The organism is Pseudomonas sp. VEM90 (assembly GCF_054611535.1).
Map to the genome: position 1 here is coordinate 1 of NZ_JBTRAR010000007.1, position 56,334 is coordinate 56,334.

At 63.2% G+C, this 56,334-nt stretch carries 53 protein-coding genes (1 of these 53 only partly in view); 40 read left to right on the plus strand and 13 right to left on the minus strand.

The genetic code is table 11. The features are described 5' to 3' along the window. Positions 1–591 precede the first annotated feature (591 nt). The 16 genes from ACYCCG_RS08880 to ACYCCG_RS08955 all read left to right on the plus strand — a co-directional run bounded on the left by ACYCCG_RS08880 (position 592) and on the right by ACYCCG_RS08955 (position 23,976). The gene (locus ACYCCG_RS08880) at positions 592–1,341 is read left to right on the plus strand and encodes a hypothetical protein (RefSeq protein WP_339443094.1); all 750 of its coding nucleotides are present in this window, start codon (positions 592–594) and stop codon (positions 1,339–1,341) included. Positions 1,342–1,405: 64 nt separating this feature from the next. Then, a complete protein-coding gene (gene tssB / locus ACYCCG_RS08885; protein WP_003248358.1) occupies positions 1,406–1,945 on the plus strand; it encodes a type VI secretion system contractile sheath small subunit in 540 nt (179 codons plus the stop codon). Positions 1,946–1,959: 14 nt separating this feature from the next. Beyond that, positions 1,960–3,462, plus strand: a complete 1,503-nt coding sequence (gene tssC, locus ACYCCG_RS08890) for a type VI secretion system contractile sheath large subunit (protein WP_459670074.1) — start codon at positions 1,960–1,962, stop codon at positions 3,460–3,462. A 26-nt stretch (positions 3,463–3,488) separates the two neighbouring features. Next, complete coding sequence (gene tssE / locus ACYCCG_RS08895; protein WP_003248355.1) at positions 3,489–3,971, plus strand: type VI secretion system baseplate subunit TssE; 483 nt, start codon at positions 3,489–3,491, stop codon at positions 3,969–3,971. Further along, entirely contained in the window at positions 3,971–5,791 is a 1,821-nt protein-coding gene (gene tssF / locus ACYCCG_RS08900) for a type VI secretion system baseplate subunit TssF (RefSeq protein ID WP_339443095.1), read from the plus strand. The genes tssE and tssF overlap by 1 nt, the downstream gene beginning before the upstream one ends. Next, positions 5,755–6,825, plus strand: a complete 1,071-nt coding sequence (gene tssG / locus ACYCCG_RS08905) for a type VI secretion system baseplate subunit TssG (RefSeq protein ID WP_339443096.1) — start codon at positions 5,755–5,757, stop codon at positions 6,823–6,825. The genes tssF and tssG overlap by 37 nt, the downstream gene beginning before the upstream one ends. Next, positions 6,822–9,419: a type VI secretion system ATPase TssH gene (tssH, locus tag ACYCCG_RS08910; RefSeq protein ID WP_459670076.1), complete on the plus strand. Its 2,598-nt coding sequence runs from the start codon at positions 6,822–6,824 to the stop codon at positions 9,417–9,419. The genes tssG and tssH overlap by 4 nt, the downstream gene beginning before the upstream one ends. Positions 9,420–9,443: 24 nt before the next feature. Next, positions 9,444–10,166 (plus strand): type VI secretion system lipoprotein TssJ, encoded by a 723-nt coding sequence (gene tssJ, locus ACYCCG_RS08915; RefSeq protein WP_176684541.1) that lies wholly within the window; start codon positions 9,444–9,446, stop codon positions 10,164–10,166. Continuing rightward, positions 10,163–11,506 carry a type VI secretion system baseplate subunit TssK gene (gene tssK, locus ACYCCG_RS08920; RefSeq protein ID WP_176684542.1) on the plus strand — a complete coding sequence of 448 codons (1,344 nt, stop codon included), beginning with the start codon at positions 10,163–10,165 and terminating at the stop codon, positions 11,504–11,506. The genes tssJ and tssK overlap by 4 nt, the downstream gene beginning before the upstream one ends. After that, the gene (icmH, locus tag ACYCCG_RS08925) at positions 11,503–12,219 is read left to right on the plus strand and encodes a type IVB secretion system protein IcmH/DotU (protein ID WP_176684543.1); all 717 of its coding nucleotides are present in this window, start codon (positions 11,503–11,505) and stop codon (positions 12,217–12,219) included. The genes tssK and icmH overlap by 4 nt, the downstream gene beginning before the upstream one ends. Before the next feature lie 30 nt (positions 12,220–12,249). Further along, on the plus strand, positions 12,250–16,053 hold the full coding sequence (locus ACYCCG_RS08930; RefSeq protein WP_459670078.1) for a type VI secretion protein IcmF/TssM N-terminal domain-containing protein: 3,804 nt from the start codon (positions 12,250–12,252) through the stop codon (positions 16,051–16,053). Beyond that, positions 16,050–16,958: a type VI secretion system-associated protein TagF gene (gene tagF / locus ACYCCG_RS08935; RefSeq protein WP_176684545.1), complete on the plus strand. Its 909-nt coding sequence runs from the start codon at positions 16,050–16,052 to the stop codon at positions 16,956–16,958. The genes ACYCCG_RS08930 and tagF overlap by 4 nt, the downstream gene beginning before the upstream one ends. Then, positions 16,955–19,450 (plus strand): type VI secretion system membrane subunit TssM, encoded by a 2,496-nt coding sequence (gene tssM / locus ACYCCG_RS08940; protein ID WP_339534493.1) that lies wholly within the window; start codon positions 16,955–16,957, stop codon positions 19,448–19,450. Before tagF ends, tssM begins: the two co-directional genes overlap by 4 nt. 143 nt (positions 19,451–19,593) lie before the next feature. After that, complete coding sequence (locus tag ACYCCG_RS08945; protein WP_252460942.1) at positions 19,594–20,112, plus strand: Hcp family type VI secretion system effector; 519 nt, start codon at positions 19,594–19,596, stop codon at positions 20,110–20,112. A 95-nt stretch (positions 20,113–20,207) separates the two neighbouring features. Beyond that, positions 20,208–21,293, plus strand: coding sequence for a type VI secretion system protein TssA (gene tssA, locus ACYCCG_RS08950; RefSeq protein ID WP_252460940.1), 1,086 nt, complete (start codon positions 20,208–20,210; stop codon positions 21,291–21,293). 166 nt (positions 21,294–21,459) lie between these two features. Beyond that, positions 21,460–23,976, plus strand: a complete 2,517-nt coding sequence (locus ACYCCG_RS08955) for an excinuclease ABC subunit UvrA (RefSeq protein ID WP_459670080.1) — start codon at positions 21,460–21,462, stop codon at positions 23,974–23,976. Between the two features lie 78 nt (positions 23,977–24,054). Here the strand turns inward: ACYCCG_RS08955 and ACYCCG_RS08960 are convergent, their stop codons facing one another. Further along, positions 24,055–24,930 (minus strand): AEC family transporter, encoded by an 876-nt coding sequence (locus ACYCCG_RS08960; protein WP_209966251.1) that lies wholly within the window; start codon positions 24,928–24,930, stop codon positions 24,055–24,057. 427 nt (positions 24,931–25,357) lie between these two features. Here ACYCCG_RS08960 and ACYCCG_RS08965 point away from each other — a divergent pair, with 427 nt between their 5' ends. The 15 genes from ACYCCG_RS08965 (at position 25,358) to ACYCCG_RS09035 (ending at position 43,122) form a co-directional block, all read left to right on the plus strand. Next, the gene (locus ACYCCG_RS08965; RefSeq protein ID WP_209966253.1) at positions 25,358–26,653 is read left to right on the plus strand and encodes an MFS transporter; all 1,296 of its coding nucleotides are present in this window, start codon (positions 25,358–25,360) and stop codon (positions 26,651–26,653) included. 196 nt (positions 26,654–26,849) lie between these two features. Beyond that, a complete protein-coding gene (locus ACYCCG_RS08970; protein WP_176684550.1) occupies positions 26,850–27,158 on the plus strand; it encodes a hypothetical protein in 309 nt (102 codons plus the stop codon). 48 nt (positions 27,159–27,206) lie between these two features. Then, a complete protein-coding gene (locus tag ACYCCG_RS08975; RefSeq protein WP_176684551.1) occupies positions 27,207–27,758 on the plus strand; it encodes a YbhB/YbcL family Raf kinase inhibitor-like protein in 552 nt (183 codons plus the stop codon). Positions 27,759–28,312: 554 nt separating this feature from the next. After that, positions 28,313–29,374 (plus strand): 3-deoxy-7-phosphoheptulonate synthase, encoded by a 1,062-nt coding sequence (locus ACYCCG_RS08980; RefSeq protein WP_176684552.1) that lies wholly within the window; start codon positions 28,313–28,315, stop codon positions 29,372–29,374. 81 nt (positions 29,375–29,455) lie between these two features. Beyond that, entirely contained in the window at positions 29,456–29,737 is a 282-nt protein-coding gene (locus ACYCCG_RS08985) for a peptidylprolyl isomerase (protein WP_003248318.1), read from the plus strand. A 142-nt stretch (positions 29,738–29,879) separates the two neighbouring features. Further along, a complete protein-coding gene (locus ACYCCG_RS08990) occupies positions 29,880–31,679 on the plus strand; it encodes an extracellular solute-binding protein (protein WP_339443102.1) in 1,800 nt (599 codons plus the stop codon). Next, complete coding sequence (locus ACYCCG_RS08995; RefSeq protein ID WP_064490558.1) at positions 31,676–32,734, plus strand: microcin C ABC transporter permease YejB; 1,059 nt, start codon at positions 31,676–31,678, stop codon at positions 32,732–32,734. Before ACYCCG_RS08990 ends, ACYCCG_RS08995 begins: the two co-directional genes overlap by 4 nt. After that, positions 32,734–33,750, plus strand: a complete 1,017-nt coding sequence (locus ACYCCG_RS09000) for an ABC transporter permease (protein WP_209966259.1) — start codon at positions 32,734–32,736, stop codon at positions 33,748–33,750. The genes ACYCCG_RS08995 and ACYCCG_RS09000 overlap by 1 nt, the downstream gene beginning before the upstream one ends. A gap of 59 nt (positions 33,751–33,809) precedes the next feature. Next, on the plus strand, positions 33,810–35,192 hold the full coding sequence (locus ACYCCG_RS09005) for a sigma-54 interaction domain-containing protein (protein ID WP_459670085.1): 1,383 nt from the start codon (positions 33,810–33,812) through the stop codon (positions 35,190–35,192). A 225-nt stretch (positions 35,193–35,417) separates the two neighbouring features. Next, positions 35,418–36,809, plus strand: coding sequence for a GntP family permease (locus tag ACYCCG_RS09010; RefSeq protein ID WP_176684556.1), 1,392 nt, complete (start codon positions 35,418–35,420; stop codon positions 36,807–36,809). Positions 36,810–36,819: 10 nt separating this feature from the next. Further along, the gene (gene hbdH, locus ACYCCG_RS09015) at positions 36,820–37,590 is read left to right on the plus strand and encodes a 3-hydroxybutyrate dehydrogenase (RefSeq protein ID WP_209966263.1); all 771 of its coding nucleotides are present in this window, start codon (positions 36,820–36,822) and stop codon (positions 37,588–37,590) included. Positions 37,591–37,645: 55 nt separating this feature from the next. Next, positions 37,646–38,125, plus strand: coding sequence for a serine protease inhibitor ecotin (gene eco / locus ACYCCG_RS09020; protein WP_209966265.1), 480 nt, complete (start codon positions 37,646–37,648; stop codon positions 38,123–38,125). 91 nt (positions 38,126–38,216) lie between these two features. Beyond that, positions 38,217–40,169, plus strand: coding sequence for an acetoacetate--CoA ligase (locus tag ACYCCG_RS09025; RefSeq protein WP_459670088.1), 1,953 nt, complete (start codon positions 38,217–38,219; stop codon positions 40,167–40,169). An 87-nt stretch (positions 40,170–40,256) separates the two neighbouring features. After that, on the plus strand, positions 40,257–40,532 hold the full coding sequence (locus tag ACYCCG_RS09030) for a peptidylprolyl isomerase (RefSeq protein WP_010953969.1): 276 nt from the start codon (positions 40,257–40,259) through the stop codon (positions 40,530–40,532). 112 nt (positions 40,533–40,644) lie between these two features. Continuing rightward, entirely contained in the window at positions 40,645–43,122 is a 2,478-nt protein-coding gene (locus ACYCCG_RS09035) for an autotransporter family protein (RefSeq protein ID WP_459670089.1), read from the plus strand. Here ACYCCG_RS09035 and ACYCCG_RS09040 read toward each other — a convergent pair. Then, the gene (locus ACYCCG_RS09040; protein ID WP_101196066.1) at positions 43,119–43,742 is read right to left on the minus strand and encodes a LysE family translocator; all 624 of its coding nucleotides are present in this window, start codon (positions 43,740–43,742) and stop codon (positions 43,119–43,121) included. The genes ACYCCG_RS09035 and ACYCCG_RS09040 overlap by 4 nt on opposite strands. Positions 43,743–43,873: 131 nt before the next feature. On the opposite strand from ACYCCG_RS09040, the gene ACYCCG_RS09045 reads away from it, so the two are divergent. Together ACYCCG_RS09045 and ACYCCG_RS09050 are read left to right on the plus strand one after the other, a co-directional pair. Then, entirely contained in the window at positions 43,874–44,683 is an 810-nt protein-coding gene (locus ACYCCG_RS09045) for a helix-turn-helix transcriptional regulator (protein WP_339443106.1), read from the plus strand. 83 nt (positions 44,684–44,766) lie between these two features. Continuing rightward, positions 44,767–45,381, plus strand: a complete 615-nt coding sequence (locus tag ACYCCG_RS09050) for a LysE family translocator (RefSeq protein WP_176684562.1) — start codon at positions 44,767–44,769, stop codon at positions 45,379–45,381. Here the strand turns inward: ACYCCG_RS09050 and ACYCCG_RS09055 are convergent. Next, positions 45,329–46,054, minus strand: coding sequence for a serine/threonine protein phosphatase (locus tag ACYCCG_RS09055; RefSeq protein ID WP_209966272.1), 726 nt, complete (start codon positions 46,052–46,054; stop codon positions 45,329–45,331). The genes ACYCCG_RS09050 and ACYCCG_RS09055 overlap by 53 nt on opposite strands. 212 nt (positions 46,055–46,266) lie before the next feature. On the opposite strand from ACYCCG_RS09055, the gene ACYCCG_RS09060 reads away from it, so the two are divergent. Together ACYCCG_RS09060 and ACYCCG_RS09065 are read left to right on the plus strand one after the other, a co-directional pair. Beyond that, entirely contained in the window at positions 46,267–47,010 is a 744-nt protein-coding gene (locus tag ACYCCG_RS09060) for a carbon-nitrogen hydrolase family protein (protein WP_459670091.1), read from the plus strand. Then, positions 47,007–47,249, plus strand: coding sequence for a hypothetical protein (locus tag ACYCCG_RS09065; RefSeq protein ID WP_176684565.1), 243 nt, complete (start codon positions 47,007–47,009; stop codon positions 47,247–47,249). Before ACYCCG_RS09060 ends, ACYCCG_RS09065 begins: the two co-directional genes overlap by 4 nt. A gap of 4 nt (positions 47,250–47,253) precedes the next feature. Here the strand turns inward: ACYCCG_RS09065 and ACYCCG_RS09070 are convergent, their stop codons facing one another. Then, the gene (locus ACYCCG_RS09070) at positions 47,254–47,754 is read right to left on the minus strand and encodes a methylated-DNA--[protein]-cysteine S-methyltransferase (RefSeq protein WP_004576657.1); all 501 of its coding nucleotides are present in this window, start codon (positions 47,752–47,754) and stop codon (positions 47,254–47,256) included. 70 nt (positions 47,755–47,824) lie between these two features. Beyond that, positions 47,825–48,625, minus strand: coding sequence for a lipopolysaccharide biosynthesis protein (locus ACYCCG_RS09075; RefSeq protein WP_176684566.1), 801 nt, complete (start codon positions 48,623–48,625; stop codon positions 47,825–47,827). A 324-nt stretch (positions 48,626–48,949) separates the two neighbouring features. On the opposite strand from ACYCCG_RS09075, the gene ACYCCG_RS09080 reads away from it, so the two are divergent. Next, positions 48,950–49,156, plus strand: a complete 207-nt coding sequence (locus ACYCCG_RS09080) for a hypothetical protein (protein ID WP_392461089.1) — start codon at positions 48,950–48,952, stop codon at positions 49,154–49,156. Between the two features lie 42 nt (positions 49,157–49,198). Here ACYCCG_RS09080 and ACYCCG_RS09085 read toward each other — a convergent pair whose 3' ends face one another. After that, the gene (locus ACYCCG_RS09085) at positions 49,199–49,558 is read right to left on the minus strand and encodes a hypothetical protein (RefSeq protein ID WP_176684568.1); all 360 of its coding nucleotides are present in this window, start codon (positions 49,556–49,558) and stop codon (positions 49,199–49,201) included. Positions 49,559–49,727: 169 nt separating this feature from the next. On the opposite strand from ACYCCG_RS09085, the gene ACYCCG_RS09090 reads away from it, so the two are divergent. After that, positions 49,728–49,928 (plus strand): hypothetical protein, encoded by a 201-nt coding sequence (locus ACYCCG_RS09090; protein ID WP_176684569.1) that lies wholly within the window; start codon positions 49,728–49,730, stop codon positions 49,926–49,928. Positions 49,929–50,151: 223 nt separating this feature from the next. Here ACYCCG_RS09090 and ACYCCG_RS09095 read toward each other — a convergent pair whose 3' ends face one another. The 3 genes from ACYCCG_RS09095 to ACYCCG_RS09105 all read right to left on the minus strand — a co-directional run bounded on the left by ACYCCG_RS09095 (position 50,152) and on the right by ACYCCG_RS09105 (position 51,711). After that, positions 50,152–50,460: a hypothetical protein gene (locus tag ACYCCG_RS09095; protein ID WP_209969833.1), complete on the minus strand. Its 309-nt coding sequence runs from the start codon at positions 50,458–50,460 to the stop codon at positions 50,152–50,154. A 191-nt stretch (positions 50,461–50,651) separates the two neighbouring features. After that, a complete protein-coding gene (locus ACYCCG_RS09100; protein WP_209966279.1) occupies positions 50,652–51,020 on the minus strand; it encodes a hypothetical protein in 369 nt (122 codons plus the stop codon). A gap of 403 nt (positions 51,021–51,423) precedes the next feature. Beyond that, the gene (locus tag ACYCCG_RS09105; RefSeq protein ID WP_209966281.1) at positions 51,424–51,711 is read right to left on the minus strand and encodes a hypothetical protein; all 288 of its coding nucleotides are present in this window, start codon (positions 51,709–51,711) and stop codon (positions 51,424–51,426) included. Positions 51,712–51,928: 217 nt separating this feature from the next. Between ACYCCG_RS09105 and ACYCCG_RS09110 the strand changes: the two genes are divergently transcribed. From ACYCCG_RS09110 to ACYCCG_RS09120, 3 genes are all read left to right on the plus strand, one after another. Beyond that, the gene (locus ACYCCG_RS09110) at positions 51,929–52,456 is read left to right on the plus strand and encodes a DUF3455 domain-containing protein (RefSeq protein ID WP_209966283.1); all 528 of its coding nucleotides are present in this window, start codon (positions 51,929–51,931) and stop codon (positions 52,454–52,456) included. A gap of 103 nt (positions 52,457–52,559) precedes the next feature. Beyond that, positions 52,560–53,108 carry a sigma-70 family RNA polymerase sigma factor gene (locus tag ACYCCG_RS09115; protein WP_339534465.1) on the plus strand — a complete coding sequence of 183 codons (549 nt, stop codon included), beginning with the start codon at positions 52,560–52,562 and terminating at the stop codon, positions 53,106–53,108. Further along, complete coding sequence (locus ACYCCG_RS09120; protein ID WP_209966285.1) at positions 53,105–53,797, plus strand: anti-sigma factor; 693 nt, start codon at positions 53,105–53,107, stop codon at positions 53,795–53,797. The genes ACYCCG_RS09115 and ACYCCG_RS09120 overlap by 4 nt, the downstream gene beginning before the upstream one ends. A 52-nt stretch (positions 53,798–53,849) precedes the next feature. Here the strand turns inward: ACYCCG_RS09120 and ACYCCG_RS09125 are convergent, their stop codons facing one another. The 4 genes from ACYCCG_RS09125 to ACYCCG_RS09140 form a co-directional block, all read right to left on the minus strand. Continuing rightward, a complete protein-coding gene (locus ACYCCG_RS09125; RefSeq protein WP_021785589.1) occupies positions 53,850–54,107 on the minus strand; it encodes a hypothetical protein in 258 nt (85 codons plus the stop codon). Between the two features lie 242 nt (positions 54,108–54,349). Next, positions 54,350–54,787, minus strand: a complete 438-nt coding sequence (gene aroQ / locus ACYCCG_RS09130; RefSeq protein ID WP_010953903.1) for a type II 3-dehydroquinate dehydratase — start codon at positions 54,785–54,787, stop codon at positions 54,350–54,352. 4 nt (positions 54,788–54,791) lie between these two features. Continuing rightward, complete coding sequence (gene aroE, locus ACYCCG_RS09135; protein ID WP_339443112.1) at positions 54,792–55,610, minus strand: shikimate dehydrogenase; 819 nt, start codon at positions 55,608–55,610, stop codon at positions 54,792–54,794. After that, positions 55,607–56,334: the 3' portion of a CaiB/BaiF CoA transferase family protein gene (locus ACYCCG_RS09140; protein ID WP_339443113.1), read on the minus strand. The gene runs 505 nt beyond the window's last position; the window shows 728 of its 1,233 coding nt (coding positions 506–1,233); its start codon lies off the right edge, out of view — the gene reads right to left on this strand; it ends in the stop codon at positions 55,607–55,609. The genes aroE and ACYCCG_RS09140 overlap by 4 nt, the downstream gene beginning before the upstream one ends.

Sequence of the window (56,334 nt, forward strand, 5' to 3'; positions counted from 1 at the left end):
AACGTGGCGACACCACCGGTCGATGTAGGAGCGGGCTTGCCCGCGAATGCGGTGGCGGCTGCGACGGTGAATGATCAAGGATATTGGCCGGCAGGTCCGGCCTATTCGCGGGTAAACCCGCTCCTACGAGCATCGCGCTAGCTATTAGGTTTTGAACAATACAGTTACCCCGCCGGGCGCGACGAAACTCGTCGCATTGCCATCATCCTGACACGCGCCCCCATCCCGCAACGCACAGGCGGCCGGCGCACAAAATGAGAACTGATTCACTTTTTGAAAAAAACTTTTGCCAACGATTTTCATCGCTTTCCAGCCCCTTTCGTACCCAGTCTTTACGGCTTGATCCCCCATCTCCTGCGCCCAAAACACGCTGTCAATATCACAGCGCCATTATTGCGCAGCGTCACACAACGGGGAAAAAATCGCCCCCCTCGCCGGAACTTCTTCCACAGCGAGGTGCCCTACTCGGCATTGCTGGCAACACAATATTCATATGCCAGCACTCAAATTCGCTGCAGCCGAAAGGCGATTTTTCAGGTCCACGCCACCGGCGTTTCAGGACGATCATGCAGGCACATGGACGATGCACCAATGACACAGACATTCGATGTCGAAGCACTGATCAAGCTGCGTAGCCAGACGCGGGTGATCTCCGATGCGCTGAAGGCGCAGGCGGCGGATTACCTTGCCACCGTGGCACCGCTGATCCGTCCGCAAACCCTGTTTGGCGAATACCTGCAAGGCGCACAGCGCAGCAGCGGGCGCGAAACCCAGGGTCACTTCCAGGCCCTGGTCGAACTCTACGAACGCATCGGCTCGGCTGCGCCGTTCCAGTTGGTCACCGAGCTGGAAGTACCGCTCAACCTGATCAGCACCACCCCCGCACTGTTCCCGCTGGAATACGACAAAACCCTGGAACACAGCGGCCAGGTCATCCGCATCACCAGCCCGACCCGCTGGGTAGTGGGCTTCCACGCCTTCGACCTGGCGCGGTTTCGCAACGTCATCAAAGACCCCAACCGCAGCAGCGCCGAGCTGTACCGCTTCGTGGTGCACTACCTGGTGCTGTTCTACTGCTTGAGCAAGTCGCCTGGCCTTGGCCGGCTGTTCGAGGGCCTGCGCTACAGCCTCAGCTTCGAACGCCTCAAGGGCTTTGGCGACCTGCCGTTCTGCGTCATCAGCTCGCCGGTGCGCTCGGAACTGCCCGACGACTCGGTCATCCGCAGCAGCACGCAGATTGCCGGCAACACCAGCTTCGAAGAACTGGTGGGCCGCGACAACATTCTGGAAATGAACGACGAAATCCGTCAGCGCCTGCTGCTGACGATCGAAGGACTGTAACGCGCAGCGCCCGGCACCGGGCCGCGCAATGATTCGCAGCGAATTGCTCGCACTGGAGAACACGATGGCGAAGAAGGAAAGCACTCAGCACAAACTCGACCGCGTTCGCGCGCCTCGGGTCCATATCACCTACGACGTGGACATCGGCGATGCCATCGAGAAAAAGGAGCTGCCCTTCGTCGTCGGCGTACTGGGTGACTTCTCCGGCAACCCGCTGGAGCCGCTGCCCAAGCTCAAGGACCGCAAGTTCGTGTACATCGATCGCGACAACTTCAACGGTGTGCTCAAGGGCATCAAGCCACGCCTGACCTACCGCGTCGACAACACCCTGGCCAAGAACGGTACCCAGCTGGGCGTGGAGCTGAACTTCAACAGCCTCGAAGACTTCGAGCCACAGAACGTGGTCAAGCAGGTCGAGCCGCTGCGCAAGCTGCTGGAAGTGCGCAACAAGCTGGCCGACCTGCGCAACAAGATGGGCGGCAACGACAAGCTCGAAGAGCTGCTGATGGACGTGCTGCAGAACACCGAAAAGCTCAAGACCTTGGGCAAGGAATTCGGCCGTGAAGCCGAAGTGAAAGACCCGTCCAGCGACGATCGCGCCTGAGCAGGAGCCCGAACATGACCGACAAGCAAACCGCACCGCAACAGGCCGGCGACCTGGTCGAAGTGGAAAACTTCGCACCACAGCCCTCGCTGCTCGACAGCATCATTTCGCAAAGCCGCGTGGCCCGCTCCGACACCGAGCGCAACCGCACCCGCGACCTGATTGGCGAACTGGTGAACCAGGTGCTCGAGGGTGAGATGACCCCGAGCAAGGACCTGATCGCCGTGCTCGATTCGCGTATCGCCGAAATCGACGCGATGCTCTCCGAGCAGATGAACGAGATCATGCACGCCCGCGAGTTCCAGCAGTTGGAAGCCTCCTGGCGCGGCCTGAAATACCAGGTAGACCAGACCGAGACCAGCACCACGCTGAAGATCCACCTGCTCAATGCCTCGAAGAAAGACCTGATACGCGACCTGAAGGCCGCCAGCGAATTCGACCAGAGCGCGCTGTTCAAGAAGGTCTACGAAGAAGAGTACGGCACCTTCGGTGGCGCGCCTTTCGGCATGTTGATCGGTGACTACGAGTTCAACCGCAACCCCGAAGACATGTACCTGCTCGAAGAAATCTCGCACGTCGCGGCGGCGGCGCACGCGCCGTTCATCTCGGCCGCTTCGTCCGAGCTGTTCGGCTGGGACTCGTTCACCGAGATGTCCGGCCCGCGTGACCTGGCGAAGATCTTCGACACCGTGGAATACGCCAAGTGGAAGTCGTTCCGCGCCTCGGAAGACTCGCGTTACGTCGGCCTCACCCTGCCCCACGTGCTCGGTCGTCTGCCGTATGGCCCGGATACCACCCCGGTGGAAGAATTCAACTTCGTCGAAAGCGTCGATGGCCGCGACCACAACAAGTACCTGTGGATGAACGCCGCCTACGCCCTCGGCACCCGCGTCACCGATGCCTTCGCCCGCTACGGCTGGTGCGTGGCCATCCGCGGCGTGGAAGGTGGCGGCCTGGTCGAAGGCCTGCCAACCCATACCTTCAAGACCGACGACGGCGAAATCGCCCTCAAGTGCCCGACCGAAATCGCCATCACCGACCGCCGCGAAAAAGAGCTGTCGGACCTGGGCTTCATCCCCCTGGTGCACTGCAAGGGCACCGACTATGCCGCGTTCTTCGGCACCCAGTCGGCGCAGAAACAGAAGCAGTACAACACCGACATCGCCAACGCCAACGCACGCCTGTCGGCCCAGCTGCAATACATCTTCGCCACTTCGCGCATCGCCCATTACATGAAGGCGATCATGCGCGACAAGATCGGCAGCTTTGCCTCGCGCATGGATGTCGAGCGCTTCCTCAACCAGTGGCTGGCCAGCTACGTGCTGCTCGACGATACCGCCAGCCAGGAGGCCAAGGCCAAGTTCCCGCTGCGCGAAGCCCGCGCCGAGGTGTTCGAAGTGCCCGGCAAGCCAGGCGTGTACAAGGCCGTCACCTATCTGCGCCCGCACTACCAGCTGGATGAACTGACCGCCTCGCTGCGGCTGGTTGCCGAGCTGCCACAGGGCGCGCGCGGCTGACAGGCCGTTGTGTACAGGGATGACACATGAGTAACCAGGCCCGCCTGCTGCCCTCGCTGCTCGACCGACTGCTGGACGACCGTCCCTACCAGTCGGCCGAGCCCGCAGCGCAGCGCACCTGCTCGCTGGCCGAGTACAAGGCCAGCATCGTCCGCGACCTCGAAGTACTGGTGAACACCCGCCAGTCCCTGGTCGCCGAAGAGCTCGACGGCTTCAGCCAGCTCGGTGGTTCCATCCTTGAATACGGCATGCCGGACTTCATCAGCCGCAGCGTGCTCGACCCGCACGATCGTCGCCTGATCCAGCAACAGCTGGAGCGGGCGATCAGCACCGGAGACCGGCGCTTTCGCCGGGTCCGTGTCCAGCTGTTGGCCCAGCAGAACGGCCACCGCATGTTGACCTTCCGCGTGGACGCCGTGTTGCGTCTGCAGGACATCAGCCGCCAGGTGTCATTCGACGCCGTGCTGCAGGTCAACACCCAGGAATACAAAGTGCAGAACCTCAACTGATGCTCGACGAACTGCTGCCCTACTACGAACAGGAACTGTCGCACCTGCGCTTTCTCGGCCAGGAGTTTGCTGCGCAGTACCCAAAGATCGCTTCGCGGTTGCTGATCGAGGGCGACAACTGCGAAGACCCGCACACCGAGCGCCTGATCGAGGCGTTCTCGTTCCTGTCTGCGCGGGTGCACAAGAAGCTCGATGACGAGTTTCCGGAAATCGTCGAATCCTTCCTCGAGGTGCTGTACCCCCACTACCTGCGCCCTACTCCGTCGATGTCGATTGTCGAACTGAGCCTGGGCAGGCACGAGAAAGTCACCGAAGCCTACCGCGTGGCGCGCCATACCGAGATGCATGCCAATCCCGTGGAGGGCGTGGTGTGCAAGTTCCGCACCTGCTACCCGGTAGAGCTGTGGCCGATTGCCGTGCAGCAGGCCTCGTTCACAGAAATGGAACGTTCGGCCTTCAATGGGCACAGCGCCGACCTGGTCGCTCGTCTGCGCATCCGCCTGGCAGCCACTGGTGATGCCCTGTTCGGGCAGATGGACATGAACCGTCTGCGGTTCTTCCTCGACGGCGAAGCGACGCTGATGCTGCAGCTGTACGAACTGCTGTTCAACAACCTCGCCAAGGCCACGCTGAGCTTCGATGACCAGGGCCGCAGCCGCGAGGTAGCGCTGCCGGCCGATGCCCTGAAAGCCGTGGGCTACGCCCGTGACGAAGGCCTGGTGGACTACTCCGAACGCTCATTCCTGGGCTACCGCCTGCTGCACGAGTATTTCACCTTCCCCGACAAGTTCATGTTCTTCGACCTCAGTGGATTTGCCCGCATCCTGCAGGGCAAGGCCATCGAGCAGGTAGAGCTCAACTTCTATTTCTCCGACTACGACCTCAGCGAGCGCCTGGCGCGGCTGACCCAGAACATCGGGCGCAACAACTTCAAGCTCAACTGCACGCCGATCATCAACCTGTTCCGCCAGCAGGCCGAGCCGATCAAGCTGACCCACACCCAGCACGAATACCCGGTCACCCCTGATACACGGCTGCACAACGCGGCAGAGGTGGTCTCGATCGACCGGGTACGGCGGGTGCGCAAACTCGGCGGTATCGACCAGGTCGCCACCTGCCAGCCGTTTTTCGAACCCCGGGGCGAGCAAGACCCACACAGCAGCTTCTGGGTCGCGCGTCGGCGAAATCAGGGTGACGCCACTGCCATGAGCATCCGCGTGGTCGACCGCGATCTGGAGCTGATCGATGCCAGCAGCGACACCCTCAGTATCGGCCTTACCTGCAGCAACCGCGACGTGCCGCTGATGCTGCCGTTCGGTGGCGAACGGGGCGATTTCACCATTCCCGCCAACTCGGTGATCAAGGATATCCGCTGCCTGCGCAAGCCCACCGCCACGGTGCGTGTGCCCTTGGGCAAGGGCCTGATCTGGCGGTTGATCGCCCACTTGTCGCTGAACCATCTGTCGCTGGTCAGCCAAGGCCGCGAAGTGCTGCTGGAGCTGTTGTCGCTGTACAACTACCGCAATGTCTCCGCCATTCGCAAACAGATCAACGGCATCAAGGCGATCAGCAGCGAACCGGTGGTCGCGCGCATCGGCCACCCGCGGCCTAATTTCGTGCGCGGCGTCGGCATCACCCTGACCCTGGATGAAAGCCAGTTCATCGGCAGCGGCGTGTTTCTGTTCGGCAAGGTGCTGGACCACTTCTTCGGCCAGTACTGCTCGATGAACAGCTTCACCCAACTGACCCTGCGCACCCAACAACGAGAAAAGAGAGTCGTACAATGGCCAGCACGCACCGGCGATCAGCCCCTGGTCTGATCGATCAGGCCCGAGCCGAGCCGCACCGATTCGAATTCTTCCAATTGGTGCGCCTGCTCCGCCTGCACTACAGCCGCACCGGGCGCATGGACCTGGCAACCCGGCCGCACGAAGACCCGCTGCGTTTCCGTACCCAGCTGTCGCTGGCGTTCCCGGCCAGCGAGGTCAGCGACCTGCACTTCGAGCGCGAAGGCAAGGTGTCGCCAGCCGGCTTGCCGCTGTCGGAAGTGCAGGTCACCTTCATGGGCCTGGTCGGGCCGTCAGGCGTGCTGCCGCGCCCTTACACCGAGCTGCTGCTCGAGCGCCACGTGCAGTATCGCGACGATGCCGCCCATGCGTTTCTCGACATCTTCTCGCACCGCATGACCACGCTGTTCTACGAGGCCTGGCAAAAATACAAATTCCACATCGAGCACGAGCGCAATGGCACCTCGGGCTTCGATGGCTACCTGCTCAACCTGGTTGGCCTCGGGCCGCGCGCCCAGAAACTGAAGTTCGAAGAGCAACCGTCAGCATTGCGTCGTGAGCTGTTCAGCTATTTTGCCGGCCTGCTCAGCCAGAAGCCGCGCAATGCGTTGAACCTTGAACGCATGCTCGGCTTCTATTTCTCGCTGCCGATCAAGGTCCAGCCGTTCGCCGGGCGCTGGCTGCACCTGCAGCCCGAACAATGCACCCAGCTCGGCCGCCGCAATGCCCAGCTTGGCCAAAGCGCCGTCGCCGGCAACCGGGTCTGGGACTACCAGTCATGCATCCGTATCGAGCTGGGCCCGCTGAACCTGGCCGACTACCAGCGCTTCCAGCCGGGCACCGCCTGCTACCGCAAGCTGGTCGAGCTGGTGCGCTTCTATATAGGTGCCGAACTGGATTTCGAAATTGCCCCGCGCCTCAAGCGCGAGGCGGTGCCACGCGCCCAACTGGGCCGCAGCGGCAATGTCGCCCTGGGCTGGCTGGGTTGGCTCAAACGCCCTGGTCGCGACGCGGAGCCTTCGCGTTGCGCCGTCTTCCACATTCCTTACGATGGGGTCGCCTTGTGAACCTGAAGTCTCTGTTCGCCAAGCTCAACGAAACCAGCCGCACGGCCACCGAAAGCGCGGCGGCCCTGTGCCTGTCGGAGCACCACTACGACGTGGAAGTGGAGCACCTGCTGCTGCAATTGCTCGACAACAACGACAGCGACCTGGCGCCGATCCTGCGCCACTACGAAGTCGTCGCCGAACGCCTGCAGGCGCAGTTGGTCACCGCCCTGGGCACCTTCAAGAAAGGTAATACCCGCACCCCGGCGCTGTCGCCACACATTACCCGCATGATCGAGCAAGCCTGGTTGCTGGCCTCGATCGAATACGGCGTAGCCCAAGTGCGTAGCGCCTACCTGCTGCAGGCCCTGCTTGACGATGCAGAACTGCGTCGCGTTGTGATCGCCTCGGCGCCGGAGCTGGAAAAAATCAACGCCGATGACCTGCGCCTGAACCTTGCCGCGCTGGTGGAGGGTAGCGCCGAGTCCAGGCAGGCCAGCCCGCTGGCCAGCCCAGCGGCGCCAGTGAGCACGTCGAGCAAGGCCAGCGGCAAGACCCCGGCGCTGGACCAGTACACGGTCAATCTTACCCAAAGTGCCCGCGAAGGCCGCATCGACCCGGTGCTGGGCCGTGAGTTCGAAGTACGGCAGATGGTCGACATCCTCACCCGCCGCCGGCAGAACAACCCGATCCTCACGGGCGAAGCCGGGGTCGGCAAAACCGCCGTGGTCGAAGGCCTGGCGCTGCGCATCGCCCAGGGTGACGTGCCGGCGGTGCTCAAGGACGTTGCCCTGCACACCCTCGACCTGGGCCTGTTGCAGGCCGGCGCCGGGGTCAAGGGCGAGTTCGAGAACCGCCTCAAGGCTGTGATCGAAGAGGTCAAGCGCAGCCTGCACCCGATCATCCTGTTCATCGACGAAGCCCACACCCTGATCGGCTCCGGCGGCCAGGCCGGGCAGAACGATGCCGCCAACCTGCTGAAACCGGCCCTGGCCCGTGGCGAGTTGCGTACCATCGCTGCCACGACCTGGGCCGAATACAAGAAGTACTTCGAGAAGGACGCCGCCCTCGCCCGCCGCTTCCAGGTGGTCAAAGTGGAAGAGCCCGATGAAGACAAGGCCATTCACATGCTGCGCGGCCTGCTCGGCAAGATGCGCGAGCACCACAAGGTGGCGGTGATGGACGAAGCGCTGGTGCAGGCGGTACGCCTGTCCAACCGCTACATCACCGGCCGCCAGCTGCCCGACAAGGCCGTCAGCGTGCTCGACACGGCCTGTGCACGCATTGCCCTGGCGCAATCTTCGCTGCCCGGCGCACTGGAAGACTGCCGCAGACAGATCGACAACCTGCAGGCGGAAATCGGCGTGCTCGGCCACGAAGCCGGCAAGGGGCACGACCATGCCCGCCGCCTGGAAGCGCTGCAGGCTGCCCTGCAGGCCGAGCAGCAGCAGGAACAGCAGCTCAATGCCCAGTGGCAGCAAGAGCTGGAGCTGGTCGAACAGCTCAAGGCACTGGACGCCGCCAACGATGCCGACGCCCAACAGCTCAATACCCTGCGTGCCGAGCTGGCGCGCGTGCAAGGCGAGCAGCCACTGGTCCACGCGCTGGTCGACAGCGGCGCCATCGCCCAGGTCATCAGTGGCTGGACCGGCATCCCGCTGGGCAAGATGCTGCGTGACGAAATCGATACCGTGCAGCGCCTGCCGGCCCTGCTAGGTGAACGCGTGCTGGGCCAGGACCACGCCCTGCATGAGATCGGCAAGCGCATCAAGATTTCCCGAGCGCGCATGGAAGACCCGAACAAGCCGATTGGCGTGTTCCTGCTGCTAGGCCCCAGCGGTGTCGGCAAGACCGAAACCGCCCTGGCCCTGGCCGACACTTTGTACGGCGGCGAGCGCAACCTGATCACCATCAACATGTCCGAGTACCAGGAGGCCCACACCGTGTCGAGCCTCAAGGGTTCGCCACCCGGCTACGTCGGCTACGGCGAAGGCGGCGTGCTGACCGAAGCGGTGCGCCGCAAGCCGTACAGTGTGGTGCTGCTCGACGAGGTGGAAAAAGCCCATCCCGACGTGCTGGAACTGTTCTTCCAGGTGTTCGACAAGGGCGTGCTGGACGATGGCGAAGGCCGCGAGATCAATTTCCGCAACACGGTGATCATCCTCACCTCCAACACCGGCACCGAGCGCATCATGCAGACCTGCCTGAACGCCACCGAGCTGCCGATGCCCGAGGCGATCGTGGAAGACCTGCGCGACCAGCTCAACCATGTGTTCAAGCCGGCCTTCCTCGGTCGCCTGAGCATCGTGCCGTTCTACCCGGTGCAGGACCAGATCCTCGAGCGCATCGTCGCCCTCAAGCTCGAACGCATCGCCAAGCGCTTCGCCCGCAACCACCAGGCCGAGCTCAGCTATGACCAGGCACTGGTCAAGGCCATCGCCGCCCGCTGCACCGAGGTCGACAGCGGCGCACGCAACATCGACAACATCCTGTCCCAGACCCTGATGCCCGAACTCGCCCAGCGCGTGCTCGAGCGCATGGCCCAGGACGCGCCGATCCAGCACCTTGCGATCGAGCTGGGCAGCGATGGCGATTTTGCCTATCGCCTGGCCTGACCAGTACCCGGAGGTTTTGCCGTGATGCAACACAAGCACATCGTCCTCAAACGCCTGACCGCAGCCGCCTTGCTGGTAGCGCTGGCCGGCTGCGGGGTCACCGACCGTATCGGCAAACGCATGGAAGACAGCTGGGCGGCCGACATGCTGGCCGACAGCGAAAAGGTCATCCTGACCTCCGACGGCGGCAACCAGCTCAACCCCGATGCCGAGGGCAACCCGCTGTCGGTGGTGATGCGCGTGTACCAGCTGACCGACCTCGAGCGCTTCGCGGCTACCGATGCCGAGACCCTGTGGGACGCCCCGCAGAAAGCCTTGGGCAGCACCCTGGTGGAGACCCGCGAGATTACCCTGTTGCCTGGCATCGGCCAGATCGACCAGTGGCCGCTGGCCAAGAGCGCGCGCTACGTCGGCGTGGCGGCGTTCTTCCGCGATGAGCAGGACGCGCGCTGGAAAGTCGCCTTCGACGCCAATTCGCTGCGCAAGGACGGTATCTGGTTCTCCTCCGACGGCCTGCGGGTGCTGGTGGACAACACCGAAATCAGCGCCATGCGGGGCGTGGACGTACTGAACAAACCGCCGACCGCCGACCAGCTTGCCGCTGCGCAGAAGGCCAAGGATGCCGAGGCGACCCTTAGCGACAAGGTGCAGGACGCGGTCGTCGACAAAGCCACCGACGCCGCCAGCCAGTCGGCCAGCAACGCCATGGATTCAACCTTCAATTCTTTAGTGGATAGCGTCAAATGAGCAAGCAGAGCCGGGTGATGTGGTCGGAAGGCATGTTCCTGCTGCCCCAACACTTCCAGTATCAGGACGAATTCCATCAGCACCAGTTGGCTGAGGCGACCCTGCGCAGCACTCCTTTCCATTGGGGAGTTCAGGCGCTGCAGGTGGACGAGGACGCCCTGGCCACTGGTTCACTGCAGCTCAAGCGCCTGAAGCTGGTGTTCCCCGATGGCAGCCTCTACGACGCGCCGCAGCACGATCCGCTGCCGGCCGCGCGCGACCTCAAGGATCTGCTCAAGGCCAACGACCTGAAGGTGTATGCTGCGCTCAAGCTGCCCGAGCCATTCGGCCGCAACTACGTCGAGGATGGCCACGAACACAAGGCTGCTCGGCGCTTTCGCAAGCAGTTCGACACCCTGCCCGACCTTAATGAAGGCGAGCTGGAGAACGAAATCACCAGCTTGCGCCTGAACGTCGTACTGCTGGTCGACGGTGACAGCCTCGACGGTTACAGCCACTGCCCCCTGGCCAAGCTGACACGCAACAGCATGGGCGGTTTCAACCTTGACCCGCATTTCGTCCACCCCACCTTGCATCTGGGCAGCCACGAGACCATTGCCGGCATCGGCAAGCGCCTGCTCGGCGCCCTACAGGCCAAGAGCAAGGCGCTTTCCGGCCGGCGCCGCGAGCGCGCCGACCAGATCGCCGAGTTCGGCTCCAGCGATGTCACCCTGTTCTGGCTGCTGAACACGGTCAACCGTGCCCACCCGCAGCTGGCTCATCTACTGGCCCACCCGCGCCTGCACCCGGAGCGCCTGTACCTGTTCCTGGCCGACCTGGCCGGCGGCCTGCTGACCTTCACCCTGGACACCCAGCTCAGCGACATCCCCGAGTACGACCACCACGACCCGGCCGCGTCGCTGGTCAAGCTCGACGAAATGATCCGGGTGATGCTCGACAACGTCGTGCCCAACCAGTGCATTGTCATCAACCTGACCCAGACCAAGCCATCGCACTGGCAAGGCCAACTGCACGACCCGCGGCTGGCCGAAGCCGACTTCTATATCGCCGTGCACGCCGACATGCCCGGCGCCAGCCTGCTGGAGCTGGTGCCCCGCGCGTTCAAGGTCGGTTCGCCGGAAGACATTGAAGTGGTGGTCAACAGCGCCATGCCGGGTGTCACCCTCAATCATGCCGCGCGGCTGCCAAACGCGATTCCGGTGCGCCTGGACAACCAGTACTTCGCCATCGAGCCACACGGCACTGTGTATGAGCGAATGATCAGCGCCCAGGCCATCTGCTTCTATGCGCCCAGCGCCTTTACCAACCTCAAGCTTGAACTGATGGCGGTGCTCAAATGACCGAAGCCGTACTGCAACAGGGCGCCGTCCCGGCTGCCAGCGACAAACCGACGCTCAAGGACCTGGTCCAGGACTTCATCAGCATGGCGTTGATCGTACGTCGCGGCCGCCAGGTCACCTCGGTGCAGGCCTTCGAAGGTAGCGTCGAACGCTTCTTCGCCAACCTGGAACGTGATGCCCGTGCCGCCAACTACAGCGTCGAGCAGGTCAAGGACAGCCAATACGCGTTGTGCGCCTTCCTCGACGAAAGCGTACTGCGCTCGGACGACAACGCGCTGCGTCGGCACTTCGAGCTGCAGCCGTTGCAGTTCCGCTATTTCGGCGTGCACCTGGCCGGCGAAGGCTTCTTCGAGAAGGTCGAGGCGCTGCGCGCCGACGTCAAGCAGAACATCGACGTACTCGAGGTTTACCACCTGTGCCTGGCACTGGGCTTCGAGGGCAAGTTCAGCCTCGGCCAGAAAGACCAGCTGCGTTACCTGGCCAATACCCTGGGCCAGGATATTGCCCGCTACCGCAAGGCGCCCAAAGCCCTGTCACCGGACTGGGCACTGCCCGACCCGGTGTCGCAGATGCTGCGCCATGAAGTACCACTGTGGGTGTATCTGGCGCTGATCGCGTTGGTCTGCGTCGCCGTGTACCTGACGCTGGACTGGTTGCTGGACAAGGACGTCGCCGCCCTGTCCGAACAAATCCGCCAGCTGTTCAGTGCCTGAGCACATACCAGGTAGCCGAGTCAGGAAGACATGAAAACATTACTGCGTCTGTTGAAAAGTTTCTGGGTGCTGCTGCCATTGCTGTGGCTGGCTAGCCTGTTGATTTGCTGGCTGGCCGCACCGCTGGTGCCGTGGCTGCGTCATCACGTGCCTGAAGCGCTGGCAATCATCAGTGCCTGCTTCCTGCTGGTAATCGTGCTGCGCCAATACCAGCGCATTCGCGCCGAACACAACCTGGAGAACCTGCTGCAGATCGAGGTCGACCGCTCGTGGAATGCCACTGGCGAGTTCCGTGACCAGCAGGTGCTGCGTGAGCGCCTGAAGCACGCCATCGCCATGCTGCGCACCGACCGCTCCGCGGGTGGCGGCGGCAAGGCGGCGCTGTCCGACCTGCCCTGGTACCTGGTGGTCGGCATGTCGGCAGCCGGCAAGACCTCGCTGCTGACCCATTCCGGTCTGTCGGCCAGTATCGCTACGGCCAACGACAGTGAAAGCGGTACCCAGCACTGCGACTGGTACTTCAGCCCCGACGCCGTGATGATCGACACCGCCGGGCGCTACCTGCGCGACGACCAGTCGGCCAGCGAGTTCTCGGCCTTTCTGCGCATGCTGCGTAAGCAACGCGGCAAAGCGGCGATCAATGGCCTGGTCCTGGTGGTCAGCCTGCCCGAGCTGCTGGCGGCCAACAGCGATGAGCGCAATGCCCTCGCGGCCCAGCTGGTGGCACGGGTGGAAGAATACGCCGAATGCCTTGATGCCAACCCGCCGGTTTACCTGATGCTGAGCAAGACCGACCAGTTGCCGGGCTTCAGCCAGGCTTTCGACGGCCTCGACCTGCACGATCGCCAGCAGCCGCTGGGCATGACCTTTGGCCTTTCGGAAATCCGCACCAACGGCCTGCACGCGGTGCTGCAGACGCGCCTGAAGAAGCTGCAAGCTCATATTCGCCAGCACGTCGACGCGCAGATGATCGCCCTCGGTGCCGAAGCCGACAGCACCCTGCTGAATTTCCCACAGTACTTCGCGGCCCTCAGCGGTGTGCTCGAGCAATTCCTCGAACACTTCACCCGCGGCCATCGCGGCGGTGCCCCGCTGCTGCTACGTGGCCTGTACTTCACCAGTGCACTGCAGAACGGGCAGCAACTGGGGCAGGTCTATGAAGACGTCATCGCCGACGAATTCTCCCTGCAGGCCGCCTACGATGAGCAGGCCGGGCACGTCGGCAAGGCCCTGGGCAACCGCAGCTACTTCATCACCGACACCTTCCGCCAGGTGATCTTCCCCGACCGCGACCTGATCCTTTACCAGTCGCGCCTGGGCCGCCAGGCTGCGTTCAGCCCGCTGCTACTGGGCCTGGCCGCCGCCACCGGGTTGCTGTTCATCGGTTGGCAAGCGCTGTCGTTCGCCAATAACCGTCAGTGGCTGGACAGCCTGCGCGGGCAGCTGGCGCACATCGAGCAGGCAGCAGACCGCGAGCAGCAGCTGGCCGCAGGCAAGGGCCTGGAAGTGCTGCGTGAACAGATGGCCAACGTCGAAGCCCATCGCCTGCAGGGAGTGCCCTTGCAGCTGGGTGGTGGCCTGTACCAAGGTGAGGCGATTCACCAGGTGACCCGCAGCGCCTACCTGGCGCAGCTGCGCAGCCAGGCGCTGGAACCGATCGCACGCAACCTGCAAGTGCAGATGCGGGCGTTCAACACCTTCGCCAACGGTATCAACCAGGAGCTGGAATTCACCCCGGCCCCGCTGCCGAAGAAACGCAATGGCAAGCCGCTGGCCCCTGCCGTTGCAGCCAGGGCAAAGGCCGCGCTGGGCAACACCCGTGCTGGCGCCTATGCCGCCAAGGTCAACCTCGCCACTGCCAGCGATGGCGCCGAGCTGTCCGCCGCCACCGGTGGGCTGTCACTGTCCGAAGAAATGCTCGGGCGCCTCGACGAGCAGCAGGTGGCGTCGATCATCGAGGCCTACAACACCCTCAAGCTGTACCTGTTGCTGACCGAGCCCCAGGGCCATCCAGACCCGGCCTTCGTCGCTGCCAGCCTGCCCCAGGCCTGGGCCAGCGCCGCCGCCGAAGGCACCGCGGCCGACGAAGGCGTGATCGCGGAAAATGCCCTGCTGTACGTGCAGTTGCTGGAACAGGGCCAGGCGCCGTCGTTGCCGCGCAACGAACAGCTGATCAACGAAACCCGGCAGAACCTCAAGTCGTTCATGATTTCCAGCTCGCTGGTCGATCGCGAGTACCTGCGCCTGCAGCTCGAGTCGAGCCGACAGTTCCCGGCACTGAACCTCAACGACCTGGTCCCGCAACCGGGCCGCGCGCTGCTGTATGGAACCGCTGGCGTGCCGGCGATCTACACCCGCCAGGGCTGGGACACCTTCGTCAAGCCCGAGCTGATCAAGCTGGTGTCGGGCAACCTGCGCAACGAATCGGACTGGGTGCTGGACGGCGAAGGTGGCGATGCCATCGTGCAGAAGGCCAACTTCGTGCGCGAGTTCATGACCCGCTACAAGCGCGACTACACCCAGGCCTGGTACAAGATGGTCAGCAGCGTTGGCGTGCGCCACTTCGCCGACCTGGCCTCGGCGACCCGGCAATTGGGGCTGCTGAGCGACGTGCAGAACTCACCCGTGAAGAACCTGTTGCAGGCGGTCAACGACAATACCCGGTGGGACCTGCCGGTCAAGCAAGCCATCCCGGCCCCCGGCAACACCCGCGATGATGGTTTCTGGAGCAAGGTCACCGGTCTGTTCGACGCCAACGACACCCTGCCCGCCAACGTCGCCCCGGTCCTGCCGGCGGTGGACGACGGTAGCCTGGCCAAGCGCTTCGAGCCGGTGGCGCGGGTGTTCGCCGAAAACAACGCCGAAGGCGCCGACAGCACCATCATGGACCGCTACCTGGCCGCCTTGCGCAAGCTCAAGGTACGCATGAACAACATCCAGCGCTCGCAGGATGTGGGCAAGAGCAGCAAACAGTTGATCAGCGAGACCCTGGAAGGCCAGCCGAGCGAAATCACTACCGTGCGCAACTACGTGGAAAGCAGCGTCGACACCAGCCAGGATGGCCTGTCGCGCTCGCTGCAGGGGCTGTTCAGCCTGCCCATCCAGTATGCCTGGGCGACCCTGCGCGATCCGGCCGGCCAGCAGATCGCCAAGGCCTGGGCGCAGCAGATCGCCAAGCCCTGGGAGCAGGTGATGGCACACCGTTACCCGATTGCCGGCAGCAGCCGCAACGAGGCTTCGGTGAAAGACCTGCAACGCTTCGTGGATCCCGACAGCGGGCTGCTGCCGGCCTTCAAGCGCAACGAAATCGGCAACCTGGCCGGTGGCGAAGGTCTGGGTGTGGGCGATGGCAAGGGGCCGGCGCTGGTCAACCCTGGCATGCTCAACAGCATCGACAAGGCCAGCTCCGTGGGCCAGGTGATCGCCAGCCTGTCGGACCGTGACAACGGCTTCGAAATCATGCTGGAGCCTTCAGCCAACTTCACCGACATCGTCTTCACCCTCGATGGCCAGGAGCAGCACTACCGCAACGGCCGCAGCAGCTGGAACCGCTTCGCCTGGCCGGGCAACAGCAACGCTCCGGGCGCGCGCCTGGACGTCGTCACCCTGAGCGGCACACGGGTCACCGTGTTCGACTTCCCTGGGCGGTGGGGCCTGCTGCGCATGAACGAGAGCGCTCGGGTCGACGACCTTGACGGCATTCAGCAACGCTTCAGCTGGAACACCGCCAGCGGCCGCGTAAGCCTTGTCGTGCGCAATTTCGGTGGGGTCAAGCTGACCGATCTGGGTGACGTCAAGGCCCTGAGCGCCCTCAACAGCAGGGGCGCGCAATGATCGGTTGCTTCGGCAAGCTGCCGTCGAGCGCAGATTTCGTCAGCCTGCATGGGGCGGCGGAAGAAGTCTGCGAGTTCGACGCCTGGTTGCAGTCATCGCTGGCAGCCATGCGCTACCGCGATGACTGGCAGGCGTTGTTCGACGCGCTGCCGATGTGTTTTTTCACCTACCGCGCACGCAACGGCAACTGGCTACTGGGTGGCCTGCTCAGCTCACGCGATGCCAGCCAGCGGCGCTACCCGTTCTTCATCTTCCAGTTGCTCAAGGGCGATGACAATACTGGGCTGGTCAACCCGTTCACGCTTGGCGAGCTGTTCAGCGCGCAGATCAAGCCGATGCTGCACCAGGCCGTGCAAGGCGCCGACTGCACCCGCCTGTTCGAACGGATCAAGGCCTTGCGCCCGCTGCAGCGCCAGGACCTGGACCTGTTCCGCCGGGTGCACGCCAAGTTCCTGCATGATTTCAGCTTCGCGGATGTGGCCCGTGCCCTTCATGGGTCCTGGCCTGGTTTCGACAGTGCCACTGCCCTCGCCCACCTGCAGCTCGGCCGTGCCTCGCTGCAGGGCGACTTTGCAGGCGGCATCGAATTGCCGTTGCCGGCCGAACGTGGCCTTAAAAACCCCACTGCCGACCTGTGGCTGACCTGGCTGGCCCGCATGAGCGAACACCGAGAGCTGCCGGCAGTGAGCCTGTTGGCCGACGACTTCATGCACCCGCAGCTGTATTGCTTCCCGGCGCGCCACGCCAGTTGTGCCTACCGCCTGCTCAGTGGCTGTGCCGACCCGCGCCAGCACCTGGAGTTGCTCAGCCCGCTGACAACGGTGCCACGGCTGCACGATTACGACCGCCCCCTTGAACATGTCATCGACCAGTTCGTCGATGCACTGGATGCGACGCCTGTATGAACAAGCTCAAGTACTACTACCTGCGCTACCAACCCTACCTGCTGGGCGTGGCGTTCTTCCTGGCGATCTTCCTGGTCTGGGCCATCGGCCGAGCCTTCGGCTTCGCCTCGCTGCACAGCCTGCTGGCCGGGATCGGCGTGTTTCTGCTGCTGTCGGCGGGCTATGTACTGCTGCTGTACCGCGGAGTGGGTCAGCACCACAACCTTGAAGGCCTGCTGCGCGACGACGCCGACCAGGCCGTACTCAGTGCAGCCCCGGCCGACCGGGAAGAAGTCAGCCTGTTGCGCGAGCGCCTGCTGCAGAGCATCGAGCGCCTGCACAGCAACAAGCCGCGCGGTACCTCGACCAAGGATGCGTTGTATGCCCTGCCCTGGTACCTGGTCATTGGCCAGCCTGCCGCCGGCAAGAGCACGATGATCCTGCAGTCGGGCCTGAACTTCCCCTATGCCGAGCGCGAAGGCGTGCGGGTCGCGGGCCTGGGCGGCACACGCAACTGCGACTGGTTCTTCAGCTCTGAAGCGGTACTGCTGGACACTGCCGGGCGTTACATGAACAGCCCCGAGGAAGCCGGCAAGTGGCGCGGCTTTTTGCAACTGCTGCGCCAGCACCGCCAGCGCCGTCCCCTTAACGGCTTGATCGTCAGCGTCAGCATCGCCGATATCCTGCATGGCTCGGTCGAAGACCAGGAGCGCGTGGCCAAGCGCCTGCGCGAACGCATTCAGGAAAGCTGCGCGCTGCTGGAAGTGCGCCTGCCAATCTACCTGGTGTTCACCAAGTGCGACCTGATCCCTGGTTTCACCGCGTTCTATCGCCAACTGGACGACGCGGCTCGTGGTGAAGTGATGGGTAAAACCTTCTCTCACAAGGGTTACGAGCAAGCCGACTGGGGCCAGCGCTTCAGCATTGCGATGGACGAGCTGACCCGTTACTGGGGGCAGATGGCGAGCCAGCAGCTGGTGCAGCAGGACATACAAGTCACCCGGCGGAACGACGCTGCCTACCGCTTCCCGCTGGAGCTGGCCGCGCTCAAGCCGCGCCTGCATCAGTTCGTCGACAGCCTGCTGCGTGCCAACCCTTACCAGAATGCCGAAATGCTGCGCGGTTTCTATTTCACCGCGGCGCTGCAGGCAGACGAGGCTCAGTGGGGTTGCCACGGCCAGCATGTGGCCGAACGCTTCGCGCTCGAACACGCAGAAGGTACGGGCACTGCCGGCAGCCAGCCGGCGCCGCTGTTCATCAACAGCCTGTTCCGCAAAGTGATCATTCCCGACCAGCATTTGGTGGCGCTTTACACCAGCAACCACCGTGAACGCCGGCGCAAGGCCGGGTGGGTTGGCGCAGCCGGCCTCGCGGCACTGGTGCTGTGCAGCCTGTGGGGCTGGTCGTACCTGAACAACCGCGCCACCCTGGCCAGCATTGCCAGCGAACTGGCCCAGGCCAAGGCCGACGACCAGGCGGCCAGCGACCAGTATACCGCCTGGCGAAGCCTCGACCGCTTGCGCTTCTGGGCTGCTCACTACCATGAGCAACACCACGCAAAGGGCGTGCCCCTCGGCATGCGCCTGGGCCTGTACCAGGGCCATGAGGTCGAGCCGCTGCTGCGCGACCGCTACTTCGCCACGTTGCAGAATGTGATGCTAAAGCCCACGGCCGATAATCTGACCCGCACCCTGTACCTGCTGACCACGCTCAAGGTCTACCAGCGCAACACCCGTGAGCTGCAGCCAGTGAGCGGCATTGACAGCGTAGAGGCCGAGGCCCTGCCCCATGACAACCGCGCCCAGTCGATCGCCAATTTCGGAAAGGCGGCCCTGGACACTTATGTGATGCTTTCTCCGGGCCAGCGCGAGCATGCCGACCCGGCGTTTCTCAAGGCGCACCTGCCGGACTACTGGTACCCGGCCATCGCCCGCCATACCGGCAACAGCATGGCCGCCGCTGGCAGCGAGGCCGGTGGCAACCAGGACTACCTGTACGCCAGCCGCCAGATCACGTTCTACAGCGACCAGATTCGTGAACCAGATGTACCGCGCATTCTCGACAACGCCTTCCTGATGTCCAGTTCGCGCAACTACATCGATAGCCTTCGAGCCCAGTCACTGCGCGCGATCGAGACCATCACGCTGGAATCCGACACCCTGTTCGCCTTCGGCCGCGCCGACTTCCAGAGCCTGAAAAACGAAGGCCAGAACCAGCTGAGCGCAATTGCCAGCAAGCTGCTGAACACGCCAAATATCGGCAAGATCATCATCTCGGGGCACGCCGACCAACTGGGTGACAGGCAGAGCAATCTGCAGGTTTCGAAACAACGGGCACAAACCATCCGCACCTATCTGGTTGGCAAAGGCGTACCTGCCGAGCTGGTGGTCGCGCAGGGCGAAGGCAGCCGCAAGCCATTGGTCAACTGCGACATGCAACAACCGCGAACGCAGTTGATCAAGTGCCTGGAGCCCAACCGCCGGGTGGAAATCGAAGTGCGTGGGCTTAACTGAGCCACGCCACAATAACCGGTCGCCGGGGCCTCACAGGATGAGGCCCGGGCGGCGGCAAGCTACCTCTGCCGGCGCGCCCGGCGAGGTCAAAACCAAGGGGCGCATGAGCAACCCTTTACATGTTGTTAATGGAGAGTTTCACAATGGCATTTGACGCGTATATCCAAATCGACGGCATCCCAGGCGAAGTACTGGATGAAAAACACAAGGACTGGATCGAAGTGCTGGGCTACGAGTACGGCGCCACCCAGGCTACGTCGGCAACCGCCAGCTCCTCGGGCGGTGCGTCCTCCGAGCGCGTTGCCCTGAGCGACTTCAAGATCCGCAAGGCAGTCGACAAGGCATCGGCCAAACTGTTCGAACACTGCTGCACCGGCAAGCACATCTCCAAACTGACGCTGAACGTGAACCGCGCCGGTGGCGACAAGGTCACCTACCTGACTATCGAGATGCAAGAAGTGGTGGTCTCTTCGGTCAGGTTTGTCGCCGGTGGCAACCAGAATGGTGAAGACAAGTCGGTCAGTGACCTGCCAGTTGAGGAAATCAGCTTCAACTTTGCCCGCATCAAAACCACCTACACCCAGCAGAACCGCACCGACGGCCAGGCTGGCGGCAACATCGTAGGTGGCTGGGACCGCACCAAGAACAAAGTGTGTGCCTAAGCACGTGCCAGACCATGGGCCGCTTCGGCGGCCTGTGTTCCGCAGCGCGCCAGGTTTTCTGGCGCGCTGTTCATTAGCCATGTCCAGAGTGTTCTATGCCTGAAATTCTCAATGACCTCTCGCTGGCCACACTGGTCGCCCCTATCGAGGGTGGCAGTGGCGAAGACTTGAGCTTCTCTGCCTTGTTCGACCAGATCAAGGAGGCACGCCGGGCGGACCCTGACTACCTCACCCAGGGCGACTGGCAAACCGACTTGAAGACTGCCGACTGGGAGCAGGTGATCAACCTGTCGGCTCAGGGGCTTGCGCAGCAAAGCAAAGACCTGATGCTGGTGGCCTGGCTCTGCGAGGGGCTGGCCCAGCGTGAACACTTCGAAGGCATCACCTTTGGCCTTGAGCTGACCGAACAGCTCCTGGTTGCGTTCTGGGAAACGCTGTACCCAACGCTCGAAGACGGCCTGGACGAGCGCGCGGCGCGACTGTCCTGGCTGAAGACCACGCTCACCGACATTGCCGGTGGCTTGCCCATTATCCAGGGGCAGAATTTCGGCGTGTTGCGCTATGACGAATCACGCCATGTAGAAAACCTCGCCTTGCAAAACCCCAAGGCGATGCAGACAGCGCTGAACGAAGGCAAGATCAACGCCGAGATCTTCCAGCGCTCGGTAGCGCTTACCGACACCGATTACCTGCGCGCCAAGGCCCAGCAGATCGCTACCAGCCTGAATGCATGCAAACGCCTGCAGGCCAGCGCCGACCGCTTGTTCGGCCACGAGGCGCCCAGCTTTGCCAGCCTTGCCGACATGCTTTCGCGTGCCAGCCAACTGGCGGAAAAACTGCTCAAGGACCGCGGCGTAGAGCTACACCCCGCCATCCCGGAGGAAGCACAGCCACAGGCCACGGGCGCCAACCTCCACAAAGCAGGTGAACCGATGAATGCCACGCCCCCGACGACCGCGCCTGCAGCCCTGCGCACCACCCCGCTGACCCGCGACGAGGCATTCACCATGCTTGCGGGCATCGCCCAGTACTTCAAACAGAGCGAACCGCAAAGCCCGGTACCCTACCTGATCGAGCGTGCGATCAAGTGGGGCAACATGCCGTTGGAAGGCTGGTTGAGTGACGTGATCAAGGACAACAACGTGGTGGACAACATCCGCGATGTGCTGGGCACCCGCTAGGGTTGGTATGAAAAGCCTTGAGACGAAGTCAGACAAGGCGAAAACAGCCGGCTCCCTGCCCCCCCACTGGCTCCATCGGGTAGGTTCCTTGACTGCTGCCCACACAAGGGCGCTGCAATTGCTGTTAACTTGAGCGCCCTGCTCAGCTTCAGACAAGGACTGCTTCATGCCTCCAAGCCCGACCACCCCAAGCGGTTTCATCCGCGTCCGTGGCGCCCGCGAGCACAACCTGAAGAACATCGATGTCGATATTCCTCGCGATGCCTTGGTGGTGTTCACCGGCGTGTCCGGCTCGGGCAAGTCTTCACTGGCGTTCTCCACGCTGTATGCCGAAGCCCAGCGGCGTTATTTCGAATCGGTGGCGCCCTATGCCCGGCGCCTGATCGACCAGGTTGGCGTGCCGGACGTAGATGCCATCGACGGGCTGCCGCCGGCGGTGGCCCTGCAGCAGCAACGCGGCACGCCGAGTGCACGTTCCTCGGTGGGTAGCGTGACCACTTTGTCCAGCTCGATCCGCATGCTCTACTCCCGCGCTGGCCACTACCCGGCCGGGCAAGCGATGCTGTACGCCGAAGACTTTTCTCCGAACACGCCCCAGGGCGCTTGCCCGCAATGCCATGGCCTGGGCCGTGTCTACGAGGTGACCGAAGCGACCATGGTCCCCGACCCGTCGCTGACCATCCGTGAGCGTGCGGTAGCGGCGTGGCCAATGGCCTGGCAAGGGCAGAACCTGCGCGACATCCTGGTCACGCTGGGCTATGACGTCGATATCCCTTGGCGCGACCTGCCTCAGGCACAACGCGACTGGATCCTGTTCACTGAAGAGACGCCCACCGCCCCCGTGTATGCCGGCCTGACCCCGGCGCAGACCCGCGAAGCCCTCAAGCGCAAACTGGAGCCCAGCTATCAAGGCACGTTCATGGGTGCCCGGCGTTACGTGCTGCATACTTTCATGCACTCGCAGAGCGCGCAGATGCGCAAGCGTGTGTCCCAGTACATGCGCCCCAGCCCCTGCCCGCTGTGCCAGGGCAAACGCCTGAAGCGCGAAGCGCTGGGCGTGACCTTCGCCGGGCTGGACATCGCCGAACTGTCGCACCTGTCGTTGCAGGCGCTGGCCGAGGTGTTCCGCAAGGTGGCGGCAGCCGACTACCTGACCCAACAGCAGGACGAGCTGACCCTGGAAAAACGCCTGGCGGCCCAACGCATCGCCAACGAGCTGCTGGAACGTATTGATACGCTGCTTGACCTCGGCCTCGGTTACCTGGCCCTGGAGCGCAGCACACCGACCTTGTCTTCCGGTGAACTGCAACGCCTGCGCCTGGCCACCCAGCTGAATTCGCAGCTGTTTGGGGTGGTCTACGTACTCGACGAGCCGTCGGCCGGCTTGCACCCGGCCGACAGTGAAGCGCTGTTCGAAGCCCTGCAGCGCCTGAAACAGGCTGGCAACTCGGTGTATGTGGTGGAGCACGACCTGGACACCATGCGCCGCGCCGACTGGCTGGTGGATGTAGGGCCAGCTGCCGGCGAGCACGGTGGCACCATCCTCTACAGCGGGCCGCCTGCCGGCCTGGCCGAGGTGCAACAGTCATACACCCGCACCTACCTGTTCAATGCCCCGGTACAGGCCACACGCGCCCCCCGCCAGGCCCACGACTGGCTGAAGCTTGAAGGCATCACACGCAATAACCTCGATAACCTGAGCGCCGCATTTCCGCTGGGCTGCTTTACCGCCGTTACCGGTATTTCCGGCTCGGGCAAATCCAGCCTGGTCAGCCAGGCCCTGCTGGAACTGGTGGGGGCACACCTGGGCCATGCCGAGCAGCGTAGCGAGCCCGAAGCGCAAAGCCTGGAAGACGAACCTGAACAGACCAGCAGCGGCCACGTGAGCGCCGGGCTTGGCAGCATCAAGCGGCTGGTGCAAGTTGACCAGAAGCCGATCGGCCGCACGCCGCGCTCCAACCTGGCCACCTACACTGGCCTGTTCGACCACGTGCGCAAACTCTTCGCGGCTACCGAGCAGGCCAAGGCACAGGGCTTCGACGCCGGGCGCTTTTCCTTCAACGTTGCCAAGGGCCGGTGCGCCACCTGCGAGGGTGAGGGTTTCGTCAGCGTCGAGTTGCTGTTCATGCCCAGCGTGTACGCGCCCTGCCCGACCTGCCAGGGTGCCCGCTACAACCCCGAAACCCTGGCGGTGAGCTGGCAAGGCATGAACATCGCGCAAGTGCTGCAGTTGACCGTCGACCAGGCCCTGCAGGTTTTTGCCGAACAACCGCCTGCCCGCCGTTGCCTGCAAGTGCTACAGGATATCGGCCTGGGCTACTTGCGTCTGGGCCAACCGGCCACCGAGCTGTCCGGAGGTGAAGCGCAGCGCATCAAGCTGGCGACCGAACTGCAGCGCATGGCCCGCGGGGCGACCCTGTATGTGCTGGATGAACCCACCAACGGCTTGCACCCGCAGGACATCGACCGGCTGCTGGTACAGCTGAACCGCCTGGTAGAAAGCGGACATAGCGTGGTGGTGGTCGAACATGACATGCGAGTGGTGGCGCAGAGCGACTGGGTGATCGATATCGGGCCGGGGGCTGGCGATGCCGGGGGCAAGGTGGTGGTCAGTGGCACGCCGCAGGTGGTGGCGGCATGCACCGACAGCCGCACGGCGGCGTTTCTGGCCAAGGCCTTGTGAGCCTTGCGCATAGCCTGGTTCCTGGGCCGCCGACCAGCGCGCATTGACTCAACGGAAATTGCTGTCGTTGCCAATGGCCTACATCCACCAAGCCAGCACCACCGGCAACCAGGCAAACGACAGCACCGTAGAACACATCACCAGGTTCGCCACCTGCTCTGGCTCACGGTTCGCCCGCACCGCCATCAGGTAGTTGAACACGGCTACCGGCATCGCCGACTGCACCATCAGCACCGCACGCTCCAGGCTGTCCATACCCAGTACCGCGCCCACTGCCCAGCCCACCGCAGCCCCCAGGCCAATGCGCAATCCGCCCAGCAGCATGCCGCTGCCCACGTGACGCAGGCGAATGCTGGCCAGTGATACCCCCAAGGTCAGCAACATGAGCGGGATGGTCATACCGCCCAGCAGGTCTACGGTGTTGGCCAACCAACGCGGGAGTTCGAAATCGAGAAATATGATGGGCATGGCGCCGGCCAGGCTGATGACGATAGGGTTGCGCAGCAGCGCCTTGAGCGAAGCCGCCGTGCCGGAGATGGCCATGCCGATGGTGAACTGAACGATGGACAGGGTCAGGAAAAATGCCACGGCCAACGCCAGGCCATGCTCACCGAAGGCATACAGACTGATCGGCAGGCCCATGTTGCCTGTATTAGGGAACATGAACGCCGGCAGCAGTACCCGCCAGTGCATGCCCGACGCGCGCCCCACGAGCAAAGCGGCCAAGGCCATCCCCAGGGTGCACAGCAAGCAGGCCACGGCCATGCTGGTAAAAGCATTCGGGTTCAACTCGGTACGACTGAGGGTAGACAGCACCAGCGAAGGGGTACCGACGGTCATCACCACCCGGGCGATGAAATCGGTGGGGTAATCCAGGCCCTTGCGGGCCCAGGCAAAGCCAATTCCGGCGACGATGAAAACCGGAGCCAGGACTGCGAACAGCGACGCGAACATGGAGGCCTTCCTTGGTGGGGTGGTCAGCATTATGCAGCACTCTGCAAGATTGCCGTGCCGATCTCACCGCACGCAGGAGCATCCATCGAAAATGTCTGTGGAAGACATGTTCATGTCGCGCTGAGACTGCGGCGTCTCGTCGCACACCCATACCCCTTGGCAAAAGCGTCCAAGCCCGTAGAATCCCGCTTCCTTTTCGCCCGTCGCCTTGAACGGTGGCAACCAGCAGCAATGACAGAGTCAGCGCCTGAACACATGAACGCACATGTGAAGTAGGCTCAACCCTCCCCGCCCGGCCAATCTCCCATAGCGCCCAGCGGTTGAGTCTTGCCCAGGTCGCATCCGTGTCGCCACTCGCCCCTTGCCGGGTCGAGCCGGTGTGCGCGCCGAGAAGGTGCTCATTCCGCTCATCCAACTAGAGGTACGTATGTCTCCGCGTTTGCTGGCCATGGCGCTGGCGCCCCTGCTCGGGCTGTTCATCATTGCCCTGGGCAACGGCTTCATGTCTTCCCTGACCACCCTGCGCCTGGGCGCCGCCGGTGAGTCTGCCACTACCATTGGTATCGTCTCGTCGACTTACTTCATCGGCTTGACCCTCGGCGCCATCTTCAACGACCGGCTGATCCTGCGCATCGGCCACATCCGCGCCTATACCAGCTTCGCCTCGCTGATCGCCGTGACCATCCTGCTGCAAGGGTTGTTCTACGAGGTCACCTGGTGGTCGGTGCTGCGCCTGATCAACGGCTGGGCGGCAGTCGGCGTGTTTCTGGTGATCGAAAGCTGGCTGCTGCTGGCCGGTGACGCAAAAATTCGTGGCCGCCTGCTGGCGCTGTACATGATCGCCTTCTACGGCGCCGGGGTGATCGCCCAGGCCGGCCTTGGCGAAATCACCCAGCTAGGCGATACCGCCCCGTTCATGCTGGCCGGCGTGCTGGCCGCCCTGTCGGTGTTGCCGATCGTGATCCTGCCGCGGGTGTCGCCGCTGCTGGACCAGGTCGAGCCCCTCAAGCCCCGCCAGTTGCTGGGTGTGGCACCGTCGGGCCTGGTCGGCTGCTTCGGCTCGGGTGTAGCGATTGCCGGCATCTATGCGCTGCTGCCACTGTACCTGCAACGCATCGGCCTGGAGGTGGGTGAGGTCGGCAACATGATGGCCTGGGTGATCCTTGGCGCGATGCTGCTGCAATACCCGGTCGGGCGCTGGTCCGACCGCAAGGACCGCCTTGATGTGCTGCTCGCGCTTGCCGCGTTGTGCGTTGTCCTGTCGCTTGTAACGGTGTTCCTGCCATCGGACTCGTTCCTGCTGCCGGCCACGCTGTTCCTGCTGGGGGGCGGTGTGTTCACCCTGTACCCGGTAGCGGTCAGCCATGCAGCCGATCGGGCGCCGTCCGATGCCTTGGTGCCGATGATCCAGGGCCTGCTGCTGATCAACTCCCTGGGCTCGGCCATGGCACCGGTAGCCATTTCGCCGATGATGACCGAGTTTGGTGAGGCCGGGTTGTTCTGGGCGTTTGCCGTGGTCAACCTGACCATGGTGTGCTTCTTCATGTGGCGCCGCGGCAAGCGCCCGGCAGCAGAGCACCCTGCCCCGTTCACCGCGTCGACCACCTTCTCGCCAACTGGCGCCGAGCTGCGGGTGACCGAAGACCTGATGCATGCAGCGCAGGAGCATCCGCCGCTGGAGCCAGTCGAAACCCCGGCGCCCGCACAGCAGTCGGCATCCTGATGATTGCAGGGGCCGCTCTGCGGCCCAATCGCGCTACCAGGCCGTTCCCACAGCAGATCCCATTCCCTTCTGCGGGCGGCCTTGGGTGTGACGGGGATTTACAGCCCTTCAGAATTTGCCGCTCGTCGCCCAGAAGGCACCCCGCCAGCCGCCGCCAGCCAAACGAATGACTGATCATCCGCAAAGGAGAAGTCCCATGATCCGCATTCGCCCGCTATCCCTGTGCCTGGCGCTCGCCCTGACCAGCCTCACCGGCACTGCCTTCGCCGCCACCGACACCCATACCGACAGCCATCCGCAAACCGACCCCTCTGGCGGCAAGACCGTCGGTGAAGGCAGCAGCGTCAACAGCCCCGGCAGCGGCAAAGGTAACGACAGCAGTGACACAGGCAGCAACACCGATGCCGCCGACGGTGCCGCTGGCGGCTCCAACAATACCGGCGAAGGCACCGGCTCTGGTGCCGGTGCCAGCGGCGGCACTGCCGAGGACCAGGACAGCCGCTGAAGCCGAGCTGGACTAAACTGAGCCCTGACGCCCTGCCAAGGATTGACCATGCACCTCAGACACTGGCTGTTCGCTGCTTTGCTGCCGTGTACTGCGTTAGCTGCCGCAGGCAACCAAGGCGCGATGTCGATCAGTTCCTCGTCATTCACCGATGGCGGCGTCATCGCCCTGCAACAGGTCGGCCCGGACCCGGCATGCGGCGCCGGCGAAGAGCGGACCCCGCAACTGAGCTGGGACAACTTGCCCGCAGGTACGCGGTCGCTGGCCCTGATCATGTTCGACCCGGACGGTGGCAAGGGCGTTGGTGTGGTGCACTGGATTGCCTACAACATCGATCCCGAACAGGATGGGCTCAAGGCAGGCACGGCAGGGCTGAGCGGGCCATCCGTGACAGTGGGCCGCAACTCCCGTGGCACCCTCAGCTACCGCGGCCCCTGTCCACCCGCCGGCGACAACCCCCATCATTACGCACTGACCCTGATCGCCACCGACCTGCCCTTGGGTACCTTGCCTGAAGGGCTGGATCGCAGCGGCCTGCTGCAACTGCTGCAAGGCCACGCCCTGGGGGCTCAAAGCCTGGTCGGGCGATACGGTCATTGAACCAGTCAGTACAAAAACAAATGATTGACCCCATAGCATTTATCCATTGAATGGCCCGTGCGAACTGAAGTAAGCTCGGGCTCATTCACTGGAGAGCAACATGCCGAAACACACCCGCAACCACGCCAACCACACCGGTCGCAGCCTGCGCCCTGTGCTGGCCGTTGTCGGCTGCGTGGCACCTGCCAGCTATTACTTTGGGTATTGGTTTAGCCACTAGGCGCCGATACCCATCCGGCGTCCACCTTCGAGGGGCCGCCGAACATGAGAATACTCAAACCCCCGGTCGGCTCCCCGACCGGGGGTTTTGCTTTTCAGGCCTTTGACCAACACCGATTCACGTTGAGGACAGATTCATGAACTACGCCACTTATTACTACGCAAACACCTCTGCCTGGCGATTTAGCCAACCCCGCTCGGGCCAGCCTGCCGCCTCCGATCGGTCTTCCACAGGTGGCAATGCAGCAGTCAATACGAATTCAACGATCTGTCGAACACCTCGATAGGGCCGACAATGCGGGCCTGAACCCGCTGTCCGCCCAGGGAAAAACGCCATGCACGCTTCCAGCCTCGCCCTGCCCCTGACCCAGCCGCAAGCGGCCAACACCACTGTCAGCAAGCGCCTGCCCAGCCCGCACCTGCTCAAGCAACAGATGCCACTGTCCAGCGAACTGGCCCAACAAGTCCAGGCCCATCGCCTGGCCATCCGCGACATCCTCGAAGGCCGCGACCCGCGCCTGCTGGTCATCGTCGGCCCCTGCTCGATCCATGACCCACGCGCGGCTCTGGAATACGCCGACCGCCTGGCCGCCCTTGGCCGCGAAGTCAACGACAAGCTGCTGCTGGTGATGCGCGCCTACGTCGAAAAACCGCGTACTACAGTGGGCTGGAAAGGCCTGGCCTACGACCCGCACCTCGATGGCAGTGACGACATGCACGCGGGTATCGCTTTGTCCCGCGGGCTGATGCTGAGCATGATCGAACGCGGCCTGCCGATCGCTACCGAGTTGCTGCAACCAATGGCCGCCGGCTACTTCGATGACCTGCTGGCTTGGGCGGCGATCGGCGCACGCACCACCGAATCGCAAATCCACCGCGAAATGGTCAGTGGCCTGGAACTGCCGGTCGGCTTCAAGAACGGTACGGACGGCGGCATCGCCATCGCCAGCGACGCCATGCGCAGCGCTGCCCACCCCCACCGGCACTTCGGTATGGATGCACAGGGCCACCCGGCGATCATCGAGACCTTGGGCAACCCGGACACACACCTTGTACTGCGCGGCGGCCACAAAGGCCCGAACTACGATGCCAACAGCATCGCCATGGCCCGCCAGGCGTTGGCCAAGGCCGGCCTGCAGGCACGGATCATGGTCGATTGCAGCCACGCCAACAGCGGCAAGGACCCGGCGCGCCAGCCAGCGGTCTTCAATGAGGTGCTGGAGCAGCGCCTGGCCGGCGACCGTTCGCTGGTCGGCGTGATGATCGAAGGGCACTTGTTCGATGGCTGCCAGGCGCTGGGCAAGGGCGCACTCAAATACGGTGTGTCGATTACCGACGGCTGCCTGGGCTGGGCCTCGACCGAAACCCTGTTGCGTGAGGCGGCACAAAAACTGTAGGCCAATGGTTGTAAGCCTGGCGAGACATACCCCGGACAAGTGCGCTAGGCTTGCCTTTTTTACCCCCAAGGAGCAGTACCCATGGCCCGTGCAACCGCCCGCCACATTCTGGTCAGCAGCGAAGACAAGTGCAACGAACTGAAAGCCCAGATCGAAGCAGGCGCCGACTTCGCTGAAATCGCCAAAGCCAACTCCACCTGCCCGTCCAGCCGTCAGGGCGGTGACCTGGGCTCGTTCGGCCCAGGCCAGATGGTCAAGGAATTCGACACCGTGGTCTTCAGCGCCCCGGTCAACACCGTGCAAGGCCCGGTGAAGACCCAGTTCGGCTACCACCTGCTGGAAGTGACCAGCCGCCAGGACTGATTCACCCCTCCCGGTGATCAGCCCCCCTGTGGGAGCGGGTTTACCCGCGAAGAGGCCAGACCAGACAACCTCGTTGCCTGCTCCGACGCATTCGCGGGTGAACCCGCTCCCACAAGTATTGTGGGGGCTTGTATTTTCGTGCATGGGCTTTACGGTCCAGGCGGCTACCACCCACGCCCTCACCGTCTACGGTGAAGCCCCCCGCTACGCCGCCAGCTTCCGGCATTTCGACTATGTAAACCCCGACGCCCCCAAGGGCGGCATCTTGCGCCGCTCGGCCATCGAGATCGGCCAGTTCGACCACATCCTCCCCTACATCGACAAAGGCATCGGTGTCAGCGAAGTCGATGGTCTGCTGTACGCGCCACTGGCGGTACGCTCGTACGATGAACCCTATACCGTTTACGGCCTGATCGCCCGGCGCATGGAGCGCGGCCCCAAGGATGCCTGGCTGCGTTTCGACATCGACCCGCGCGCCACCTTCGCCGATGGCAAGCCGGTGCGCGCCGAAGACGTTCGTTTCACCTTCGAACTGCTGATGAGCAAGGGCAGCCTCAAATACCGTACCCAGTTTGCCGACGTGGCCGGCGTGACCGTCGAAAGCCTGCACAGCGTGCGATTCGACTTGAAGCCCGAGCACGGCCGCACCCTGGCGCTGGACCTCGCAAGCCTGCCGGTAATGCCCAAGCACGATTGGCAGCAGCGCGATTTTGCCAACGGTGCCGGCTTCGACAAGCCGGTCGGCAGCGGGCCATACCGCATCGGGCGCATCGATAACGGCCGCAGCATCACCTTTGAACGCGACCCTGCATGGTGGGCACGTGACCTGCCGGCCAGCCGTGGCCGCTACAATTTCGACAAGCTGCGCATCGAGTACTTCGGCGACACCGAAGTGGCGCGCCAGGTACTCAAAGGCGGAGGCTACGACTATAACCGCGAGTTCTCCGCCACGGCCTACACCTTGGGCTACAACGGTGCGCAACTGGACGACGGCCGCCTGCAACGCGCCCACCTGGCCCCGGCCAAACCGCAGGTGGCCCAGGGTTTCGTGTTCAACCTCGACCGGCAGCAGTTCAAGGACCGCCGTGTGCGCCAAGCGCTGGGTATGTTGTGGGACTACGAGTGGAGCAACCGGCAGATGATGCGCAACCTGTACATCCGCCAGCAAAGCGTGTTCTCCAATACCCCTCTGGCCGCTCGCCAGCTGCCGGATGCGGGGGAGTTGAAGCTGCTCGCCCCTTTGCGCGGCCAAGTGCCAGATGACGTTTTCACCACGGTGTTCACCGCCCCGGTCACCGACGGCTCGGGGATCATCCGTCAACAGCAGTTGCAGGCCCTGGCCCTGCTCGAACAAGCCGGCTGGCACCCCGAAGGCGACCGCCTGGTGAATAGCCAGGGCACGCCGCTGGCGTTCACATTCCTCAATGGCCAGGCGGGCCTTGAACGCCTGCTGCTGCCGTGGAAGCGCAACCTGGCCCAGATCGGCGTGAGCCTGAACATCCGCAACGTCGACTCGGCCCAGTACGTCAATCGGCTGATGGCGCGCGATTACGACATGATCGTCACCGGCTACCCGGTCACCCTGTCGCCCGGTACCGAGTTGTACAACTACTTTGGCTCGGCGGCCGCTCACGACCCTGGCTCGAACAACCTGATGGTCCTGCAGGACCCGGCCGTAGACCATCTGATCGACGGCCTGGTCGGCGCCGACACCCAGGCCGACATGCTGCGCCACGCCCATGCCCTGGACCGCGTGCTGCAATGGAATTACTACTGGATCCCCAACTATTACCCGCCGGGCAGCTCTACCGTCTGGTGGAACCGCTTCGGTCGGCCCAAGGTCCAGGCCACTTACGACGAAGGGCTGGACACCTGGTGGGAGGTCAGCCCTACCCCGCTGACCAACGCGCAAATGGCCGAACGCCGGAATTCCTCGCCATGACCGCTTATATCCTGCGCCGCCTGTTGCTGATCATTCCGACGCTGCTGGCAATCCTGCTGGTCAATTTCGCCATCGTCCAGGCCGCGCCGGGTGGCCCGGTGGAACAAGCCGTGGCGCGCCTGCAGGGCATCGGTGGCGGCGCACCTGGCGCGCGCGCAGAAGTGGTTCATGGCGAATCCCGCGCCACACGCGGCCTGGACCCGAAACTGATCGAAGAGATCAAGCGCCAGTACGGCTTTGACAAATCCGCCCCCGAACGCTTGTGGTTGATGCTCGGCCAATATGCCCGGCTGGACTTTGGCAACAGCTTTTTCCGTGGCGCGAAAGTCACCGACCTGATTCTCGACAAGTTGCCGGTCACCCTGTCACTGGGCTTCTGGGCCACGCTGATCACCTACCTGGTGTCGATCCCGCTGGGCATCCGCAAGGCGATGCGCCACGGCAGCCGCTTCGATGCCTGGAGCAGCGCGTTGATCGTGATCGGTTACGCCCTGCCTTCGTTCCTGTTCGCACTGCTGCTGATCGTCCTGTTTGCCGGCGGCACTTCGCTCAACTGGTTCCCGGTGCGCGGCCTGGTCTCGGACAATTTCGACGAGCTCAGCCTGCTGGGCAAGGTCGCCGACTACTTCTGGCACCTGGTGCTGCCGGTCGCCGCCCTGGTGATCGGAGGGTTCGCCACCCTCACGCTGCTGACCAAGAATGCCTTCCTCGACGAGGTTTCCCGCCAATACGTGGTCACTGCCCGGGCCAAGGGCCTCAGCGAACGCCGCGTGCTGTATGGCCATGTCTTGCGCAACGCCATGCTGCTGGTGGTGGCCGGGTTGCCACAGGCGCTTATCACGGTATTTTTCGCCGGTTCGTTGCTGATCGAGGTGATCTTCTCGCTCGATGGCCTTGGCCGCATGAGCTATGAGGCCGCCGTGTCGCGGGATTACCCGGTGGTGTTCGGCACGCTGTTCATCTTCACCCTGGCGGGCCTGCTGATTCGTCTGATCGGTGACCTGTCTTACACGTTGCTCGACCCGCGCATCGACTTCGATACGAGGGCGCATTGATGCTGTCGCCCCTAGCACGCCGTCGCCTGCAACGCTTTCGTCGCCACCGCCTGGGCTGGGTGTCGCTGTGGTTGTTTGCCGGCCTTCTGCTGCTGAGCCTTGGCGCTGAACTGGTGGCCAACGACAAGCCACTGCTGCTCGGCTACAAGGGCGAACTGTACGTTCCGGCGCTCAAACGCTACACCGAGCAGCAGTTCGGCGGGCAACTGCCGTTTCAGCCCGACTACCGCAGCGCCTATGTGCGCCAACTGATTGCTGAACAGGGTGGCTGGATGCTGTTCGCACCTATCCCGTTCAGTGCCGATACACCAAATTACGACTTGCAGGTGCCCACCCCCAGCCCGCCCAGCGCCAGCAACTGGCTGGGCACCGACGACCAGGGCCGTGACGTGCTGGCGCGGGTGCTTTATGGCACGCGGGTATCGCTGCTGTTCGCCTTCGCCCTGACCGTGGTCAGTGTGCTCATCGGCGTGGCGGCAGGCGCCCTGCAAGGCTACCACGGGGGCTGGGTCGACCTGCTCGGCCAGCGTTTGCTGGAGGTATGGTCGGGGTTGCCCGTGTTGTATCTGCTGATCATCCTCAGCGGTTTTGTCGAACCGGATTTCTGGTGGCTGCTGGGGATCATGGCGCTGTTCTCCTGGCTGACCCTGGTCGACGTGGTGCGCGCCGAGTTCCTGCGCGGGCGCAACCTGGAGTATGTAAAGGCCGCGCGGGCGCTGGGGTTACCGGACAGTCAGGTCATGCTGCGGCATATCTTGCCCAATGCCATGAATGCCACGCTGACCTATGTGCCGTTCATGCTGACCGGGGCGATTACCACACTGACCGCGCTGGACTTTCTGGGCTTTGGCATGCCAGCGGGCAGCGCCTCGCTGGGCGAGCTGGTGACCCAGGGCAAGCAGCACCTGGAGGCACCGTGGTTGGGCTTTACCGCGTTCTTTGCGCTGGCGGTGATCTTGTCACTGCTGGTGTTTATCGGGGATGCCTTGCGTGAGGCGTTTGACCCCCGACGATAAGTTTTCAGGCCCGGTCTTTTCGCGGGCTTGTGCCAATACATGATTCAGGATGTTCACCCATGCACGAAAGCGACAGCCTCAAGGACTACCCCCAGGTACGGCAACTGGCGATCCGCTCGCTGTTCGAGATCATCGAACAGTCCAGTGAGGGCACGGTAATCGTCGACCGCCAGGCACGCATCGTCTGGATGAACGAACGCTATGCCCGACGCTTTGGCCTGGCCGACGCCGCCAGCGCCATCGGCCAGCCGTGTGAAGCGGTGATCCCCGGCAGCCTGATGCGCGACGTGGTGAGCAATGGCCGCCCCATCCTGCTGGACATGCTCGACACGCAGAACGAGCCGTTGGTGGTCATGCGCCTACCCATCCACGACGACCAGGGCACGCTGATCGGCGCCATCGGCTTTGCCCTGTTCGACGAACTGCGCAGCCTGTCGCCGCTGCTCAAACGCTATTCCAGCATGCAGCAGGAACTGGCCTCGACCCGCTCGCAACTGCGCGCCCGCCAGGCCAAGTACAGCTTCGCCCAGTTCGTAGGCAGCAGCGCGGCCAGCCTGGAAGCCAAGCGACGCGCCCGGCGTGGCGCCGGCAGCGATTCACCCGTGTTGCTGCTGGGCGAAACCGGCACCGGCAAGGAACTGCTGGCCCACGCCATTCACGCAGCCTCAGCACGGGCGCACAAGGCCTTTGTCAGCATCAACAGCGCAGCCATCCCGGAGACGCTGCTGGAAGCCGAATTCTTCGGCACTGCGCCGGGTGCTTTTACCGGCGCCGACCGCAAAGGCCGCAGCGGCAAGCTGCAACTGGCCGAAGGCGGCACGCTGTTCCTCGACGAGATCGGCGACATGCCGCTGGCCCTGCAGAGCAAGCTGCTGCGGGTGCTGCAGGAAAAGGAATACGAGCCGGTCGGGTCCAACCAGATGCTGCGCAGCGATGTGCGCATCATCGCCGCCACCTCCATCGACCTGCAGGCCGCCATGGCCCGCGGGGCCTTCCGCGCCGACCTGTATTACCGGCTGAATGTGCTGCCGATCGATGTCCCGCCGTTGCGGCAACGGCTGGAGGACCTGCCGGCGCTGTGCGAGGCCATATTGGCTGAGCTGGGCAGCCAGTACGAGCTGGAAGCTGAAGCGCAGCAACTGCTGGCCAGGCATGCCTGGCCGGGGAACATTCGCGAGCTGCGCAATGTGCTGGAGCGCACGACCTTGCTGGCGGATCAGCCCCGGCTGGGGGTTGCGGACCTGCGTGCGGCACTGGGGCCATTGAGCCCGCTGGCTGAGGCGCCCATACGGCAGACCTACCGCGAGGCGTGCGAGGCCTTTGAACGCGGCCTGATTGCCGGGGCGCTGGCCGAACAGGGAGGAAAAGTACCAGAGGCAGCGGCAGCCTTAGGGCTGGGGCGGTCGACGCTGTACAAGAAGATGGCGGCACTTGGTCTCTGATTGGAGACTCTTGTTTCTTATTTGAGATTACCGCCAGAGCTCCGCCCTTTAACGGAGGCAAGCCAGCGATGGGCTGTAAAGCAGCCCATGGCGTCTCTAAATGTAGACATAGACTTCTAACAAAACCCTTTAACCCTTAAAAATCAGCCAGTTACATAGTTGGCACGATTCCCGCTATCTCCTGCTCAACGATAAAAACAAGACTCACCCAGGAGACCCACCCCGATGACCGTGCTCATCGCACTCGCTGCTCTGGCCTTGCTGATGCTGGCCGCCTACCGCGGTTACAGCGTAATCCTCTTCGCCCCCATCGCCGCCCTCGGCGCTGTCCTGCTCACCGACCCTTCTGCCGTCGCCCCTGCTTTCACCGGGGTGTTCATGGAGAAAATGGTCGGTTTCATCAAACTGTACTTCCCGGTATTCCTGCTGGGCGCGGTGTTCGGCAAGCTGATCGAGCTGTCCGGTTTCTCCCGCTCGATCGTCGCCGCGGCCATCCGCCTGCTCGGCACCCGCCAGGCGATGCTGGTCATCGTACTGGTCTGTGCCCTGCTCACTTACGGCGGTGTTTCGCTGTTCGTGGTGGTGTTCGCGGTGTACCCGTTCGCCGCCGAAATGTTCCGTCAGAGCAACATCCCCAAACGCCTGATCCCGGCCACCATCGCCCTGGGCGCATTCTCGTTCACCATGGACGCCCTGCCCGGCACCCCACAGATCCAGAACATCATCCCCAGCACCTTCTTCAACACCACCGCCTGGGCCGCACCATGGCTGGGCCTGATCGGCACGCTGTTCGTGTTCTTTACCGGCATGGCCTACCTGCAGCGCCAGCGCAACAAGGCCCTGCGCGCCGGTGAGGGTTATGGCACCGACTTGCGCAACGAACCGGAAACCGCTGCCGACCTGAGCCTGCCCAACCCTTGGCTGGCGCTGTCGCCGCTGATACTGGTGGGGGTCATGAACCTGGTGTTCACCCACTGGATACCGCATTGGTACGGCCCCAGTCACAGCCTGCAACTGCCAGGCATGAGTGCACCGGTACAAAGCGACGTGGCCAAGCTGACGGCCATCTGGGCTGTGCAGGCGGCGTTGCTGGTGGGCATCCTGATGGTCCTGGTGTGCGCCTTTGGCGCCATTCGTACACGCTTGGCCGAGGGCACCAAAAGCGCGGTGGGCGGTGCCTTGCTGGCAGCCATGAACACCGCCTCGGAATACGGCTTTGGCGCGGTAATCGCCTCGCTACCGGGTTTTCTGGTGCTGGCCGATGCCTTGCGCGGCATCCCCAACCCATTGGTGAACGAAGCCATCACCGTGACCTTGCTGGCCGGCATCACCGGCTCCGCCTCGGGCGGCATGAGCATCGCCCTGGCCGCCATGGGCGACACGTTCATCGCCGCCGCCCACGCGGCCGACATCCCGCTGGAAGTGCTGCACCGGGTAGCCGCCATGGCCAGCGGCGGCATGGACACCCTGCCACACAACGGCGCGGTGATCACCTTGCTGGCGGTGACCGGCCTCACCCACCGCGAGGCTTACAAGGACATTTTTGGTATCACCCTGATCAAGACCCTGGCGGTGTTCGTGGTCATCGCCACGTTCTACGCCACTGGCATCGTCTAAGGAGCATGGCATGACCCTTGAAGGCAAAACTGCACTCGTCACCGGTTCCACCAGCGGCATTGGCCTGGGCATCGCCCAGGTATTGGCCCGGGCTGGCGCCAACATCGTGCTCAACGGCTTTGGCGACCCGGGCCCCGCCATGGCGGAAATTGCCCGGCACGGGGTGAAGGTTGTGCATCACCCGGCCGACCTGTCGGATGTGATCCAGATCGAGGCCTTGTTCAACCTGGCCGAACGAGAGTTCGGCGGCGTCGACATCCTGGTCAACAACGCCGGTATCCAGCATGTGGCACCGGTTGAGCAGTTCCCGCCAGAAAGCTGGGACAAGATCATCGCCCTGAACCTGTCGGCCGTATTCCATGGCACGCGCCTGGCGCTGCCGGGCATGCGCACGCGCAACTGGGGGCGCATCATCAATATCGCTTCGGTGCATGGCCTGGTCGGCTCGATTGGCAAGGCAGCCTACGTGGCAGCCAAGCATGGTGTGATCGGCCTGACCAAGGTGGTCGGCCTGGAAACCGCCACCAGTCATGTCACCTGCAATGCCATCTGCCCGGGCTGGGTGCTGACGCCTCTGGTGCAAAAGCAGATCGACGATCGTGCAGCCAAGGGTGGCGATCGGCTGCAAGCGCAGCACGATCTGCTGGCAGAAAAGCAACCGTCGCTGGCTTTCGTCACCCCCGAACACCTCGGTGAGCTGGTACTCTTTCTGTGCAGCGAGGCCGGTAGCCAGGTTCGCGGCGCCGCCTGGAACGTCGATGGTGGCTGGTTGGCCCAGTGACGGGCGGCCTGGGCCTGGCGACGGCCGCGCATTCGTTTATCAGCAAGGAGGCCTTATGCGCCCTACCCCAATGACCGCGATTCTGGCCTTGAGCCTGGCCACTGTCGCACCTGCGATGGCCGCCAGCCTGAAGGACATCGCGCCCTACCCCGAGGCGGAAAAAGGCTTCACCCGGCAGGTCATCCACCTGCCGGCCCAGGCCGATGAGTCGGCCTATAAACTGGAAATCCTCGCTGGCAAGACCCTGCAGGTCGACTGCAATCGCCAGCGCCTGGGCGGCACCCTTGAAGAACGCACCCTGGAAGGCTGGGGCTACAGTTACTATCGCCTGGACAACGTCAGCGGCCCGGCCAGCACACTGATGGCCTGCCCGGACGGCAATAAGACCGAAGCCTTCGTGCCGGTGGTCGGCGACGGCTTCCTGCTGCGCTACAACAGTAAGCTGCCGGTGGTGGTGTATGCGCCCAAGGATGTCGAAGTGCGCTACCGCGTGTGGTCGGCATCGCAGGATGTGCAAAAGGCTAAAGTAGAGTAAGCAGAACCGCTTTCTCTGCAGGATCAGCTTCTTCGCAACACAAGGCTGATCCTGCACTGAGCCTGCTTTGTTCCGGTAAAGGAGATTCGGCATGAACGATGTGCTCTGGCGCCCGTCCACAACGCAGATCGAGGCCAGCCGGATGGATGCCTTCCGCCGCCGGGTCAACCTGCGCTACAACCTGCAACTCGACGACTACCAGGCCCTGCACGGCTGGAGCATCGAACAGCGCGGCGCCTTCTGGCAAACCCTTGCCGAGTATTTCCACGTGCATTGGCATACCCCGCCCAGCCAGGTGCTCAGCGAAGGGCCGCAGATGCCCGATGCACAGTGGTTCGCCAATGCCACCCTGAACTTTGCCGAACACCTGCTGCGCCGCCGCGACGACCGCCCGGCCGTGGTCGCCGTACGCGAAGACGGCCAACGCGAAGTGTTCAGCCATGCTGAACTGGCCGCACAGGTGGCCGGGCTGCAAACGGCATTCAAGACCGCAGGTATCGTCCCGGGCGACCGGGTAGCGGCCATCATGCCCAATACCTGGCAAACACTGGTGGCCATGCTCGCCTGCACCAGCCTTGGCGCGGTCTGGTCTACCTCCTCGCCCGAGTTCGGCGTGCACGGCATCATCGACCGCTTCGGCCAGATCGAACCCAAGCTGCTGATCGTCTGCGCCGGTTACCAGTATGCGGGCAAGGCCATCGACCAGGTGACCAAGGTCAACCAGGTGTGCGCGCAGTTGCCTGGCCTGGAGCAACTGATCGTGGTGCCCCATACCCGCAAAGGCACGCGTGCCGACGAATTCCAGGCAGCCAACGTCAGCCTGTGGGATGACTTCTTCCAGCCCGGCGGCGAGCCCCGTTTCACCCCGCTGCCGTTCGACCACCCGCTGTACATCCTCTATTCCAGTGGCACCACCGGGGTGCCCAAGTGCATTGTCCATCGCGCCGGAGGTGTGCTATTGCAACACCTCAAGGAACACGGCCTGCACAACGACCTGAAGGCCGACGACGTGCTGTTCTACTACACCACCTGCGGCTGGATGATGTGGAACTGGCTGGCCAGCGGCCTGGCGGTGGGTGCCACGCTGGTGCTGTACGACGGCTCGCCGTTCCACCCGGGCCCCGAGCGCCTTCTGGACCTGATAGAGGCCGAGGGCATCCACGCCTTCGGTACCAGCGCCAAGTACCTGGCGGCACTGGAGCAGGCAGGCCTGGAACCCGCCACCAGCCACTGCCTGACCAGCCTGCGGCTGCTGATGTCCACCGGTTCGCCGCTGTCACCGCACAGCTATGACTATGTGTACGACAAGATCAAGGCCGACCTGTGGCTCGTGTCCATGTCGGGCGGTACGGATATCGTCTCCTGCTTCGTGCTGGGCAACCCGACCCTGCCTGTGCGTCGCGGCGAAATCCAGTGCAAGGGCCTGGGTATGGCGGTGGAGGTGTGGAACGAGCAGGGTCAGCCCGTGGTGGACGAAAAAGGCGAGCTGGTGTGCACGCGCAACTTCCCCTCGATGCCTCTCGGTTTCTGGAACGACCCGGAAGGCCGCCGTTACCACGATGCCTACTTCAGCCAGTTTCCGGGGGTGTGGGCCCAGGGCGACTACGCCGAGCAGCGTGCCAGCGGGGGCATGGTGATCCACGGTCGCTCCGACGCCGTGCTCAACCCGGGCGGTGTGCGCATTGGCACGGCGGAGATCTACCGCCAGGTGGAAAAGGTCGAACAGGTTGTGGAAAGCGTGGCCATCGGCCAGGACTGGAACGGGGATGTGCGGGTGGTGCTGTTCGTGCGCCTGCAAGAAGGCCTGCAGCTGGATGAAGCCTTGCGCCAGCACATCCGCCAGGTGATACGCCAGTACACCACGCCCCGCCATGTGCCGGCGGTGATCGCCCAGGTCAGCGACATACCGCGCACCATCAGTGGCAAGCTGGTGGAACTGGCGATTCGCGATGTGGTGCATGGGCGGCCGGTGAAGAACACCGATGCCCTGGCCAACCCGGAGGCGCTGGAGCAGTTTCGCGATCGCGCTGAGCTGAAGAGCTGACATTCATCGCGGCCATTTGGGCGCGATCGCTTCAACGGGATTCAATCAGGCATAATGCCGCCTTTTTTCCCGATACACAGGTAGCCCATGAAAGCCCAAGCCCGCCACATACTGGTCAAGACCGCTGACGAAGCTGAAAAGCTCAAGCAGCGCATCGCCAACGGCGAGGCTTTCGACGTGCTCGCCAAAAAGTTCTCTCTTTGCCCATCCGGCAAGCGGGGTGGTGACCTGGGCGAAATCCGCCCAGGGCAGATGGTCGGTGCCATCGACCAGGTGATTTTCAAGAAGCCTTTGCGTGTAGTACACGGGCCGATCAAGAGCAAATTCGGCTACCACCTGGTGCAAACGTTCTACCGCGACTAAGGCGCTAGCCTTTTGCCACCTGACATTTTTGCCAGTTGTGGTCGTGACGCACTCCTCTATACAACCCCGGTAACCCTGCACACGACGTGTGGTGCGCAGGACTCCCCGGAGAATGGAGGATTTCCTGATGCGTCTACGCCTGATGCTGACCCTGGGTTCGCTGCCGCTGCTGGCCATGGCCCCGCCCGCCGCACACGCGGCTTGCACCTTCTCACCCGGCCCGGGTAACGACACCTACACCTGTGACAGCGGCACGGCGCCCTCGCTGTTGGACACCAGCGGTGATAACCGCCTGGTATTCCCGGCATCCGGTAGCGGCGCCATCACCGGCGACGTAACCTTTGGCGCCGGCAGAGACAGCATCGACATGGCCTCTGGCAGCGTTGGCGGCAACATCCACCAGGGTGCCGGCATCGATGACTTCGCCATGAGCGGCGGCGTCATCGAAGGCAACGTCAACCAGGGCGATGGCCTGGACACCTTTCACATGACCGGCGGCTGGATCAAGGGCACGTTCGACAGCGGCGACTATGCCGAAATGGACAACGGGCGTATCGGCAACGTCAACATGCGGCTGGACGAGAACACCTTCATCATGCGTGGCGGCAGCGTCGACCGGAACGTCATCGCGGCCTTCGACAAGGACTACATCGAAGTCTTCGAGGGCAACATCGGCGGCAATATCAGCGTCAGCGGTGGCGATGACCAGGTCCTGATGCATGGCGGCCAGGTTGGTGGTGATGTGCTGCTGAGCACTGGCAACGACCGCTTCACCTGGGACGGTGGCCGTATTGGCGGGCGCGTGGATGCGGGGCCAGGTAATGACACGGCACTGCTCAAAGGCCTCACGCCCGAGGTACTGAGTATCACGTTGGACGGCGGCGGAGGTAACGACAGCCTGACGTTCGATGCCAGCCAGCCGGCAGGCGGTGCCCACTATGTGAACTGGGAGCGCGTGGCGCTGAACAACGGCAGCCGGCTGGCACTGGATGACACGCTGGTACTGGGCGACAGTGACAGCAGCACGGGCAGCCTCACCCTCGACGCCAGCAGCAGCATCACTTCACGCCAAGGGGTGATCACTGCGTTTGCCCCAGGCCAGCGCGCCGCAATCAGCAACGCAGGCACACTTGACCTCGCCGCCGGCAATGATGCCATGGGCCGCTTGAGCATCGAGGGCGATTACACCGGCAACAACGGCGCCCTGCGCCTGAACAGCGTGCTGGCCGGCGATGGCGCTGCTTCCGATCGCCTGGTGATCAGCCGCGGCGCGATCGCTGGCTCTACACAGGTGCTCATCAACAACCTCAACGGCGCAGGTGCAGCGACTGCGCAGAACGGCATCCAGGTGGTCGAAGCCCTTGACGGCGCCACCAGCACGGCCACCGCCTTTGTACAGCCCCAGAGGCTATCGGCCGGTGCCTACGACTATCGGCTGTTCAAAGGGGGTGTCACTGCTGGCAGTGAAAACAGCTGGTACCTGCGCTCGACGCTGGTTGCGCCGCCCGCTCCAGCCCCTGTGCCGGCACCGGGCGAGGCGCCGGTGATCGCCCCGGCCGTCACCCCGCCCGTCGCTGCGCCCGCGCCCGGCCAGGCCGAGCTGCCTGCCCCAGTGCAGGGCGAAAGCCTGCCACTGTACCGCCCCGAGGTCCCGGTTTATGCCGCAGCGCCACGGGGTGCCGCGATCATCGCCCGTCAGGCATTGGGCACCTTTCACCAGCGCCAGGGCGACCATCTGTTACTCCAGGGTGAAGGCGCCCTGCCCGCCAGCTGGGGGCAAGCCTACGGTGGCGCGCTGCGCCAGCAATGGAGCGGCACGGTCAGCCCGAGCCTGGATGGCGACTTGTACGGTTTCAAGGTGGGCCAGGATCTGTATGCCAAGGTTGGCGAGAATGGTTACCGCCAGCATGTTGGTATCTACGTAAGCCACAGCCGCCTGGACGCCGACGTCAAAGGGTTTGCCCTGGCCGTTCACGACCGCGGCGTGGGCGACCTGAAGCTCGATGGCGATAGCGTGGGCACCTACTGGACGCTGGTCGGGCCACAGGGCACGTACCTGGACGCGGTGTTGCAGTACACCCACCTGGATGGCCGCGCCCGCTCCGATCGTGGCGACACGCTGAACGTCGACGGCCACGCCTGGACAGCTTCACTGGAATCGGGCTACCCCATCACCCTGTCCGAGCGCTGGCGCGTGGAACCGCAAGCTCAACTGATTGCGCAAAAGGTCGCGCTGGACAGCGCCAGCGACAGCGTCTCGCGCATCAGCCATGACGCCCAGGTCGAGCTGACCGGCCGCCTGGGCCTGCGCCTGGAGGGTGCGTTCACAGGAAGCAGCGGGCGCCTGTTGCAACCCTATGCGCAGGTCAACCTGTGGCACGGCGACGGTGGGCGCGACACCTTGACCTTCGATGACGCTGACAAGATCAAGACCGATTACCGCTATACCTCAGTGCAACTGGAAAGCGGTGTGGTAGCACAGGTCAACGAAGCGCTGAGCCTGCATGGCGGCGTGCAGTACACCGCCAACCTGGACAGCCGCCAGCAGGAAGCCAGCGGCGTGAACCTGGGCGTGCGCTGGCAGTTCTAGCGGCGCGCAGCCAGCAGACCGAGACCCGCGCAGCCCAGCAAGGACGCGCTGACCCGGTTGAACATCCGGCGTGGGCCGGGCTGGCTGAACCAGCGCTGCATATAGGCGCCCAAGCCTGAATAGATGGCAATGGCCGCCCATTCCAGCAGCAGGAACAACACACCCAGCCAAAGGAACTGCTCACTCACCGGGGTGCTGCTACCGACCGAGACGAACTGCGGCAGGAAGGCGGTAAAAATCAGGATGGCCTTGGGGTTGCCGGCCGCCACCCAGAACTCCTGGCGCGCCAGGCGCCAAGTGCCGCCAGGGTGATCGCTTGCCACCACGGTCTCGCTCACGGGTGCGCGCCACAGTTGCCAGGCGATGTAGAACAGGTAGGCCGCGCCCACCACCTTGATGGCCAGGAACAGGTATTCGCTGGTATGCAACACCACTGCCAGGCCCATCGCTGCCAGGGCGATCATGCCGCAGAAGGCAAGGATACGGCCGCCGCCGGCCACGCAGGCGGTGCGCAGGCCGTAACGGCTGGCGTTGTGCAGTGACAACAGGTTGTTTGGCCCTGGCGCCATGTTCAAGGCGAAGCAGGCGGGGATGAAAAGCAGCAGGCTTGAAAGGTCCATTCTCGTTTTCCTCTGACAACAGCCCTCTATTTCGGCGCGTTCCGGGCCCTGCGGTCAAGTAACAGCCAGCGATAAAAACTGTACGGGTTCACGGTACCTGTTAACCTGCCGGCAATACCGAGGAGCCTGTAATGCCCCGTTCCCACGCCGCCCTGTGGCGCGATCCGGCCCTGGCACATGTCGAAAGCCGGCGCGCCTGCCACAGCCGGGCCTGCTACAAGGCCCACAGCCACCCGACGTTTTCCATCGGTGCGGTGGATGCTGGCCGCAGCCATTTCACCGGGGCTGCCGACGGGCAGCATCACTTGGCACCCGGCACGCTGGTACTGGTCCCGGCCCACCGCGTGCATGCCTGCAACCCGGCCCCCGGCCTGGCGTGGAGCTATCAGATGCTGCATGTGGATGCCGACTGGCTGACGCAGTTACGCCTGGAGTCGGGCCTTGGCGGTATCGAAGCTGGCGAACCGGTGCGTATCTGCAGGGAGGCTGAGGTATATCGGCAGTTCTGCGCGCTGAACAGGTTACTGTTTTCCAGTGCCTGCAACGGCGAGAAAGATGCGGCGCTGATTGCCTTTCTGGGGGACCTGGACGTTTCCGCACACCCACCGCTGGCAGCGGCCCCCGCCCTGGAAGCCGCCACCTTGAGCGGGTTGCTTGCACGCATCGAACACCAGGACCCTGCCCAATTGAGCCTGGATGTGTTGGCGCGGGAGGCGGGGCTTGGGCGCTATCAGCTGATCCGCGCGTTTCGTGCGGCTACCGGGTTCACGCCGCATGCCTACCTGCTCAATGCCCGGGTCAATCGTGGGCGGCAACTGTTGAGTGAAGGGCTGGCCCTGGCGGAAGTGGCCTACCAGCTTGGCTTTGCTGACCAGAGCCATTTCCAGCGGGTGTTCAAGGCCCATGTGGGGGTTACGCCGGGGCAGTACCGCGGAAACTGAAGGCTGCTGCAGGTGCAATATTGTTCAATACGCCAGAACGGGCCCGGCAGCAGACTGCGGTTTTTTCCGTAGAGCAGCCCCCAATGCAACAATTCATGATCATCGCCCTGGCCCACTTCCTTGCCCTGCTCTCACCTGGCCCGGACTTTTTCCTGGTCGCACGCAACGCGATCAGCAGCGGCTGGCGCATCGCCAGCGGCGCCTGCCTGGGCATAGCACTGGCCAACGGTGCGTTCATCGTCATCGCCTTCACCGGGCTCTCGGTTCTGCAGCAGGGCAGCCTGCTGTTCACCGCCCTGCAACTGGCCGGCGCCAGCTACCTGCTGTACATCGGCGTGCTGTTCCTGCGCCATGCCGGGCAAACCAGCCTGGGCACAGTCACCGGGAGCCAGCGGGTGCATGGCTGGTGGCGCAGTTTGGGCATGGGCTTCTTGTCCGGCATCCTCAACCCCAAGAACGCGCTGTTCTATGCCAGCCTGGCCAGCATGGTCGCCAGCGTCAGCCCCGGCTGGAAAACGGCCTACGCCGTATGGATGTTCAGCATCGTCCTGCTCTGGGACTTGCTGGTCGCCGTGGCCATCGGCAACCAGCGGGTACTGCGGCGATTCGCCCGCAGCCTGGCGTGGCTGGAGCGGGCCTCGGGGGTCATGCTGGTGTTGTTGGCAGGGGCGTTGTTGCTGCATCTGGCCCAGGGCTGACCCGCTCCAAGGTGCGCATGTCGACCAAGGTGAAATGCCCGCTGGACCAGCCCCCCGTGTCCAGGTGCCACACATTGCCCAGCAGCTTGGCCTCCAGCACCGGGGTGTGGCCGACCAGCAGGGCTCGCAGGCCCTGCACCGGTTGGGTGTCTCCCTCTTTCAGGCGCCGACGCGACCACTGGCACACTTGGCGCACGTCAGGGTCGTCATCCAGTTCCAGCCAGGAGCGTAAGACTGCCCAGTCGGCAAACGGGCTGTCTGCATGCAGCAGGCCTACCAGCCCGTCAGCACTCTCCACTTCCATGGCAATCGGCAGCTGCTCGAAACGCTCCACGAAACGCAGTTGCTCGCGCCGCGGCAAGTCGAGAAACCAGCCACCGCCGGCGGCGCGGTACATGCCCAGGTCGAGCCGCCCCCCGCGCACGCGGGTGATTGCCAAGGCCTCATGATTGCCCTGGACGGCATGGAACCAAGGCTGGGCCAGCCATTCCAGCGCTGCCTCGCTGTGCGGCCCACGGTCGACCAGGTCACCTACGCTGAACAGGCGGTCCACCGCCGGATCGAACCCTACCGCATCCAGGCATTGTTGCAGGCGCTGGAAGTGACCATGGATATCGCCCACCGCCAGGTCCCGTCCCCGGATATTGGCGATCAGCCGCCGAAACCGTGCCATTACCGTCTTCCTCTGCTGGTGGCACCATGCCCGCCTCGCGCGTGCCCTGCTCATGGCGCTGTCACTGGACAGCATGGCACAAGGCACCGCGGCTGCGCGGATCTTGGTGCGTTGCGTTGCGCACTCGAGGCTTCCTGAAAACCCTTCACTGGTACAGGCGTTGGTGCCAATAGTATGCTCGGTACTTGAACCTCTACCAAGGAAGGGTCTTGATGAAACTGTGCGCCGTACAACTGGCGTCGCTCAAGGGCGATTTGCCAGCCAACCTCCAGCGCCATCTGGTTTGCATCGAGCAGGCTGCTGCCCTGGGTGCCGAACTGGTCGTGTTTCCCGAGCTGTCACTGACCGGCTATGAGCCGAGTGTGGCGCGTCAGGCCGCCCTACCCGTCACCTCCACGCGCCTGGACCCGCTGCAGGCAGCGTGCGACCGCTTGGGCATTACGGTTGCCGTGGGCCTGCCATTGCCGACACCCGACGGCATACGCATCGGCATGCCCATCTTCTGCCCAGGGGCGCCGCGCCAGGCCTATGCCAAACAGCGCTTGCATGATGATGAGCTGCCTTATTTCACCCCAGGTGATCAGGCATTGCTGCTGGAGGTAGGTGAACACCGGGTGGCGCCGGCGATCTGCTACGAATCGATGTTCCTGGCGCATGCCGCCGTGGCCCGGGAGCGCGGTGCCGACCTGTACCTGGTCAGCGTTGCGAAAACCGCCAAGGGTATCCGCGAGGGATATGCGCACTACCCAGAGGTGGCACGCGAGCTGGGCATGCCGGTATTGATGGCCAACTGCGTGGGGCCGGCCGACACCTTCATCGGTGCCGGCGGTTCTGCAGCATGGGACAGCCAGGGGCACTTGCTGGCCAGCCTGGATGACCACAGTGAAGGGCTGATCGTACTCGACACCCGCAGTGCCAGTGCGATCACCCTGCCCTTGGACCCGTACCTTGCATGATCTATCTGTTTCTAGCGTTGCTGAGCTACGCCTGCACCTACTACCTGGTCGGTTTGCTGATTCAGGGTCAACTCGCCGATGTGGCCGAGGGATTGCGCCATCGGCCCGATGCGCCTACGCCCGGCGAGTACCTGCGTGAGGTCGAGCCCCGCGCACGTCAGGCGCGGCGGCAATACACCCTGATCGCCGGTTCGGTGCTGGCCGTGCTGGCCTGCCTGATCGCCAGCGGGTTCGGTTGACGCCTTACAGGTCCAGCGCCAGGCTTTGCCGCCCTTCCAGCGCCAGCAGGTACTGCTTGGCCGCCAGGCCACCGGCAAAGCCGGTCAGGCTGCCCGACGCACCGATTACCCGGTGACACGGGGCGATGATCGAAATCGGGTTGCGGCCATTGGCAGCGCCTACCGCGCGTACCGCCCTGGGGTTGCCGAGCTGCCGGGCAATGTCGCTGTAGCTGCGGGTTTCGCCGAACGGTATCGCCAGCAACGCGGCCCACACCTGGCGCTGGAACTCAGTACCGGCAAAGTCCAGCGCCAGCTCGAAACGCTGGCGCTTGCCGTCAAAGTACTCACCCAGCTGGCGAGCGGTTTCCCGCAGTACCGGGCACTGGTCGTCCCGGTGCAGTGCGCCCAGGCGTACGCGGTTTTCCCGCTCCTCTTCCCACAATACGGCTGCCAGGCAATTGCCACGGGCCACAAGGGTCAGCATGCCGACGGGCGATGGCATGATCGTGAATGCGCTGGACATAGCAGGCTCCTGCAAGTTGCGACCGCTCAACTGTACGCATCCACAGTCTTTCATGCACCCGCTTTCTTGCTCAGGTAACTGCGCAGCCAGCAATGTGCCGCGCCTGGCTGAGCGTGACCTTGGGGATCAGTTCAGCGGGAATGCGTGATGTTGCCGACAGGTTGTAGACGTGGAAATGCTCGTTGACCACTTCCCTCGCCATCAGCTTCAACGACGGCAGGATGCGGCTATCCCAATGCTGGTCGAGTCCGCACGGCGAAGACGGGCCCTGGCCGTCCTCGTAAAAGCGCCCGACGCTCTGGTCAAGGTCAACCCCCACCAGCAACACTTCCTCGAAGCCCAGGTGATAGGCCAACTGCAAGGCCACATAAACCACCGTGCGGGCATCGAAAAAGCCATGGGCGAGGTCTTTACTGAAGGCGATCGAGCGGCTACGTTTGCTCCACAGTGCCCGGTTGCACACGCAACTGTCACCATGACCGCGCAAACCGTCCAGCAGGCTCGGCGTGTCGGCTTTGTGCAAGACATAACACTGGGTGTGGGCTGGCACATCGGCACGCGCATACTGCTCTGGCCACAGGGCCAGTCGTTCGCTGTCGCGCACGGCAGTGGCGAACAAGGCCGGCTGTTGCTGGCAAAAGCTTTTGTCGGTGCACACGTAGAAGAAGGGTTTGATGCCGTGTTCGGCGGTCATGGCGACCGACCCATTCATGGCGATGATGGGCAAGTGCGCAAACTCGCCCAGCGGAAAATGTTTGGCAGAAGCGCCGGAGGCAAGGATCACCACGGGGCCCTGCTGGGTATTGCGACACGCCTCGAAATCGGAGAACGCCCCGCGTTCAGCGCTTGGCTGCGACGGAAGTGTGTTCATCAATGGCATCTTTAACTGGACAGTACAAACCACAATACTGATCCGTGTATATGCCGTGGCCGCGTTTACCTGACGTTACCTGGGTGAACTCAAGTCAACCGCCATCCCTTGTTTGGCGGGGTTTCAGCCTGGCGAATACCGGCTGGTCCAACTGCCATAACAGACCACCCCGGTGAAAAAGTGTTCCCCTACTGTGGATCAGGAATAGCGATAACCATCACCGATGGTGACGGACGGGTACTAAGCGCCTTTCGTCATGAGCCTGCTTGATGCTTACCACTGGCGAGACTAATACTTAAACATCTGCCTGGGGAGGCACGAAAAATGCAACCAAGATTCGTTATCGTTCCCGCTGTGCCGATCGAAAAGGAGTCGTTCCGCGTAGGCAGCCGCTACTACGCCGCTACCGTTTGTGGAGGGTTCGACATTTATGACAATCAGGCAAAGGAGCGGCTCAAGCCAAGCTACCCGAGCCGGAAGGAGGCGCAGGTGAAGTGCGAGCATTTGAACAAGCGGGATGAGGCGGGGTAACCGCAGGAGATCTGCGCGGCTCAGCAAGCTCGGGTTACTGACTCAGTCCAGACATTCCTTGGCAGCCTGGCGTAACTTGTCGCCAGACAGAAAGCTGCCCTTGTAGAAGGTCGCGCGGCTGCCCTCACGAGCTTCGACTACGTCAAGCACATCGTCGCTTGCCACGGCGCTTGGCGCCGTGAGCCGGTAGCCGTGGGCTATCGACTTCTGCGTGGCCTGGGGTGCCAGCGCCTGCCATTTGGGCAGGACACAGGCGGCGTACTGCTGCGGCGACTTTTGGGTAAGTTTGCTGGCTGTGGGTTTGCCAGGGGTTGCGCAACCGGCGAGGCTGGCAACCAACACCGTGGCGATAAAAATACGAAAGTCAGGCATTTGCAATCGACCGTTATGGATAGGCTGCATTCTAACGGCGGTGACGCCGCGTTACTAATCAACCAAAGTCTTGCTGCAGGACGGCGCCCAAGCGGGGACAGTGTAGCGCACCTGATATTTCTGCCAGTAGCCGGGGGCACGCCGCAACAGTGAAACTCCCGAGGGACATCACACCACGACTCGGCAGGGGCTTCAGACCATGCAAACCAACGCCAACCACACTCAGTTCTTCTATCAGAATGGCAAACTCGTCACCCTTAAAACCGGTGAACAAGGCCGTAGCCTCTTTCGCTCGCCGGACGTACCCCTTGCCGAGCGACAATCAGACGACACCGACGCCGGCGGATTGCTGGCAACTGACGACAAGGGTTCGGTGCTGCAGGTACAGCAGAAAAGCTGAAGTCGTCATGATGCTCCGGCCCCATTGCGAACCAAACGCGGGCTCAGGGCTTGGCTCCCCTGTACAACACGATGGCTGCTATATCCAGGGCCAGCACACTGCCGACAATCACGAACATGATGTACTGATCTTCAGAGAGCATTGCCGTATCCCCCAAATGCGCCGGTTTCAAAGGGGTATGCAATTACTGATCCCGTCAGCACATCAGGTAACGAACTGCGACTCAGCTGAACTTCAACTTGACCACTTTGCTCAGCGCCCAGCCACTGAAGACATAGAACGCATCCAGGTAGAAGCGCCCTGCATAGTTGGTCAACGGCGTTTGATTCAATAGCACATCAGGCTCGGGCGCAGGAGGAAACAGCGCATAAAAGCCGTTGGGCAGAACTGCCAGCGCCAGCAATAACAGGTAAGTCGAGGCTTGTAGCAGGGTGGCACGCTTACTGGATCTGGCTGACCACTTCAGCCCGTAGTAGGCCACCAGGCCGGCAACAGGCAAAACCCAGAAATGCGTCGGAATCCCAATGAACATTTCAGCGACTACGCTTCTTGCTTCCACCTGCGACTCTCCATCCAAATGCATCGATTATTACGGGTGGGGCCGGCAAATGCAAAAAACAACGCTGCTCAAGCCATAGGCCGTTTCTTGGGCACGCAAGGTTATTCGCCCCTCAGACAAGAAGCCCGCTCTCGACGGCGGGCTTTTTGACTTGGGTCTGAGATTTACGCTTTTGAACACATCAGTGCAGCATCCAGCAACCTGCCATGGTCGTACCAGGCATCACGTTGATAGGCCGTGAAGTGGCGCTCGCTTCCCGTGCCCCGCAACTCTACAAGACCCTCTGCCTTGTCGGGGTCAGTGCTTTCGACGAAAAGCCTGACCGCGTTATCACCCTCGACTTCATAGGTTTTCACATTCCCTTGTAGCTCGCCTTTGACGCAGCCCAGATAGGCGGGTGGGCTTTTCATGGTAGTGCCAGCCGTATAATCGTGGCTGTCACGCACATCAGGGTTTTGTGCGCAGCCTGCCGTGAACAACGTGGCTACCCCGGACACAAGTAGTGCGCCTGCTAGCGATCTTGAGTTTCTCATGCGACACGCTCCTGCAGCCCCATCGAAAACTGGGAAATGTTGCCAAGCAGCCTGCCCTTTTTTTGGTTTTGGTGTGCCCATGTTACTGCGCCATGACGACCGTGCATCAGGTTTGTTAGCTATATAGGTTTCGGGGCGTTTCCCTCACGCCCTGCCTTGCCCCCGATTACGAGTAAGGCCTACCCCATAACCGGGGTCAGGGGATGGCATTGAGAAACACATAAGTCGCCGCCAAATCCAGTACCAGCACAGCAACCACGCTGAAAATCATGTAATAGCGGTCATCCTGAGTCATGTCTGCGTACCCCGCATGATCAATGTCTCAGGGGTCACAGCAATTCCCGTTCCAGCGCCCTGATGCAGCCCGCTGACACTGCGCCAGCCCAACCGCGCAATCGCGCAGTCAGTCCTTGATCTGGCATACGCCATTGGCTTTGTTCTTGCCGGTATACGAGACGTCAGGCGAGCCGTCCGGGTTGATCGACAACGATACCGTTACCCCGCCGCCTTTGGCCTCGAAATAGTTGTCATTGAATTTCTTCAGCTTGGCCTCCTTGCCATTGATGTAGACGGGCCCGCCTTTATCGGCATGGACCTCGATATTTCCGGGGCATGTTGCATTCAACAGCGGAATACCGGCATGGGCAACGCCCGACGCGGTGAACAACAGGCCTAGTAACAAACGCTTCATCTGCAGTGTCCTCATGGGGTTGGCGGGGTGCGAGCATTAACGCCGTCCTGCAATGGCGAAGATGCTCATGATTCGTTCGAGATTGTAGGCGAGCACAGGCAGGCTCATCGCGCTACGTATATTTTTTTCATTCAGTGCATCCAGCCCGGCCGTTGGCGGGTATTGCTAATGGGCGGCCTCTGACTGCCCAGCCCAATGACTTTCAGGAGCACTGTCCATGAACTTCAAATACTCCGCCTGTGTGCTTGCCTGCAGCCTCGCCCTTGCGCTGCCACCCGCCCACGCCCAGTCCGCGCTGCCAGAATCGGTCAAAGTCCCTGATGGTCATCGGGTCCTGCTCGAAACCGTCGGCGTCGGCGAGATCACCTACGAGTGCCGCGACAAGGCCAACACCCCCGGTCAGACCGAATGGACTTTCGTCGGCCCCAAGGCAGTGCTCAATGACCGTGCCGGTAAACAGGTGGGCGACTACTTTGGCCCACCCGCTACCTGGCAGGCCAAGGATGGCTCGAAAGTCACCGGCACCCAGCTGGCAGTGGCACCAGCGGACAAAGGCGCCATTCCTTATCAACTGGTCAAGGCCAACCCGGCCGAGGGCAAAGGCGCCATGCAGGGGGTCAGCTATATCCAGCGCCTGGCCACCCGCGGCGGTGTGGCGCCGTCAATCGACTGCACGGCGCAGAACAAAGGTGCCAGGCAGATCGTCCAGTACCAGGCTGACTATGTGTTCTGGACAGCCAAGTGAAGCGCACTTGAGCCTACGCCCTGCGAGTGATGATCTACGCTCGATGGCAAGCCCCCGGCTGGATGGCCGGGGTACCTTGCCTTACACAAGGAAGCCACACACGTTGAACTCGCCGGCCACCCCCTTCGACTTCCACCGCTGCCTGTTAGCCTGTGCACAGGGTGATCGGCGGGCCCTGCAGGCGCTCTACGATCACGAAGGCGCGCGCCTGCTTGGCGTTGCCCGGCGTATCGCACGTGACGACGCCACCGCAGAAGACATCGTCCACGATGCGATCATCCGCATCTGGACCCGCGCTGCCAGCTACGACCCGGCGCGCGGCTCGGCTCGAGGCTGGATCTACAGCATTACCCGCCACCTGGCACTGAATTCGATACGCGATACCCGCCGTGAAACTGTGCTGACCGATGCCGACACCGAAACTGCGTCAACATTGCACGGGAGGGTTGATGACCTTGACCTCTGGTCCGGCTCAGCAAAGATCTACCGCTGCCTTGCACAACTGCAGCCCGCACCGCAGCGCTGCATCCTGCACGCCTACGTGGACGGCTGCAGCCACGCCGAGATAGCCGGTTTATTGGGCGCGCCACTGGGCACTGTCAAGGCCTGGATCAAACGCAGCCTCAAAGCGCTACGGGAGTGTCTGGAATGAAGCCCGATTCTGCCGAAGAACTGGACAGCCTCGCCGGGGAATATGTGCTGGGGACCTTGTCGCCGGAGCAATATGCCGCAGCGGCCGAACGCCTGCGTACCGACCCCGCGCTCCGCGCCGCCGTGGATGCCTGGGAGGCCCGGCTGCTGGAGCTGACCGCGTTGTCTACCCCGCAACCACCAAGCCCACGTCTGTGGCGCCGTATCCAGCGCAGCCTCGATGAGCTACCCGCACCGCGCACGCAGACTCGCTTGTGGCAACGCCTCGGCCTGTGGCAAGGGCTCAGCGCCGCGGGGCTGGCTGCAAGCCTGCTGCTGGCGTTTACCTTGCTGACCACGCCCCCCTCTACCACGGAATACTTGGTGGTGCTGGTGGCGCCGAATAGCCAGGCCCCCGGCTGGGTGGTGCAGGCCAGCGACAGCCACATGATCGAACTGCTGCCGCTGGGCCAGGACACGGTCCCCGATGGCATGGCCTTGCAGTTCTGGACCAAGGGCGAGCAATGGCGTGCCCCGGTTTCGCTTGGCCTGGTCAAACCGGGCGAACCCTATCGGGTTCCGCTGCAAAGCCTGCCACCCTTGGAGGCCAATCAATTGTTCGAGCTGACGCTGGAGAAAGCCGGTGGCTCTCCTACCGGACTGCCGACAGGGCCGGTGAAGTTCATTGGTCGGGCGGTGAAAGTGATATGACACGAAAGGGCCGCAGAACGCGACTGCGGCCTTCGCAAGGCTGGACCTATGGTCAGGCGCGGATCACCTCGAGGCGATCCCGCCCAGCCTCTGTGATGGCGTTCTCTCCTTCATCGCTGATGCGATAACGTCCTGACACCATTTTGGTAATTGAGAACCGGACCAGCCCGCTTTGGGACAAGGCTTGGCCTGCTTCGAAGCTCATCGCCTGCTCCAGGTCGAAGATCTTGATTTCTCCGATCTTGTAGCGTGCAAACGCGACCAAGGCGTTATCCAGTTCTTGTTGACTGATCGTTGTAGCGACTTCCATTCGACCTCCCAGGTCATGAGAGCCCCGGTCCGTGGGGTTGAAGGCAACGAACCGGGTGGCTTGTTGAAGGCGGACCGTACTATGCAGTCACGGAAGTCGCTACTGGCTTTCCATCCATGCTGGATGGGTAGGCAGCACGACAGCCGCCACACCTACGGTCACTTCAGGAGCCGTCGCCGCATGCCCCGCGTCACCTGCTTCGCGGGTAAAACCGCTCAGAGCTCCGAGCCATGCGGCCCTGCTCAGACCATGCTCATCGCCGCACGCAGCGCCAGCAGGTAGGTTTCGACACCAAACCCGCAGATCTGCCCGCGCACCACCTCGGCAAATACCGAGTGATGGCGGAATGGCTCCCTGGCATGAATGTTGGACATGTGCACTTCAACCACCGGCACTTCGATAATGGCCAGCGCATCACGAATGCCGTAGCTGTAATGGGTCCAGGCACCGGCATTGATCAGCACCGCATCTACCCGGTCCTCATAGGCCTGATGGATGCGTTCGCACATGGCGCCTTCGAAGTTGCTCTGGAAGCTCTCAACCTGCGCCCCCAGCTCTTCGCCCAGGGCCTGCAATGCCTGGTCGATATCGGCCAGGGTCGCTGTGCCGTACTGGCGCGGGTCGCGCTTGCCGAACATGTTGTGGTTGATGCCATGCAGCATCAGTACATTGGCGACCATCGACCTACTCCAAGGGAATCGTCAGCTGATCGATCACCGCACATGTGTCGGGCCGCACCCCGCGCCACCAGGCAAACGCCTCGGCGGCCTGCTCCACCAGCATGCCGACGCCATCGGCCAGGCGCGCCTGGCCCTGCTCGCGGGCCAGGCGCAGGAAAGGCGTGAGGCCTTTGCCATAGGCCAGCTCGTAGGCCAAGGCCGCCTCGCCCAGCACATCAGCCGGCAGTGGCGGCAAGTCAGCGGTCAGGCTCGCCGAGGTGGCGTTGACCACGATGTCGAACGATTGCCCTTCCAGCGCTTCGTAGCGGCTGGTGCGCAGAAGCGGGTGATCGAGCTCGTTACGCAGCGCCAGCGCCTTGGCCATGTCCCGGTTGGCGATTACCAGCTCACGTGGCCCCGCCTGCAGGAACGGCAGCAACGCCCCGCGCACCGCGCCGCCAGCGCCCAACAGCAGCACACGGCGGTTGCGCAGCGGCTCGCCAAGGTTCTGCTCGATGTCCCGCAGCAAACCGATGCCATCGAAGTTCTCGGCGACGATGCGGCCATCCTCGAACTTCAGCGCATTCGCCGCTCGTGCCAATTGCGCCCGCTCGCTGCGCCGGTCGGCCAGCTCGAAGGCACGCAACTTGAACGGGGCGGTGATGTTCATGCCCTGCCCGCCTTCGCTACCAAACTGCAGCACCTGGGCTTCGAAGTTGTCCAGCGAGCCTTCGATAGCCCCGTATTCCAGCTGCTGGTTGCTGGCCTGGGCGAACAGGCCATGAATCAGCGGGGACTTGGTGTGATTGATCGGTCGGCCGATCACTGCGTAGCGGTCGCTCATCGTGCATCTCCGTGGGTATACAACACGCCATCCGCCTGCAAGGCAGTGATTTCTTCAGGGCTGAAGCCAAGCCCGGCGGCCACTTCGGCGTTGTGCTGGCCAAGGTCCGGGGCTACTTGGTGAATCGTGGTGTCGCAGTCGGAAAAGCGGAACGGCAGGTTGGCCAGGCGCAGCGTGCCGTAGCGTGGGTGCTGCTGCTCGATGACCATGTTGCGTGCCTGGATCTGCGGGTCGGCCAGCACTTCGTCGATGCGTTGGACCTTGGCACTGGGGATGTCGATGGCATCGAGCAACGCCAGTATTTCGGCCACACGACGCGCGCCGACCCAGTCGCGGACCACCGCCAGGATCGCCTCGCGGTGGGCGTTGCGGCCGTTGAGGCTGTGGTAGCGGCGGTCGCTGCCGAACCCAGGCGGGCCGCCGTTGGCTTCGAGCATGGCCGCGAAGCGTTGCCAGGCATCGTCGACCTGGGCAGCGATCACCAGGTCGCCGTCGGTGGCGCGGAACACGCCGTACAGGGTCGAGGTGGGCATGTCGTGGCCGGTCTGCTGGGGCAACACAGTGCCACCGGACAGCGTGTAACATTGCACCGCGTATTCGTGCATCGACACCAGGGTGTCGTATAGCGCCATGTCGATGTGCTGGCCACGGCCACTGCTCACCCGGCCGAGCAGCGCGGCATTGATCGCCGCCACCGCGTGGATGCCGGTGTACATGTCGCCCA

Excerpts from the sequence above, each read along its gene's own strand:
- ACYCCG_RS08880 (WP_339443094.1), top strand. The coding sequence starts at position 592 with ATGACACAGACATTCGATGTCGAAGCACTGATCAAGCTGCGTAGCCAG.
- tssB (WP_003248358.1), top strand. The coding sequence starts at position 1,406 with ATGGCGAAGAAGGAAAGCACTCAGCACAAACTCGACCGCGTTCGCGCG.
- tssC (WP_459670074.1), top strand. The coding sequence starts at position 1,960 with ATGACCGACAAGCAAACCGCACCGCAACAGGCCGGCGACCTGGTCGAA.
- tssE (WP_003248355.1), top strand. The coding sequence starts at position 3,489 with ATGAGTAACCAGGCCCGCCTGCTGCCCTCGCTGCTCGACCGACTGCTG.
- tssF (WP_339443095.1), top strand. The coding sequence starts at position 3,971 with ATGCTCGACGAACTGCTGCCCTACTACGAACAGGAACTGTCGCACCTG.
- tssG (WP_339443096.1), top strand. The coding sequence starts at position 5,755 with ATGGCCAGCACGCACCGGCGATCAGCCCCTGGTCTGATCGATCAGGCC.
- tssJ (WP_176684541.1), top strand. The coding sequence starts at position 9,444 with ATGCAACACAAGCACATCGTCCTCAAACGCCTGACCGCAGCCGCCTTG.
- tssK (WP_176684542.1), top strand. The coding sequence starts at position 10,163 with ATGAGCAAGCAGAGCCGGGTGATGTGGTCGGAAGGCATGTTCCTGCTG.
- icmH (WP_176684543.1), top strand. The coding sequence starts at position 11,503 with ATGACCGAAGCCGTACTGCAACAGGGCGCCGTCCCGGCTGCCAGCGAC.
- ACYCCG_RS08930 (WP_459670078.1), top strand. The coding sequence starts at position 12,250 with ATGAAAACATTACTGCGTCTGTTGAAAAGTTTCTGGGTGCTGCTGCCA.
- tagF (WP_176684545.1), top strand. The coding sequence starts at position 16,050 with ATGATCGGTTGCTTCGGCAAGCTGCCGTCGAGCGCAGATTTCGTCAGC.
- tssM (WP_339534493.1), top strand. The coding sequence starts at position 16,955 with ATGAACAAGCTCAAGTACTACTACCTGCGCTACCAACCCTACCTGCTG.
- ACYCCG_RS08945 (WP_252460942.1), top strand. The coding sequence starts at position 19,594 with ATGGCATTTGACGCGTATATCCAAATCGACGGCATCCCAGGCGAAGTA.
- tssA (WP_252460940.1), top strand. The coding sequence starts at position 20,208 with ATGCCTGAAATTCTCAATGACCTCTCGCTGGCCACACTGGTCGCCCCT.
- ACYCCG_RS08955 (WP_459670080.1), top strand. The coding sequence starts at position 21,460 with ATGCCTCCAAGCCCGACCACCCCAAGCGGTTTCATCCGCGTCCGTGGC.
- ACYCCG_RS08960 (WP_209966251.1), bottom strand. The coding sequence starts at position 24,930 with ATGTTCGCGTCGCTGTTCGCAGTCCTGGCTCCGGTTTTCATCGTCGCC.
- ACYCCG_RS08965 (WP_209966253.1), top strand. The coding sequence starts at position 25,358 with ATGTCTCCGCGTTTGCTGGCCATGGCGCTGGCGCCCCTGCTCGGGCTG.
- ACYCCG_RS08970 (WP_176684550.1), top strand. The coding sequence starts at position 26,850 with ATGATCCGCATTCGCCCGCTATCCCTGTGCCTGGCGCTCGCCCTGACC.
- ACYCCG_RS08975 (WP_176684551.1), top strand. The coding sequence starts at position 27,207 with ATGCACCTCAGACACTGGCTGTTCGCTGCTTTGCTGCCGTGTACTGCG.
- ACYCCG_RS08980 (WP_176684552.1), top strand. The coding sequence starts at position 28,313 with ATGCACGCTTCCAGCCTCGCCCTGCCCCTGACCCAGCCGCAAGCGGCC.
- ACYCCG_RS08985 (WP_003248318.1), top strand. The coding sequence starts at position 29,456 with ATGGCCCGTGCAACCGCCCGCCACATTCTGGTCAGCAGCGAAGACAAG.
- ACYCCG_RS08990 (WP_339443102.1), top strand. The coding sequence starts at position 29,880 with ATGGGCTTTACGGTCCAGGCGGCTACCACCCACGCCCTCACCGTCTAC.
- ACYCCG_RS08995 (WP_064490558.1), top strand. The coding sequence starts at position 31,676 with ATGACCGCTTATATCCTGCGCCGCCTGTTGCTGATCATTCCGACGCTG.
- ACYCCG_RS09000 (WP_209966259.1), top strand. The coding sequence starts at position 32,734 with ATGCTGTCGCCCCTAGCACGCCGTCGCCTGCAACGCTTTCGTCGCCAC.
- ACYCCG_RS09005 (WP_459670085.1), top strand. The coding sequence starts at position 33,810 with ATGCACGAAAGCGACAGCCTCAAGGACTACCCCCAGGTACGGCAACTG.
- ACYCCG_RS09010 (WP_176684556.1), top strand. The coding sequence starts at position 35,418 with ATGACCGTGCTCATCGCACTCGCTGCTCTGGCCTTGCTGATGCTGGCC.
- hbdH (WP_209966263.1), top strand. The coding sequence starts at position 36,820 with ATGACCCTTGAAGGCAAAACTGCACTCGTCACCGGTTCCACCAGCGGC.
- eco (WP_209966265.1), top strand. The coding sequence starts at position 37,646 with ATGCGCCCTACCCCAATGACCGCGATTCTGGCCTTGAGCCTGGCCACT.
- ACYCCG_RS09025 (WP_459670088.1), top strand. The coding sequence starts at position 38,217 with ATGAACGATGTGCTCTGGCGCCCGTCCACAACGCAGATCGAGGCCAGC.
- ACYCCG_RS09030 (WP_010953969.1), top strand. The coding sequence starts at position 40,257 with ATGAAAGCCCAAGCCCGCCACATACTGGTCAAGACCGCTGACGAAGCT.
- ACYCCG_RS09035 (WP_459670089.1), top strand. The coding sequence starts at position 40,645 with ATGGAGGATTTCCTGATGCGTCTACGCCTGATGCTGACCCTGGGTTCG.
- ACYCCG_RS09040 (WP_101196066.1), bottom strand. The coding sequence starts at position 43,742 with ATGGACCTTTCAAGCCTGCTGCTTTTCATCCCCGCCTGCTTCGCCTTG.
- ACYCCG_RS09045 (WP_339443106.1), top strand. The coding sequence starts at position 43,874 with ATGCCCCGTTCCCACGCCGCCCTGTGGCGCGATCCGGCCCTGGCACAT.
- ACYCCG_RS09050 (WP_176684562.1), top strand. The coding sequence starts at position 44,767 with ATGCAACAATTCATGATCATCGCCCTGGCCCACTTCCTTGCCCTGCTC.
- ACYCCG_RS09055 (WP_209966272.1), bottom strand. The coding sequence starts at position 46,054 with ATGGCACGGTTTCGGCGGCTGATCGCCAATATCCGGGGACGGGACCTG.
- ACYCCG_RS09060 (WP_459670091.1), top strand. The coding sequence starts at position 46,267 with ATGAAACTGTGCGCCGTACAACTGGCGTCGCTCAAGGGCGATTTGCCA.
- ACYCCG_RS09065 (WP_176684565.1), top strand. The coding sequence starts at position 47,007 with ATGATCTATCTGTTTCTAGCGTTGCTGAGCTACGCCTGCACCTACTAC.
- ACYCCG_RS09070 (WP_004576657.1), bottom strand. The coding sequence starts at position 47,754 with ATGTCCAGCGCATTCACGATCATGCCATCGCCCGTCGGCATGCTGACC.
- ACYCCG_RS09075 (WP_176684566.1), bottom strand. The coding sequence starts at position 48,625 with ATGAACACACTTCCGTCGCAGCCAAGCGCTGAACGCGGGGCGTTCTCC.
- ACYCCG_RS09080 (WP_392461089.1), top strand. The coding sequence starts at position 48,950 with ATGCAACCAAGATTCGTTATCGTTCCCGCTGTGCCGATCGAAAAGGAG.
- ACYCCG_RS09085 (WP_176684568.1), bottom strand. The coding sequence starts at position 49,558 with ATGCAGCCTATCCATAACGGTCGATTGCAAATGCCTGACTTTCGTATT.
- ACYCCG_RS09090 (WP_176684569.1), top strand. The coding sequence starts at position 49,728 with ATGCAAACCAACGCCAACCACACTCAGTTCTTCTATCAGAATGGCAAA.
- ACYCCG_RS09095 (WP_209969833.1), bottom strand. The coding sequence starts at position 50,460 with ATGTTCATTGGGATTCCGACGCATTTCTGGGTTTTGCCTGTTGCCGGC.
- ACYCCG_RS09100 (WP_209966279.1), bottom strand. The coding sequence starts at position 51,020 with ATGAGAAACTCAAGATCGCTAGCAGGCGCACTACTTGTGTCCGGGGTA.
- ACYCCG_RS09105 (WP_209966281.1), bottom strand. The coding sequence starts at position 51,711 with ATGAAGCGTTTGTTACTAGGCCTGTTGTTCACCGCGTCGGGCGTTGCC.
- ACYCCG_RS09110 (WP_209966283.1), top strand. The coding sequence starts at position 51,929 with ATGAACTTCAAATACTCCGCCTGTGTGCTTGCCTGCAGCCTCGCCCTT.
- ACYCCG_RS09120 (WP_209966285.1), top strand. The coding sequence starts at position 53,105 with ATGAAGCCCGATTCTGCCGAAGAACTGGACAGCCTCGCCGGGGAATAT.
- ACYCCG_RS09125 (WP_021785589.1), bottom strand. The coding sequence starts at position 54,107 with ATGGAAGTCGCTACAACGATCAGTCAACAAGAACTGGATAACGCCTTG.
- aroQ (WP_010953903.1), bottom strand. The coding sequence starts at position 54,787 with ATGGTCGCCAATGTACTGATGCTGCATGGCATCAACCACAACATGTTC.
- aroE (WP_339443112.1), bottom strand. The coding sequence starts at position 55,610 with ATGAGCGACCGCTACGCAGTGATCGGCCGACCGATCAATCACACCAAG.